Source organism: Vibrio sp. E150_011, assembly GCF_053544015.1.
On sequence record NZ_JBHFOL010000007.1, the window covers coordinates 1 to 57,671 of the forward strand.

A 57,671-nucleotide genomic window follows, 5' to 3' on the forward strand; every position below is an offset into this window, starting at 1 on the left:
GTACTTAACTTAATCGAATTTTTTCAATTGTCTACGCGCTTTGTGAGATCCTCACTTTCGTGAGAATGACGAATGTTGTTAGTTGGAGGAAAAAGGAAACTAAACCGTTTTTGTCTGACAACGAGTTTCAGTGTGCGGGAGAGTGGCTGTGATTCCGTAAACGCGGTCACTAGATTCCTACTTGCCTTTATATAGCCCAAAAGCGACCAATATGTATTGTAAATGAACAAACATATTGTCCTACGGCAATAGTGTGTATCACTTCGAGGTTATGGGTTGCATCTACAGGCATCTTGGACTTAAATGTTTCATTCTTAGACTTAAAGGAGCCAGCATGTATCTCGTATTGTATTGCCATAACATTGGTATGACGGATTTTTCTTTTTTTGAAACGGAAGATTTTGACATAGAAGAAGGCTACACAGTCCGCGGGAAGTGGCCAAATGAGCAAGCATTTCGGCGTTATCTAGTTACAGAGTTTGGGGATATGAATCACTTAAAAGTGATCGATCTTATTGCTCAAGGCAAAGAAGCGGAGCGGTATTCGCCCTCTGAATTGCTTCAATTTGTATAACGCAAGGGGCATCGGCAGACTCTGTGCACTATTTGGGATTGTTGTATAGCGTTTCGAAGTGCGCTTTTAGTGTTCGATGACCATATTTAGGCGCGACCATATCCCTAGCCATAACGGTCATAAAAAACTCTAAGGGGCCACTGGCGTATTTGGGGGCTAAGTGCCGCGCAAACCATAATGCGCTTTTGCGAATCCATTCGGGAATCATGCGGATTCGAGCACGCTTGCCGAGTACATCAAAAGCGATATCAACCATTTCTTGATGGGACAGTATCTCCGGGCCACCCACGGCAATTTCGGTCATGTTTGTCTCAATTGCATCGACGCACACGCTAGCAAGATCGGCACCATGTATTGGATTACTGCGATATGAACCATCTCCAAATAAATACGCTTTACCTTTTTCTGCCATGTGGTAAATCTCGCTTAAATCGGAGAAAAAACCCGTAGGTCGAATGATACAGTAATCAATCCCAGAGTGTTTTAGCGCGAAGACAAACTTCTCCTTCGCTTGGCATATCGCTAAATCTTGTAACCTATCACCTTGAAATACCGACACATAGATAAACTTCTTCACCCCCGAACTCATTGCTTCGCGCAGTAGATTTATATTGGCTTGATAATCGACATCCTCATAGGACAGCTTATCAGATTGACGAGTAATCCCTATGGTCGAGATGACCACATCAATGCCTTCACAGATGCCACGCAGCGTGTCAGGCTGTGTCACTTGTGCGGTAATGATTTGTTCAGAGCGAAGACCTAAACCATTTAACTTCTTTGGATTGCGAGCAACTGAAAATGACGTCATATCGCGGCTTTCTATTTCGGATATCAGATATTGCCCTAGATAACCTGTTGAGCCTGCGATCAATACGTTTGTGTTCAGCATTAAGTTTGTCCTTCTAATCACCTGAGGTAATAGTAACGGAAATACTGAGGCACGCAGAAATCTTTGCTGGATGTGTTGGACTTTTTTGTAGATAAATATGAATAAGTCGTCGCGACGTGAGGTTGGTTGCGAAGTGGTAATGATTCCGAAATGACATTAGCTCCGAAATAACAATAGCTCCAAAACGATAATAGTTCCGAAACAACAAGTGTGAAAAATCGACTTATTCGGGAATAAGAGGACAATACACTCTGACACCGATAGTGAATATAAGTGTGATGATAAACACGACTAATGGTGTTGCGAACGTCGATGAATGTTGCGATATCACGAGGTAGATTCGAAAGTTAAACAGTAAACATGCTAAAAATAGGAGTAATGGTAATTCAACAAGGTTACCTAGACTCTGTGGGCCTACGCCGATTGAAGCAAGTAAAGACCACCAACCGATGACCCAAATGGGTAGTAGCGCGTCAGACCACTTTAACGCCTCAGCACGAAATGCTTTAACGCCAGCATAGCTCACGAGCAAATAATAGCTGGCTAAACAGAGACAAAAGAAAAGGATCACTACCATACTCCACGTCAATCAACGTAGTGATTATTACACACGAACTATCCGGTTATTGCGTTGAATTGTATAGAAAGTGTATGGTTTAACGTTGATTGTGTGGGCCAGTAATGAACGCTTTATCTATGATGGTTCAAGGTTCGACTTATCACTGTGTGTGGACATCGGACTGAGCTAACCGGTTTTTTATATAGTCGAGAAACAATTTGGTTCGGGTATGTTCATAATCAAGGGCTGGGTAATACGCATACATGGTCGAGTCTTCGGCTTGAATTTCGGGTAGTAACCGAACGAGCGCACCTGACTTGATGTCATCTTTAATCATGGCATCGTTACCGATTAAGATACCCATGCCACTTTTGGCGGCAAAAAACAACGCTTCTGGGTTTGTGGTGGCGAAGTTACCAGACAATGTGACTCTTTGGTTTTTGTTTATTTTGTATTCCCGCTGTGGCCGTTCGCCCCATATAAGGACGTTATGTTGCTTAAGATCTTCGATGGTGGTTGGTTCGCCATGTTGACAGATATAAGAAGGCGCGGCGTATAGGCCCACTTGTTGTTCGAACAGTTTGATCTGCTTCATGCTTAATGAATTGAGTTGTTCAATCTCGCGGCTAATGAAGATATCTAAGTTGGAGTCTGGCAATTGACCTGGTGCCGTTGTGATGAGTTGTATTCGAATCTCTGGGTATTTGAGCAAGAAATCGCTAAAGTATTGCACTAAAAACTTTGACCCGACTGCAATGGTGGCTCCAATCCTTAGCAAACCAGCCGGTGTTTGGTTGACTGAGCGTGTCTCGTCGATAATGGACTGAAATCGATCCATTGAATCTTTAGCTCGTTGGTAAAACAGTGCACCAGCTTCTGTTTGTGTCACTGATCGAGTGGTGCGCTTTAGAAGCTGCACGCCAATGATGTCTTCTAGCCAATGAATACGTTTACTAATCGCCGAATTTGTGGTGTTCATTCGTCGGGCAGCGCCATTAAAGCTCCCTTCTTCTACGACTCTTATATAGCTGTTAATACACTGAATCCAATCCATATCAGTTTTCCATTGTTTCTTTTGGGGACATAATCTATTTCCATCATACTCTATTATCATAAAGTAATACGCAATATAGACTAAGCGTATGAATAAAAAACAATCCAAACCCTTCAATAAAACCCCGATGCTGCTTGCTATGATGATCATTGCAACAGGCCAAGTAGGGGTCAGCATTTATTTGCCTTCGTTACCGCTAATTAGTGAGTCTCTATCGCTAACGCACGTTGATGCTCAAATGTTAGTGACACTATTTCTGGTGGGCTTTGGCTTGTCCCAGCTATTTTATGGTCCGCTTTCTGACTCAATAGGAAGGCGACCGGTCTTTTTACTTGGACAAGGAATTTACCTACTAGGCACAGTACTGTGTATCGCTTTGTCAGAACACTTGTTTGCATTGGAATTTGGTCGCCTTTTACAAGGTCTTGGGGCAGGCAGTGCGTCGGTGTTGGGACGCAGTGTGTTACGAGACAGCTATGATGGCAAACAGTTGACCAAGGCGTTGTCTTATATTTCAATGACCGCTTCGATTATGCCGATTATTGCGCCGGTTTTTGGTGGCTGGATTGCCTTTCAACTCGGGTGGGAGGCGGTATTCGTTTTTGTATTGGTTTATCTCATCGCTATTTATGTGTTGGGGTGGTTCATTTTGCCCGAAACACTGCCGTATGCCCCTCGTCGTTTTGAGATAAAAGGCGTGTTGCAGACGTATTCTAAGCTCATCGTTAACCCACAGGTGATCGGCAGTGCGAGTTACAACTGGATCAGCTACTTAGGTGCCGTTGTGTCGTTAAGCCTATTTCCATTTTTGATGCAACACGAGCTAGGACTGACGGTTGCAGAGTATGGCTCGATTATGATTATCCCATCTGCAGGGCTATTGCTTGGCAGTGTTTCCTTGAATATTCTTAATCGTTACTTTTCGACTGCTTGGCTACTATTGCTCGCTATTAGCATAATGGCAACGTCTGGTTTATGGCTGTTGATGACATCCATATCGGTATTCAATTTAATCTTTTCTTTCACACTACTGACGATTGCACAGGGGATGTCGTTTCCGATTTCAATCAGTTTGTTACTTGGCCCCCATAAGCAGCAAGCGGGTTCAGTATCGGCACTGTCTGGCTCAATTCAAATGGTCATAGCAGGCGTATTAGGCGCACATTTAGTGGAGCATTGGATTGATGGACAAAAAAGCTTGGGTGGCTTTTATATGCTCTCGGCTGTGATGATGGCGGTTGTGTTACTGATGAGCCAGATTAAACGCTATTCCTCTACTTCGGCAGTGGAGTAACCGCCGTTAAAATGAAATTGGTCCTAAATTATTCATTTGTGTTAATACCCATTGCGTACGTTGCTGTACATAAGGCGTATTTGGGGTAGGCTTTATTTTATAAGGGTTCGGAAGCACGACTGCTAGCTGGGCACTTTGTACGGCAGACAGCTGCTTTGCTGCGATGCCGAAGTAGTATTGGCTTGCTGCCTCAACGCCGTATATGCCAGGGCCAAATTCAATCACATTGAGATAAACTTCGATTATTCGCTTTTTGCTCAAAATCGCTTCCATAAGTAACGCAATGTACAGCTCATAGGCTTTTCTAACGTAGGTTTGGCTTGGGAACAAAAACACATTTTTTGCAGTTTGTTGAGTAATGGTACTTGCACCGCGCGATGGTGTGCCTGTGGTTTCGTTCAATACACTCAAGATAGAATCAATATCGATGCCGTAGTGCTTAGTAAACAACTGGTCTTCAGAGGCGATAACAGCCAATGGCATGCTTTGGGAAATATCTTGGAGTGGCACCCAATCATGAAGAACGCTGTCCGGATAGCTTTCAGGTGGGAATAGCGTACGGCTGATTTGCCAGCCCCAGACCGGTGGGTTGAGAACCTTTAATGAAAAAACCAGTAAGATGGGGACACCAGCTAAAATGAGTATGGTGTTTATAATTAGTTTCTTTATCATAAAATTCAAAAAGTTAGTACATTAGTCCACGAAAAGTAATTGTAGGTGGCTTTTGGCAGTGACACCAGAATAAACAGCAGTATGGGTATTATTTTCCTATTAGTTTGAACTATCTAGGGTATGATTCGTCTATAAGAAACGACAACATATCATTAAGGAACGACGATGTTAGTGAATTTTAGGCGAAATACAATCTTGTTGGCTTTCATGACTGTTGCGCCTACTGTATTGGCAGATACGAACGAACCCGCACCGGTAACCGACATTATTCATGTTTCCGAGAATACAAGCGTTTCTGAAAACACAAATACCGAGACGGTTAATGCCACGGAGAGCGTGAGCACAGAGTCGGTCGCTGAGCCAACCAAAAACAATAATGTAGCGGCAGAGCCAGCAGCACCAGCGAGTAAAATCGAAGCGACATTAAACCGTTTCAAAGAAGCGGATGCAACGCATCCATTTTTTGAGAATGCTTACGGGTATGCTGTGTTTCCAACGGTTGGCAAAGGTGGTTTTGGGTTAGGTGGCTCTTATGGTGAAGGCAAAGTCTATCGTCAGGGCGTTCATGTGGGTGAGACCACTTTAGCACAGTTGAGTTTCGGCCTTCAGCTTGGAGCTCAGGCTTACAGTGAGGTCATTTTCTTCGAAACTAAAGCCGACTACTACGCGTTTACTAGTGGTAGTTTTGAGTTTGGTGCGCAAGCTTCTGCTGTCGCGATTACCTTGGGGGCAAGTGCACAAGCGGGATCAACTGGGGCAGGAGCGCAGGCTGGAGATAATCAAAGTAAAGCGGCGTACATTAATGGGATGTCAGTGTTTACCTTGACCAAAGGTGGCCTGATGTATGAAGCGGCCATTGGCGGCCAAGGTTTTACTTTCGCACCGAACAACAATTACGATAATAAATAACACTTAGTAATCGGTGATGGTTAACAATTAGTCATCCGCACAGTTCGTGCTGAAAATAAGCCTCCGTTTTGGAGGCTTATTTCGTCATCAAGGTTGCACATTGATTCAGTGGTAATATCACTGTAAATGCCATCAACAGTGGTCACTTCAATAGCTAAATCGAGATGGGTTGTGCTGGGTGATCCGATTGATTGAGTTTACTAACCAAATGAATGAGTAACATCACACCTGTCACCGCTAAGCCAACAAGAATACCTCCCCAGATGCCCGCCAATTGGTAGTGCTTCATTAAGTACCATGCCGATGGAAGACCAAATAGCCAGTACCCAATCCCACTCATGATAGTAGGCACAATAACAATTTTCATTCCTCGGAGTAGGTTCATTGCCAATAACTGCCATGCATCGACAACAAAGCTAAGCGCGACGACCCAGATTAGAGAAGAGAGCATGCGTGTTAAGTCTGTATCACCTTGGTCATCGAGTTGGAATAGGTTGGCGATGGCATCTGGCCACATGATAAAGACAACGGCTAGAACCGCGCTTAATACGGTGACGAGGGCAAAGCTTCGTTTAGCGATTGCTTTTATACCTTCAAAATTATTACTGCCGTAATCTTTACCCACCAAAATAGCTGCCGCTTGAGAAAAACCAAAGTTGATGTTCCACGTAAAACTTAAGCATTGCAGCAGAATTTGGTGAAGGGCAAGGGATGCGATACCAATCATGCCTGACATTAATGTCCCACCATAAATCAGCCCCATTTCTAAGCCAGCCGCGATCGCGATAGGTAGACCCATAGAAAGCAGTGGTAACACTAGCTTCCATGAATACTCATCAAGTTGACGCCATGGCGCATATTTATAATAGACAGGACGTTTAAAGACCCAAATACTGTAGCCAATAAGAACGAAAGAGGCGGCCAGTGCGGTACCGATACCAAGGCCGGCAATACCCATATTGAGTGTAAACGCGAGACCATAACTCAATGGAATATTTAAGATGACAGTCACTAAAGACATGATCATGACAGACTTCGCATCGCCGAAATTACTTGTGAGTCCGCGTAAAATCAGTAGTAGCAGTGTCGGTAACATTGCCCATTTCAGTGTGTCTAGATACCTCATGGCGATGGTGATGGTACTTTCAGGTTGCCTTGCGAACATGAGAAACTGAGGCGCATAAACAAACAAGAATGTGAGTAGGATACTTAACACCACAGACAATATCACGGCGCCTTTGATTGCCAGCCGAATTTGTCGATGCCCGAATTCTGGCCTTGCTACTGCTTGCCCGTAAGCGATCGCGATTAAGTTTGCAACACACCCCACTGTGCTTCCTGCAACGAGAAAAACAAACGTGTAAACCGAAGCACCCAAACCACCTCCCGCAAGATCGGCCACACTGAGTCGAGCCATCATCCAAACATCCGTCAATACCAATGCCATAGAGATAAGCTGAGAAATAATCAATGGGGTCGCGAGAGAGAGAATTTTTTTCATGATAGCCTCGAGTGATGAGTCGAGTAGTTTATATAACTCGGTGTGGCGTTCAATCAACATTTATGCCACTCTCATATGATTTGAAGTCATGTGAACAATTATGAATCCCTATTCGAATATTCCTTATTCACACAACAGCCTAAAGGTGTTTGAAGTTGTCGCAAGGCATATGAGCTTTACAATGGCGGCAAATGAACTTCACGTAACCCAAAGCGCTGTGAGCCGTCAGGTAAAACAACTTGAAGATGAGTTAAATGCATCTTTAATTGTGAGAGGTCATCGAACGATTCAGCTGACGCTGAAGGGGCAAGAGCTTCAAGACGTTCTAGAAAGGAATTACCGTTCGCTGCATTCATTGTTGGATTCCTGGCGTGTCACACCGAATCAAAAGATTGTCATTCGAGCGGCGTTAAGTTTTGCTACACGTTCGTTATTGCCAAAGATTCATCAGCTAAGTGAGCGCTATCCTAACAATGAAATTGTTGTCATTCCGGTCATTGATGAAGAAGAGAGTTTACGTGCGGGCGACTATGATCTATTTGTGTTTACCACTCGCTATGGTGAACGTTTTGAACATGACCCCGAAATATTGTTCTTACGAGAAGAGTACATGGCGCCGGTATGCACTAAACCTATGATGAATGATCATGGTGATATGGACACGTTGTTGTCGTTACCTAGGCTTCACCCGACACTCGATCATCACGATTGGCGTGTTTGGCTTAAAAAAGTGGGTCACGTTGATCAAAAACCAGTAAGAAACTCGACGTTTTATACATTGGATCTCACATTGAGTGCCTGCCTATCAGGGCAGGGCGTGGCGGTCACAGACTTGTTACTCGCGTTACCCGAATTGGAGCGTGAATACTTGTTTTGCCCTAGTCATGCGCCAGTGCATTACAGCGCATGGCGTTATTATTGCCACAAAAGAACCGACTCTCCGGTGGTTGATGAGCTTGTGGAATGGCTGAAAGCTGAAACGCAACAGGAACTTGAAAAATTAAAGAGGTTATCAGAGCATCATCAGTGGGGCATACCAGAATTCTGAGTACCAAAAACTAGTGATTAATCACTGAAATTATTGTCGAGGCTTGCTAGTTTTCACTTAAGTATAAAAGACAATGACCGTCTACCGCGACTATAGGCGATGGCTGAGAGAGCTACCCACATTGTTAAGACGTTATAGGATTGAGTAAATGAGAAGTTGGATTTTTTTATTGGTGTGTATTGCCATTACGGTATGGATGATATTTGATTCGGGGAAATCTGACCAGGTATTGTCAATGTTTGAGCATGTCACTTTGCCTAACGTTAATGACTTGATGGAGTATGTGGGACAAGGTTTTTACTATATTGCGCTGCTTATTGGTGTCGTATACCTAGGGCGTAAGTTTAAAAACCAACGCCGCAATCAAGAATAAATCTTGCCATAGTTACGAATACAATCCGTTGTTAATATAACGAAAGCTCATTTAGGAGCTGCCCTAGTCGTTGCACACAAAAATAATCGTTGCACACAAAATAAAACGCCCCCAGCGCTTCAAAGCGCTGGGGGCGTTTTATTGTCGTTAAATTAGGCTTTGCTGATTAATCTAAGAATCGCTTTGTTGATGCCGATGAGGTCACTGACTGATGATGCACTGTTAACCGCCTCGATAAGTGATTCTTTGCTGCAACAAGGAATAATATCAATATTTTTAACTTTACCGACCAGGGTACTCTTCATCAATTGGAACGTTTTCTCTTCAAACATAATAATCAATTCGCCTTTGACGTTGTAGGTATCAGGACTGGATGGCTTAAGCCTAACTGAGTTATATGACAGTTAATTGACCACCAGCTGGGGGGTATTTTTATAGTTTATAAGTAAATTCATTTTTACGCCGAGCATAGTAGTCGTTTGGTAAATTTGAATCAAATGGAAAGATATTATAGATAACAGCAGATCATATTTCTTGTTGATTAGTGTTCACGAAAATTAATTATTCTGTTTAAAAAACAGATGATTGGGATAAGTTGAATGACAAAAAAATTAACGTTACAAATTGCAAAAAGGAGAGATGAATTAGACGAGAGAAGTTATAAAACGTGATACATAACGATTAATGCGAATCATTGGCATTTTGATGGCAATATTGCCCACAACGGTCAGCGACCGTTATGGGCATATCAGTGTATTAGTCAGGCGATAGCCAAAAAACGGCATCTTTGACTTTATCGCTACGAGGGGTGCCCTTTGCTAAGATAGTAAACTGAGTATCTTCTCTCAGGCCAGAAAAAGCACGAATCTCAGTGACGGAATTGCTTCTATCAAGCAGTAGGTAATCGTAGTCAGGATCAATGCCGTCTAGGATATCTTGTGCACGCTCCGCACTGACTCGCGGTACCGACCAATCATGGTAAAGGAAAAATATAGACGTCATCGTCTCCGAGAATCGCAAGCTTGCAATACGTTCACGTTTTTCTTCTGGAATTTGTTCCACAAAAGCCTTTAAATCCGGTTTCATATCTTTTGCGATATCAATTGCTGGAAATAAGTAGGTAAAGGCGCTAGAAAAGAACAAAGCCGTAATAATCGCTAGCTTACTCCACTGCGGCCAAGGCTTGCGCTCGACAATTATCATGAGTCCAATCGCTAAAAGTGGTACTAGGGCAATCCAGTGCCAAGATGTTAGCCATACCATTAATGCGTCAGGAATTTTATGCGCAGGGAGAAGCCCAGCCCACAATGGAACTACCGCAAAAGCAATCAGTACGAACGACATCAGTGCGAGCCAACCTCGTCGATACCAGTCAAGCCACTTTCCAGCAAACGTTTGAAGCGCATCCGCGATCATTAGTGCAAATAATGGCATGAGTGGTGCCAAATACATTGAACGCTTGGTGACAGAATAAGATAAGACAAAGATGGCTAAGGCAAACCAGAATATTAAAAAGCCATCTATCCAATTCAATTGCTTGGGTTGACGTAGTTTGTAGAAAAATCCGCCAAGCCAAAGAACCAGTAATGGGGTCCATGGCGCACCATATTCCATTACGCCTTTGACGTAATAAAAAGGTTTACCAGCGTTGTTATGACCCAGAGTGTCGGTCGCTTTGCCTGTTAATCGACCTACCTGGTTATCCCAAAACCATGCTTTCCAAAGCTCAGGAGAGGCTGTTTTGTAAAATGGATAGATCCAACTCGCTGCGACTAGGCACATGACGGCAATGCCGCCAATATGCATCAATACAAAGCGGCTCATAGAGGCCGCTTCATCAGGGAACTGCTTTCGTAGCGTGAGCGCACGAAGGACCAAAGGAACCCAAGCCAAACCAATACATAAAACGATGGCAACAGGCCCTTTACTTAAAAAGGCTAAGCCTGTAAACGCACCAGCAATGATCAAATAACCCAGCTTTTGACGCAGATATGCTTCAGAGAATGCCCAAATGGCCGCAATGGTGGTGAACATGAGTGCGGCATCAACACGAAGCCAATGGAAATTGAGAATAAAGCCTTCTAACGTTCCAAGTACGGCCAGCGCCGTCCAAGCAAAGTTTTCGCCTTTAAACAAAAAGGCAATTCGATAGGTAGCCGCAAGGGAGCCTAAACACAATAATGCAAGCGCTAAGCGTCCCGCCATAATGGCGTCGAGTCCCGTGACTTGCATGAGCAGTGTCGACATGACGAAGAAAACCGGAGGTTTTTCCACAAATGCGATGTCGGCGAAGCGAGGAATGATGTAATCACCGGTTAAGTGCATACTGTGAATAATTGCTGCGACACGTGGTTCGTCTGGCGTCCAGACATCGTGGTCAAATAAACCACTAAAAACAACAGCAACAATGGCAAGCAACAAAAATACTTTCCAATGTGTATCATTGGTTTGTTGACTTGAGTTTGTTATCGACACTTTTTCTTCTCCTTCAAAGTGACCAATAGGAAAGCGACCACTTTAAATTGTTAACAATTTAAAAATAAAAGGGGGGCTGATTCTAATGGGCTAATTTTTCTACAGCAATTGTTAATTACTGAATATCCGTAAAAAATTTTGTTTCTGACGTCAGCTTGACAGAACTATATCTTAACATTCAAATCAATAATGTCTTCAATTTGTAACGATAGATATTGATATGTTTGTGCCTAAATCAATATAAGCGGCGATATTGATATAATAAATGAATCTAGAGAATCCGTTGCATTAAAGTGTGATATGGATCTACTATGTATTCGAAGGTGATGGGGTTCCACCTACTTAACCGCCAATCTGGCTAATGACTCCTACAGTTTTAGAGAACAGGTGTATCTGTTGGAACAGTCTATGTTATAGGCTGCGAACTGTAGTGATAGTTTACTCTTTCGAGAGTGGTTATGTTAGTTCCGCCCTACACCTGTTTTCCTTATTTAGGAAAACGACATGCAATATGCTCAAGAAATCCATTCAATGTGCCCTATCCAAAAGGGTGATCTCCATGCGTCAGCCCCTATCCCTGTAGAAGGGCGCTGGATCAATCCAAAAGAAGTCATCGCGATCTCAGGCCTAAGTCATGGCGTAGGAACGTGTGCTCCGCAACAAGGCGCTGCCAAACTCACACTCAACGTCAAAGAAGGCATCGTTCAAGAAGTCCTTATTGAAACAATAGGCTGCTCAGGCATGACACACTCAGCCGCGATGGCGTCTGAAATTCTTACCGGAAAAACCATTCTAGAAGCGATGAATACCGATCTTGTCTGTGATGCGATTAATGTAGCAATGCGGGAAATATTCCTACAATTTGCCTATGGTCGTACACAATCGGCCTTTTCATTGGATGGTTTAGAGGTTGGTGCAGCACTTGAAGATTTAGGAAAAACTCAACGTAGTCAGGTCGGTACCAGTTATTCCACACTAGCGAAAGGTCCTCGATATATGGAAGTGGCTGAAGGGTATGTCACTTTGCTAGCGCTAGATGAAGATGGGGAGATTATTGGTTATGAATATCTCAATCTTGGCAAGATGATGGCGGAAATTAATAAAGGTACCTCAGCGGATGAAGCGCTGGTATTAGCAAAAGGTACCTACGGCCGCTTCGATGAAGCTGTTAAAACCGTTAATCCACGTCAAGACTAAGCTGAGGGCCACATTATGAATACCATCAAACAAACACTGCTCAATGAAATGAATTTTACCTCTATTGAAGAGGCGTATGACTATTGCTTAGAGATGAACATCGATCCAAAAGCACTGGTTCTTGATACACAACCTATCGCTTTCGATAATGCATGTGATGCATACACCCTTGGTACCGCATTAGCGTTGCACCGTCGCCCGGATAGTGCGGCTTCCGCGGCTAATATTATCGGGGAAGGTCTACAAGCTTTTTGCAAACCGGGCAGTGTTGCGGAACAGCGCCAAGTTGGGATCGGTCACGGTGCACTGGCCGCCCGTTTATTAAGTGATGATACCCAGTGCTTTGCTTTCCTTGCTGGCCATGAGTCATTCGCCGCTGCGGAAGGGGCAATAAAAATTGCATTGAATGCGAATAAATCACGCAAAACGCCGCTAAGAGTCATCTTGAATGGCCTTGGTAAGGACGCCGCTTATCTGATTTCTCGTATCAACGGTTTTACGTATATCCGTACTCAATTTGATTACGCAACAGGTGAATTAAATGAGGTAAGTCGCAAACGTTTTTCAAAAGGAGAGCGCGGTGAGATCTTGTGTTATGGCGCCGATGATGTACGAGAAGGCGTTGCGATTATGCATGCCGCTCAAGTCGACGTGAGCATAACGGGTAATTCGACCAACCCGACTCGCTTCCAACATCCAGTTGCGGGGATTTACAAATCAGAAAGATTAATACAAGGTAAGTCCTATTTTTCAGTGGCTTCTGGTGGTGGTACAGGGAGAACGCTTCACCCTGATAACGTCGCAGCAGGCCCGGCAAGTTACGGTATGACCGATACGATGGGTAGAATGCATGCTGATGCACAGTTTGCGGGTAGTTCATCGGTTCCTGCTCATGTTGCCATGATGGGCTTTATTGGAATGGGAAATAATCCGATGGTTGGTGCATCCGTAGCGCTTGCAGTCGAAGTCGACATGCGACTCAATCGTTAGCACTTAGCACTTAGCACTTAGCACTTAGCACGTTAACACAAGGGTCATTGCAAGATGATTGTTCGATTACTTCAATAATAAGAAAGTCATGTCGTTGCTTGACCGTTCAGGTTACTGAACGGTCTTTTTTATCGATGTTTATAACTCGATAACATTGGACTCATTTTCATTAATCAATCGATTGACAAATTGTTCTACAGGGATGGGACGATCGTAGTAGTACCCTTGTCCAATTTGGCAACCAAATTGGGCTAATTTTCGAGCTTGCTCGCGAGTTTCAATTCCCTCTGCAACTACCAGTAAGTCTAAGTTATTTGCCATCGCAATCATCGCTTGCACTAATTGTTGATCTTTGACATCGGTGGTGATGTCTCTAACAAAAGACTGGTCGATTTTAATGCCATCAACGGTGAAACGTCGTAAATAACTGAGTGAAGAATAGCCGGTGCCAAAATCATCGAGCCAGACTTCGATTCCACTTTCCCTGATTGCCTTTAATGTGCGCTCCGCTTCATCTTCATCTTGAAGCAACAAGCTTTCCGTGATCTCCATTCGAATCGTTCTCGCCGGAACTTGGTATTTTTCCATATAAAAAGCGAACATTTCGACGAGGTTTTGTCGGTACAATTGTTTCGAAGAAATGTTAATCGAGGCGTGAAAGTCGCTGTCGAAATAAGGCATCCATTGCTGGATTTGGAAGCAAAGGTTTTCGATTAGCCATTGACCTAATGGAAGGATCATGGCGGTCTCTTCCGCGATTGAGATAAAGTCCGCCGGTGAGATCAAACCGATCGTTGGATGACGCCAGCGAACCAGAGCCTCTGCACCGATGGTTCGTCCGGTTTTTAGGCAAACAAGAGGCTGAAACCATAATTCAAATTGTTTTAAGTCCGAAAGGGAACGCCTTAACTCACGTTCCATGTTTGCTCGATGAACGACGGATTTGAACATTTTAGGAGTAAACAGTTTATGTGTGTTTTTGCCATCAGACTTGGCTCGATACATGGCAATATCAGCGTGTTTAATTAGCTCGTCAGCGGATTTGCCGTTATATGGATAGCGCGCAACGCCAATACTGCCTCCGACCACTAGCTCTTCATTTTCCATCAGTATTGGAGAGCGTACTGCAACGAAAATTTGCTTAACGACAGAGTCGACATCCTGAATGGATTTAAGGTGGGGGATTAACATCAGGAATTCGTCGCCGCCGATTCGGGAGATCATTGTCAGCGGGTGGTTATTAGTGATGTCTCTAGCACAGAGTGTCAGCTTTTCCGCCAATCGTATCAGCAGGAAGTCGCCACTGTCATGGCCGTAGTTATCATTGACGACCTTAAACTCATCGAGATCCAAAAAAAGCACAGAGAACGATGTCGCGGGATAAGACTTTATCGTACTTTGTAGGTGTTGAATGAACTGTGTTTTGTTTGGTAATTCAGTTAGAGCGTCATGATAAGCGAGATGGGTGATCTTTTGAGTTCGTTGCTCAAGTTTTGCTGCCATGGCTCGAATCGCGCTACTTAACTCTCCAATTTCATCAGTGCGCTTACTCGTGTCGTCATGGTCCTTTAGGTCAAAATCACCTCGGCCAATGGCATTGGTCCTAAGTGTGAGATTGGTAATTGGACGGCTTAATCGTCTTGATATAAATGTGGCAATAACCGCTGAAAACAAGAGTAACGCTACGGACATAATGAATAGTGACAAATACAGCTTCTGTTCGATTTGCGAATTAACGGCTGCTACGATCTTGTCCGCAGCGTCAACATGATCTTGGACGTTATCAGTGGACATAATCAGATAAAGGGCTGCTGCCACTTTGTCGTTGATTATAATGGGCTGAATGACCGTCACTTGTTGGTCAGTAATCTGTTGAACGGTTTTGGCATCCGAAAATACTTTGACTAGCGCTGGCAGCGATGAGCTAGGAAGTGATACTTCATCATTTTGTACAATGAACTCATAATTCTGGTCCAGTAAGGAGACATTGATGACCTCTGGGTAGTCCTTTATGGGTTGAAGTAACTGTGTCGTGATAGCGACGTTATGTTCATTCAACGGGTTGACTAAAACGGATGCTAAATAGCCCGATACCTGGGTCGCTCTTCGTACAACGGTTTTTATGCTGGCTTGCGTATGTTGAGCGGATAGCTCAGCCCGTAAATAATCAGATTGAGTTGAGGATAACCACAAATGTACGGCGATGCTCGCCGAGATCAGCGTGGTGGCAAGCAGAAAGGTTGCAAGTGTGTATTGACCTTGAAGGCGAAGCCGAAGTTTCATCAATTCGCGACCCTTGAACCTAGGTGATAGGATGATGTTGGTGACACAAAAATTGAGGGTTCATGATGCATATTATTGGTAACACAGCAGAAACGTATACACGGGTTACCCGAATATTGTTGGCTATGGTCAAGGGGCTTATTGGTTTTATGCACCGACATTCCTTTATATATCAAACTCTATTTATATTAGTTGATTTTATCGCAGTATCGAAAAAATCCAGTATGGATTTGTAGAGTGCTAGACCCATTTCATTCGTTCGTTAAGTGAAGTTTTGTTGATTGATGTATAAACAAGTATGTTATCTAACCGGTTGAATATAAAAGCATTCCGATTTAGAGTAAATGCGTATAATTTCAACAGTATTTCACTGGGTATTGTAGAAAGGGTGTAGTTGTATCATTTGTGGTAATTGGTTTTCAAGATGATATAACTTTAATTTATTGGAGTAAGTTATAAGATTGTGACCTTAGTTCTAAAGTCATTGTTACGGTTATTCTTCTTTGAACGTTAAAATGACGTTGATGTTGAGTCCTTTTCTAACGAGAGCATTGTGAAAAAGAAATTATTGATTGGAATTGTCTGTCTACTATTACTCGCTGGTGGCGGGTGTGCTGCGTATTTTTTGGGTTATTTTGATGATGGTGATGATCAGACCACGCCAGATAAACCAATGAAGGAACCGCATCAAGAAGAAATGCTGGACAACGACAAAAAAGGTATCGTTCCAACACCGGATATGCCAGCTTTAGTGGATAGTGACGTTCAACCCGATCACTACTTTGTCTCTGAGCTCTCTGTCGCCATTATGCTTCAACCCGATGATGATGCCCTGAAAGATGGCACCGCATTTTATGGTGAAGAGCTTCGAGTCATGGAACATGCCCAAGAATGGATCCGTATTGCACCTATTTATCAACTCGAAGAAGATCAAAAAGAAGTCTCACAGTGGGTAAAAATAGAGGGTTTATCAACGGAGCCCGTTGTCTTAACGGGACCTCGATGGCAAGCAATAGTGTCCGATACAATCGCGAATAGTGACGATTATAATCGTTATCAAGAGCGGTTTTTTAGCGCTACGACATCATTGATTGAAAATAAACGGTGTCGTTTATCTGATTTTATCGAAGTCGATGGTTGGATCAAATCTATCAATCACCCAAACAATGTTTATTTTAGCTATTGTGGTGGGCTCGATGTCGCGAACAAGGTGTACTTGAACGTTTCAACGGGTGAGATTTTTTGAGCATCTTAAAGTATTACGTTGGTTTGAATGATACATACAACGTCATGTCGTGATGAAATCTTAAAACCAACGACTGAATGGGCCTGCAAACCGGTTATATCTGTGGGTTGCGTAGCGAGATAATCTGACGATTAGCGAGAGCCAGTTCAGTTTCAATGCCTTTAAAATATTGATTATAAAGATCATCAAACTTGCCGTTGTGCGTTATTGTCTTAAGCGCATGTCCGACTCGCTCTGCGAGTTCTGGTTTTTGAGCATTGACGTAGAACACCAGTGGAAACGGGTAATGGATCATAAGATCCTCGACCATCGAAATATCATGCTGATCTTGTATCCGTTGTCGGTAAATATCTAATGCTTCGTTTGCACCAAAACAAACGAAATCGAATTCGTTATCAGCTAATAAGTCGAATATGGTTTCAAAATCACCTTCCTCAATCACATTGAATCCATTGTGACGAAATAAATCCGCATCAGCCCACGTTTTTGGTACACCTACACGTTTATCTCTTATGGCATCAGGCGAATGAAATTGTGCTCGTTCGGCAGTGCGAATAAACAGGATTCGCTGCCCTAGTAGCTCTTTAACCAATGAATGGTTAATCTCAATGAATACGCTATCGTCAAATTTTTTATTGCCTTTCACCGTCACTAAAATGTCAGTGCCATTATCAAAAACACGTCCTTCATCTTCGGCCTTTGGGTAGTCTTGCCGGTCATCGATAATGGTGATTCTTCTGCCAGAAGCGTCATCCATCGTCGATGCAATTAATTGCAATAATTCCAGCTCATATTGTTGCCTAGGTGAGGATTTATTTCCGTTCCAAAATTTAATAACCATAGCGCAAGCTCCTGTAAGCGCGTTCAAAATAAAGCGCGTTAACCTATGTAGACTAATCAAATGTATTGATTTTGATATAGGTATTCTTCACATGTTCATGATTTTTATAGGTAAATGTTAATGTATAAAGTGTGGTGTGAGTAGTGGTAGTGATGTTAATTATAAAGCGCTTTCTTAAAAGATAAGGTGATCACAGTTTCATAAATTACATTGTGATGCCAGTTGTTGAACTTAACTAATTGAAAATAAAGATATTATTTTAGACGCTTAATTTATTGCTTATCAATTTTTGATGTTAACTTGCTGATTTTAAATGAATTAAGTAAATGTGATCACATCGATATTTCTTTGTGCCGGTTTTGCTATCGAGAGTGCGAGTACATAGTATCCCTTAAGAAAGCGCTTTCTTTTTTGTTAACCCCCCTATGACAACACGATTGGAACGGCGCTTATTCACTCTTATAGAAAAGGATTTAGTGATGCATAAAAGAACACTCATCGCCTCAGTATTATGTGGAGCAATAATGACTGCAGGCGCACAGGCTGCAGAAATCAAGCAAGGCGGTACACTGACAGTGCCGATTATCAATACGGGGTTTGTTGACAACTTTAATCCATATACAACAAAAGATTTATATCATGGCGTGATGTTTGAGCCTTTGATGGTTTTCAACAATATGACAGGAGAAACAAACTGGAGACTAGCGGAGTCAGCCGATTACACTGATGACTTAAAAACGATAACGGTTAAGTTGCGAGAAGGGCTCAAATGGTCGGATGGCAGCCCTTTGACTGCAGAAGATGTCGCCTTTAGCTTTAACATGACTAAAACCGCGCCCGCTTTTGACCAAAAGGGTATTTGGTCTGGCGGTAATCTCACTGCTGTGAATGTTATCGATGAACGCACCGTTACGTTTGAGTTGAAAGAAGCCGATTCGACCTTTGTTTGGAATTTTCCCGCGTATCACATTGTCCCGAGCAAAGTATGGAGTAAAGCGAAGGATCTGACGACATTTACTAACCCGAACCCTATTGGTAGCGGACCAATGACAACGGTTAAGTATGTGAAGCCACAGCAGGTTGAATTGTGCCGTAACCCAAACTATTACCTGGAAAATCTACCTCATCTAGACTGTATTACTTATCGCTCGTATAACGACAATTCTCAAATACAACCCGCTCTTATTAAAGGAGAGATTGACTGGGGTTCAAATTTCATCGCGGATGTAGAATCGACATTTGTTGACCAGGACCCTAGCAACCATCATTTTTGGTATCCGGCAAACGATGCCATCCACCTCTATGTAAACACCAAAGAAGAACCGTTTGATGATTTAAAAGTTCGCCAAGCGCTATCGATGGCCCTCGATCGTGACGCAATTGTGGACATTGCCGCCTACGGTTACCCAACCGCAAACTTTAATGTTGGCGGTATTGGTGAGTTATACCTGAACAGTATCGATAAGTCGGTTAATGCAAAATTTGCGGAACTGACTCGTTATGATGAAGACAAGGCTAAGCAACTGCTCGATGAAGCGGGGATTATAGACCGAAATGGCGATGGATTCCGAGATGACAAATCCGGTAATACCGTTGAGTTTGATATAGAAGTGGTTAATGGCTGGACCGACTGGATCCAAGTGGTTCAGATGGTGTCAGAATACTATGAAGAAGTCGGGATTAAAGCCAATGTAAAAACGGTTGACTGGGCGGTTTACGATAGCAATCTAAAAGACAGTAACTACAAAATGTCGATTAACTGGTCGATGGTCGCGACGAACCCTATTTTAGCTTACCAAGAGTATTTTTCTACGTCGCGTATCGGCAAAACATGGCATGCAGGCCACGGTGTTAACAGTGCGGAAATTGACCAGCTTATCGAAAGCTTCGGTAAAACGGGCGATGTTGCTAAACAACAAGCCATCATTTCTGAACTACAAGAATTCACTGCCGAGAATCTACCGTTTATCCCACTGTTTTCCAATCCAACTTGGTTTCAGTACAACTCCAGCAAAATCGTTGGTTGGCCGAGTCAACAAAATCCGTACATCCAACCCGTATGGTATGACGGCGGTAAGCGCGTAATTATTCTTAATAATTTACATCTTAAATAACGTATGTCTTTGGGGTTATCCAGTGGATAGCCCCAAAGCAACAAGGTATTGCTATGTCGTTTTTAGCTCGCCGTTTTGGCTTTTATTTTACTGCGTTTATTATCGCTATCTCGTTTAACTTTATGTTACCGAGATTGATGCCGGGTGATCCGGTTGATGCGTTGTTTGCCGCAGCTCAGGGTCGAATGGACCCTTCTCAAATGGACGCGGTACGAGAAATGTATGGCTTCGTCGATGGCAACATCTTCGTCCAGTATTTGTCTTATATCAAAAGTGTTTTTACATTAGATCTAGGCCCGTCGGTTCTTATGTTTCCAGTCAGTGTTTCTGACGTGATTGCGATGGCGCTACCATGGACAATGTTCTTGGCATTAGGCTCACTCATTGTCGCGTTGATCATCGGGGTGAGTATTGGTACGTATGCGTCGTACCGACGTGAAGGATTCTTCGGGCAGTTTGTCCCGCCAGTTCTTGCTTTCATTAGTAACTTCCCTTATATCGTTACCGCACTGCTGCTGTTCTACTTCTTTGGCTTGAAGCTAGAATTGTTACCACTCGCTTATACCTATGATCCTTCTTTAGAGCCTGCTTTAACGTGGGAGTTTATTTCAAGTGTTGCCCAACACGCGATATTACCTGTTGGTTCGATGGTGATTGTTGGGATCTCTACTTGGGTGTTCAACATGCGTAACGCCATGATTAACGTATTGGGTGAGGACTACGTCACGATGGCCGAAGCCAAAGGCTTAAGTAGCTTTCGAGTGATGTATCGATATGCAGGACGTAATGCCATTTTACCGGTTGCGACGGCTATTGCGATGGCAATTGGTTTCTCGTTCGCAGGCTCAATCATGACCGAGGTAGTTTTTAACTATCAAGGACTTGGCAATATATTACTGAAAGGCATCATTGCTCGCGACTACCCATTGATTCAAGCCATTCTTCTGATTCTTGTCACCGCCGTGTTGACGGCAAACTTCATCGCCGACCTACTGTATGTTTGGCTTGACCCACGTATTTCAAATTAGGGTGCATTATGGACAAGTTAATTGCTGCTCATAAATACACAAACGAACCGAGTTTAGCGACTCGAGAACCGAAATTTTCATGGAAAAAAATAAAAGGTACGCTCCATAAAGTGTATTCATTCTTCTATGGTAACCCACCCGCTATCATTGGTGCTTTCTTGCTGACTATCGTTCTGGCAGGCGCCATCTTTGCTCCGGTACTCGCGTCTCATGACCCACAAAAGCGAGTAGCACGACCGCATATGGCGCCTAGTGCTGAACATGTTCTCGGTTCGACTCGCAGTGGACGTGATGTCTATAGCCAAGTACTGCACGGTGCAAGAAAAACACTGACTGTTGCCTTAACGGCTGGCGTCATTGCTATGACTATTGCTGTGTTGGTTGGTGTGTCGTCGGGCTACTTTGGTGGACGAATTGATGACCGCTTAAACTTTCTAACCAATGTGTTTTTGGTTTTTCCTCAGCTCCCGTTATTGATAGTGCTTGCCGCATTCTTAGGGCAAGTCGGGTCATTGGTTATTACTGTACTACTGGGGATAACCTCCTGGCCCTGGGGAGCAAGGGTCATCAGGGCGCAAACCATGGCCATTCGAAATAAAGAATTCATCATTTCCGCAGAAGTGATGGGAGAGTCAAAGATTCGAATTATTCTGGTCGAAATTTTACCTAACCTTATTTCGATTGTGTTTGGTGGCTTCTTAGGGACCGTTATTTATGCCATGGGTGCCGAGGCAGGCTTGGGTATTCTTGGCCTCGGTGATGCGACGGAAGTCAGTTGGGGTTCTATGTTGTATTGGGCACAGACGTCTTCATCGCTTTATACCGGCGCGTGGTGGGAAATGTTAGTTCCTGCAATGGCACTGGCAATAACTGGTGGTGCGTTAGCATTAATCAATATGTCTATTGATCAGGTAAGCAACCCGAAACTTCGTACTGGTCCGCACATGAAACTGTGGCACAAACTTAAGAAAGAAGCAGATAAGCGTCGAGGCCTAAAATGAGTGCATTACTTGAAATTAACAATTTGTGCGTAGACTACGTTTCTCCAAATGGTATCGCTCGTGCAGTAAACAACGTAAGTCTAACGATTAAACCCGGTGAAACCGTTGGGATTGCTGGTGAGTCTGGTTGTGGAAAAAGTACGCTCGCTTTCGCTATCGCGAGATTACATAAAGCGCCTGCGCTTATTTCTGAAGGTGAGGTGCTGTATCAAGGACAAGATGTTCTGAAAATGTCCGACAGACAACTGAGAAAGTTCCGTTGGAATGATGTATCAGTCGTGTTCCAAAGTGCGATGAACTCACTAAACCCGGTGATTACCATTGGAGAGCAGCTGACGGACGTCATTCTGGCTCATAAGAAAGTGAGTTATAAGCAGGCCCATGCGCGTGGTGCTGAGTTACTTGAAGTGGTGGGTATTCACGCTGATAGGATGAGTAGTTTTCCGCACCAACTGAGTGGGGGGATGCGTCAGCGGGTGGTTATTGCCATTGCACTTGCACTCGAGCCTAAGCTCATCATTATGGACGAACCGACAACGGCTCTCGATGTGGTGGTGGAACGAGAAATATTGAATGAACTGTACGATCTAAAGACAAAATTTGGTTTCTCAATTTTATTCATCAGCCATGATTTGAGCTTGATGGGCGAAATTGCTGATCGGATAGGGGTGATGTACGCCGGTAACTTGATAGAACTGGGTGACGCCGCTGACGTGTTTGGTGACCCGAAGCATCCTTATACTCAAGGGCTTATCGCTTCTTTCCCTACGATCCATGGCCCGAAAGAGCGTCTATATGGTATTCCCGGTAACCCTGTTAATTTATTGGATACGCCTGAAGGTTGTAATTTCCAGGATCGTTGTGATGGGTGCGTGGAAGTATGCAAACGCGAAGAGCCTAAATTAATGACAAACGCTGCTGACCGCCAGGTCGCTTGCCATCTTGTGTGAGGTAAAACAGATGCAAAGTAATGAAGTGATTCTTTCAGTTAATAACTTGGTTAAAGACTTTCCTTTAGGGCAGTCAGCGAAAAGCAAGGTGATGCGAGCGGTTAATGATGTCTCATTCGACCTAAAGAAAGGTGAAGCGCTGGCGATTGTCGGAGAGTCAGGTTCTGGAAAAAGCACGGGGGCTAGGATTTTAACTCGTATTTATGATGAGACCGCTGGCCAGATCAACTTTAAAGGGGTGCCACTTAAAACCTATATTGAACAAAATGGTGCGCTTGAGTATGCCCGCCAAGTACAGATGATCTTCCAAGACCCGTTTGGCAGCCTGAATCCGGTGCACACTATCTATCACCATATTGCGCGCCCTTTATTAATTCATAAACGTGCAGATAAAGCGGCCGTTCCTCAGCTTGTATACGATTTACTTGAGCTTGTCGGATTATCGCCGGTGAAAGAAACCGCGGAAAAATTTCCACATGAACTCAGCGGCGGTCAGCGTCAACGCGTTGCGATCGCACGAGCTTTAGCCGTGGATCCCGAAGTTATTTTAGCGGACGAACCCATTTCAATGCTGGATGTATCGGTGAGGTTGGGCATTCTAAATTTAATGGCTGACTTGAAAGATAAGCACGGTATTTCTTTTATGTACATTACCCACGATATTGCTACAGCGCGTTACTTCGCTGAGAAGACCGCAGTGATGTATGTCGGGCACATGGTTGAATGGGGGTTAAGTGACAGTGTCACCCAGAATCCACAACATCCATATTCAAAGTTGTTGCTATCTGCAGTTCCAGAAGCTGGAAAAGCGGGACGTCGCGATCTCATGGTTAAAAAAGGGGATATCCCTTTGTGGAAGCCCGAGAGCGTGGGTTGTCCGTTCTATGCACGTTGTCCGAGCGCGAGCGCGCAATGTGAGACACAAATGCCAAAGCCGGTTCAAATTGCAGAAGAACACTTTGCTCGTTGCCACAATATTTAACTTCAAATTTTAGCGCACAAGAAAGCGCTTTCAAAAAAGTGATGAAAATTATGGAAAATACACAAATAGAAACCAACCCCAATGTAACGGGCAAGTTTGTAGATAAAGCAGGAGAGCGTTTCTACAAAATAAGCGACGTCGATCAAATGGTACCCTTTTTCATTAGTGTGGTATCGGCGAGTAATCACTGGTTTTTTATCTCATCAACAGGGGCGCTATCAGCAGGTAGAGTGCGACCTGAAAATGCATTGTTTCCTTATCGTTCAGTCGACCATATTCATGAAAGTGCACATAATACCGGTGCAAAAACATTAATTAAGGTTCATTCGAAGGACGGTAAAGTCGCACTATGGGAACCGTACAATGAGCATCACAACGGTGTGTATGATGTGCAGCGTAACCTCTATAAGAACTCGGTTGGTGACAGAATCGTTTTTGAAGAGATCAACCATTCACTTGGGCTAGGGTACCAGTACAACTGGAGCTGCGGTGAGCGATTTGGTTTTGTCCGAGAGACGGAAGTCGTCAACTTGTCTGGCTCTGAGGTTGACGTCGAGGTCATGGATGGATTGCAAAACCTGTTACCTTCTGGTGCTCCATTGCAAGCATTACAAACGCGTAGTGCCCTTGTCGATGCCTATAAGTGGAATGAACGTGTCGATACATTGCCAATGGCAACCTACAGCATGTATGCCAAGCTCAGTGATAGAGCTGAACCCGCAGAGTCGCTACGTACAACGACCGTGTTTTCAGTATTTGATGGTGATGCGACGGTTTCTTTGAGCTCTTCAGATTTAGCTCGATTTAGAAAAGGCCAACCTTTAATTGCCGACGCATTGACGCGTGGAGAGCGGGGCGCTTATTTTAGTCACCACTGCATGACATTAGTACCAGGGGCGCAAGAATCATGGTTAATGGTTGCTGATATCGATAAAACACACGCCGACGTGTTTGAACTCAAACAGATGATGCTCAGTGATAACCATCTCCCTCAGATGATCCGCGACGATGTAAAGAACAACCAGAATGAATTGGTGTCATTAATGGCGGGAGCGGATGCTTGGCAGCTAACATCAAGCGAAGAAACCAGCGTACACCACTATGCTAACGTATTGTTTAACAACATGCGCGGTGGCGTTTTTGTGTCGGGCTATACGTTGCAAGTTGATGATGTCATTTGCTCATTAAAAGCCATGAATCAGACGGTCTTTAATCGTAATCAAGCGTTCATTTCTTCACTCCAAGCTGGTTTAACTCACCCTAACCTCATAGCGGCAGCAAAAGAAACCGGGGATTCTCAACTGGTACGCATGTGTTACGAATACCTTCCGTTAACGTTTGGCCGTCGCCATGGCGATCCAAGTCGACCTTGGAATCATTTTGAGATAAAGGTTCGTGATGATGAGGGGGACCGCCTACTCGCTTATCAAGGTAACTGGCGTGATATCTTCCAGAACTGGGAAGCCATGGCACTGAGTTACCCTAACTATATTGGTTCTTTTATCGCTAAGTTTGTCAATGCATCGACGATCGACGGATATAACCCTTACCGCATTACTAAAGAAGGTGTGGACTGGGAGCTGCTGGAGCTCGACGATCCTTGGAGCAATATTGGCTACTGGGGTGATCATCAGATTATCTATTTGCTGAAGTTCTTAGAGCTTGCCGATAAACACCATCAGAATGACTTAGTTTCATGGCTAACAAGCGCCAATTATAGTTACGCCAATGTACCGTATGAGTTGTGTGGTGTAGAGGGGTTATTAGCTAATCCAAAAGATACGGTATCGTTTAATGAAAAGAAACAGAAAGCCACAGAAGATCTGAGCGCTGCGCTAGGCAGTGATGGCCGTTTGCTACTCGATAATGCCGGTGATGTTTACCATGTTAATTTACTAGAAAAGTTGTTGGTGCCACTACTGTCCAAATTAAGCAACTTTGTGGTTGATGGTGGTATTTGGTTGAATACGCAACGGCCTGAATGGAACGATGCCAATAACGCGATTGTCGGTAATGGATTGTCGATGGTCACGTTGTACTATATTCGCCGATATGTCACTTTCTTACGCAAGCTTGTATGTCGTGCCCCAATGAGTGTTGAGCTTTCCAATGAGGTATCAACATGGTTGTTAAACACGAATACACTGCTTAATGACATGGTGTCTATTGTTCGTAGCAATGATGTGACGCCAGAGCTTCGTAAGCAGATGTTGGTGAGTCTGGCAAATTGCGCAAACGGTTATCGTCAACGAGTGTACCAAGATGGGTTTAGTGGTAAATCAAACATCGATATCAGCAAGGTCAATGAGTTACTGGATGTAAGCATATCGCTGATCGATCAAACGATAATCAAGAACAAGCGTGAAGACGGATTGTATAACGCCTACAACATTTTAGATTTGTCTCAAGGCAACGCTGAAGTTGCAGAGCTGTATCCGATGTTAGAAGGCCAAGTTGCTATTTTGAGTTCAGGTATCTTGGATTCAAAACAAGTGATTAAACTGTTAGACAAACTTTTTGCTAGTGACATGTTCCGTGAAGATCAGCAAAGCTTCATGCTGTACCCGGATCGCGATTTGACAAGTTACCTTGAAAAAAACCAAGTTCCTCGTGCAATTATCGATCAAAGTGACCTGCTGAAACACATGCTACGCACTCAAGATAAGAGAGTAGTGGTTCAAGGAGCCGGTGATAATGTTCACTTCAATGCCGATTTTGATAACGTCGGGACGCTACAACAACGGCTGCTCGAACTTAAGTCTGCCTACCAAGGTTACACCGCAGAAGATTGGAATCAGGTTGCGGACATCTATGAATTAACATTTAACCATAAGTCATTTACAGGACGCTCTGGAACCATGTTTGGTTACGAAGGGTTGGGATGTATTTACTGGCATATGGTGTCTAAGTTATTACTCGCTGTACAAGAGAATTACCAGCACGCTTACTTAGAATCACCAGATAGTGAAGAAACTGCTCAGCTTGCACACTATTATTATCGTGTTCGTGAAGGCATTGGTTTCAACAAGACCCCTGAGGTTTACGGCGCGTTTCCTACAGACCCCTATTCACACACACCGAAGCAAGCAGGTGCTCAACAGCCGGGTATGACGGGGCAAGTTAAAGAGGAAATTATCACTCGGTTTGGTGAGCTCGGTGTAGAAATTACCGATGGCGAGATCCAGGTCGCGCCAACACTATTACAGCGTGGTGAGTTTATTGATCAGGCTAATACGTATCGATACTTTGATGTTGAGGGGGAACTGCAACAAATCCCGTTGCCGATTAACCGCTTAGCATTTACATATTGTCAGGTTCCGTTTGTGTATCACACGTCAACATCAACGGTCGTGACCATTGAAGTAGAGTTCCAGTCCGGTGAAAGAGAGACGTTGAAGTCAGCCACTATACCTGCGTCAATCAGTAATGAGATTTTCTCTCGAACTAACGTTGTGAAATCAGTAATAGTGAGTGTTCCAGAGCACGACTTATTCTGACATCTCGAATATAGGCGCCTATAAAAATCGAAATATAGAGATAAAAAGGTAAGATAAAACTGGGGTGAGCATCGAAATAATGGTGTTCACTTCTTAGTTTGCGACAGCCAAAACATCCAACATCAACGATGGAAAGTGATAATTGAGGGCATGTTAAGTCAACGTGGCGTTCTCTTTAAACCGAAAGCGCTGAGTCAAACGAAACAGTAAGCAATAAAAAAGCAGACACTCAGTGTCTGCTTTTTTGTAGGTCAGAGTATAACCTATAGTTGTTTATCTTTACTTAGCGATAAGAACCATAATGAAATGGCGGCAACCACGGCAAACCCTGATAAGATGATAACTGGCATGGCTGCATAGCCAAGTACGTGCCAAATGACCGACTCTAATGTACTCATTTAATGCTCCTTATTGCCAACCTTCAACGCCGTGCATGTCTGGTAGTTTGTGTGCGATACCTTTGTGACAATCGACACAGGTTTTCTCACCAGAAGCTAGGGCTGTCGAGTGTTGTTTTACACTACGTGGGCCTTGTTCTGAGAAATCCATAAACTCAAACTCATGACAGTTACGACACTCAAGAGAATCGTTGTTCTTTAAACGAGCCCATTCCCGTTCCGCTAAGTGCGCACGACGAGCCTGAAATTTCTCAGGTGTGTCGATAGTCTTCGTAACGTAGTGGGCAAATAACTCTTTTGATGCTTGCACTTTACGTACGATCTTATCGGTCCATTCATGAGGAACGTGACAATCTGAACAAATAGCACGAACACCAGAACGGTTGGAATAGTGAATAGTCTCTTGGATCTCAGCAACAATAGGGGCATGACAGCCAGAACAGAATTCTTCCGTGTTGGTTGCCTCCATACCCGTATTGAATGCACCCCAAAAGAGTAAACCGCCAGCAAAACCCATGAACAAAACAACACCAGCGGCCGCTTTGCTAGGGGATTTCAAACGCATCCAAAACGCTTTTAAAAATTTCATAGATAGCCTCTCTTAACGCCTATGGCTATTTATCACGCAGTGAATCAACGCGTTCAAAATCATTAGCAACTAATGGTTGAGCATCAGCCTGTGGAACGTGACATTGTAAGCAGAAATAACGTCTAGGAGAGACATCTGCAAGTACAGCGTCTTCACGATTCATATAGTGAGTTACGCTGATTTTTGTCGCGCCCATTTCTTTTGCATTTTTCCAGCTGTGGCAAGCTAGACATTTGTTGGCATTGAGTGATACCTCGTAGCCACGAATCTGATGAGGAATCAGTGGTGGTTGGTATACAAAGTCACTTTCAATGACTTGGTCTCGTGGGTATTTCTTAAAGTCGTCGGCAGGACGAGTATCTTCGAGTTGGGATGCACCGCGAAGTGATTCTACACCACCGATACCACCAGGATTATTCAGTTCCGCTTGTGCAATGCCAGTAAGCAATGCGCCAACAGAAAGAACAGCGACTAACAGTTTTTTCATCTTATATTCTCCGCCATTTGGCTAATTTATTGATGGCTGCCGGTACATGCCGTACAGCCATTAAATTGTTACTCGTTGTTAATTATGCAACTTTAGTGATTTTTACCGGACATTTCTTGAAGTCTGTCTGTTTAGACAGAGGATCAGTAGCGTCTAGAATCAGCTTGTTGATCAAAATACGAGCGTCGAAGAATGGAACGAAAACCAATCCTTGAGGTGGGCGGTTACGGCCACGAGTTTCCACACGGACGCGAACTTCCCCTCGTTTGTTTGACATTACCACTTCATCACCACGACGAAGACCACGTGTTTTTGCATCTTCAGGGTGGATGTAGCAAACCGCGTCTGGAACTGCTTTGTACAGCTCAGGAACTCGGCGAGTCATGGTGCCTGTGTGCCAATGCTCTAAGACACGGCCTGTACATAACCAAAGGTCAAACTCTTCATTCGGAACCTCCGGTGGCGCTTCGTATGGGGCAGAAATGATCCATGCTTTGCCGTCAGGCTTACCATAGAAATCCCAACCCGATCCTTTTTTGGCATAAGGATCTGAACCCTCTTTATAGCGCCATAGTGTTTCTTTTCCGTCAACCACTGGCCAGCGAAGACCACGAACTTGATGATAAGTGTCATAAGGTGCCAAATCATGGCCATGACCACGTCCAAATGCGGCATATTCTTCGAATAGCCCTTTTTGCACGTAGTAACCAAAGTGATGAGCGTCGTCGTTCAGCTCACGCGCTTCTTCAATCGGGAATTTGTCGACTTGACCATTTTTAAATAACATATCGTACATCGTCTTACCACGATACTCAGGCGCTTTTGCTAGTAGCTCTTCAGGCCAAACATCTTCCATCATGAAGCGTTTTGAAAACTCCATGACTTGCCAAAGATCAGATTTTGACTCTCCGACAGTACCAACTTGTTGGTACCAAGCTTGAGTACGACGTTCTGCGTTACCGTAAGCACCTTCTTTCTCAATCCACATAGCGGTAGGGAGAATAAGGTCACCAGCTTGTGCAGTAGCCGTTGGGTAAGGGTCTGAAACGATGATGAAGTTTTCTGGGTTGCGGTAACCAGGTAAACGTTCTTCATTAATGTTTGGACCCGCTTGCATGTTGTTATTACATTGTACCCAATAACAATTAAGTACGCCGTCGTTTAGCATGCGATCTTGCTGTACAGCGTGGAAGCCTGGTTTCGGTGGAATCGTACCTTCAGGTAGTTTCCATTCTTTTTCGGCGATCGCGCGATGTTTAGGGTTAGCAACAACCATATCTGCTGGCAGACGGTGTGCAAATGTACCCACTTCACGGGCGGTACCACACGCAGATGGTTGGCCTGTCAAAGAGAATGGGCTGTTACCTGGAGTGGCAATTTTACCTGTCAACAAGTGGATGTTGTAAACAAGGCCGTTCATCCAAACGCCGCGAGTATGTTGGTTCATACCCATTGTCCACAAGGACATGACCTTGATATTCGGATCTGCGTATTGCTTGGCGAGTTGGATTAATTTGTCTTCTGAAACACCTGAAATCTCAGACGCTTTTTCAACAGTATAAGGCGCAACAGACGCTTTATATTGTTCAAAGTTAATTGCACTCATCTTACCCGAGTTTGGATTCGCCGCTTCTTGTTGAAGAGGGTTATCGTCTCGTAAACCGTAACCAATATCGGTGTCAGCTTGCTTGAAATTAGTGTGCTTATTAACGAAGTCCCAGTTAACTGCATCGTTTTGGATGATGTAGTTTGCAATGAAGTTTGCGATAGCTAGGTCAGATTGTGGCTCAAAAATGTAACCTTCGTCGGCAAGCTCAAATGAACGGTGGTAGTACGTAGAGAGTACATTCACTTTGACATGCGGATGGCTTAAACGACGGTCAGTGATGCGCGTCCATAGTACTGGGTGCATTTCTGCCATGTTCGAACCCCAAAGCACGAATGCATCAGCGTTCTCAAAATCGTCGTAACAACCCATTGGTTCGTCGATACCGAAAGCTCGCATGAAACCAACAACGGCAGAAGCCATACAGTGACGAGCGTTCGGGTCAATGTTGTTTGAACGGAAGCCTGCTTTCATCATTTTGGCGGCAGCGTAGCCTTCCATGACAGTCCACTGGCCTGAGCCAAACATACCGACACTGGTTGGTCCTTTCGCTTTCAATGAGGCTTTCCATTTCTCAGCCATGATATCAAAAGCGTCGTCCCAAGAAATTGGCGTAAACTCACCTTCTTTGTCGTACTTACCATCAGTCATTCGAAGGAGTGGTTGCTGCAGGCGGTCGTTACCGTACATTATTTTTGAAAGGAAGTAGCCCTTGATACAGTTTAGGCCTTTGTTTACTGGAGCTTCTGGGTCACCCTGTGTGGCCACAACCTTACCATTTTGAGTCCCAACTAAGACTGAACAGCCTGTACCGCAAAAGCGACAAGGGGCCTTGTCCCAGGTGATTTTCGTTTGATCTGAGCTAGCGATCAGGTTAGTCGCAGAAGCGGGTAGGGTTATACCTGCTACCGCGGCCGCTGATGCCGCTGCATTCGCTTTCACGAATGCTCGTCTTGTCATTTTCATACTTCACCCTCAAGTTGGGAATGGTTACTTCCAGTGTTAGTGTTTGAATCCTCTTCCAAGCCAGTCTCAATTTGGTGATAAACTAGAGCTGTGTTGAGGACATTTGGTAAGTTGTTAATAGCGTCAATGGTGTCAGTAACGTAACCTTGGTTCTCGGTTTCTAGGACAACGATAATCTTGCCGTCCTCACTGTCGCCATAAATTTCAGCGTTGTCGTATGATTCGATTTTCGCTTTCACTTCTGCAAGCGCGTCAGCCTTGCAATGCACTACTAAACTTGAAATGTGCACTTCATTTAGTGACATAAATAGTTTTTCTCATTGTTTTTATAAATTGCTCACAGAGATTGATGAAGCAGGGCAAGTAGACACGCACGCGCCACATCCATTGCATTCATCTAACTCGAGTTCTGGTAAAGCTACTCCACCAATTCGTAACTTAAAGCGGATTGCCATGGTTTCACATGCATCTCCACAGCTTCGGCATTCGACATTTTTATGCGCGAAACATGAATCATCGATGACTGCTTTGGCTTCCCACGGTAGAGTGTCCTTGCTATTAAATATAGGCTGTGGACAGATTTCTGCACATTTATAGCAAAAAGTACATTCGTCGATTGTGAAGTCGATACTTGGATAGCCGCCGTCGCCATTTTTAATAATTTTCGTTTCGCAGGCTTCAACACATTTTCCGCATCGCGTGCACAAGTCTGTAAAGCTTTGGAGATGTTTAATCCAAGGTAAACGCGCTTGTGTGGTGTCGATCTGTTTTCTTGTGAAAAAACGACGCTTTGAAATATCAACCATTCACACCACCAATAAAGACCGTTTTCTGACAGTATTTGTACTCTTAAAGAGTGTAAATCGATCTGTTAACAATCTTTAATTAATAAACATATAAATTGTAGTTTTTGACACATTTGTATAAATACCCCTTAGGGGTTAATTTTAGGCTATCATTGTTTTAGATCAATAAATTACAGGCTATAAATCGAGGCAGTGTGATCTACAATTTCGGTAGAATACGATAGTATGTAAACTTGTAGGCGAGATGAAGAAAACATGAGACGAGTGACCAAGTCGTTAACCGGGACTATCGCTAAGGCAATGATAGGTATTTTACTGCTTTCAGTGGTGACCACTAATTTTGCGATCCTGACGTTGGCGTCTAGTCTGAATGACGCAGAGGCGGTCAATGTTTCAGGTTCGATGAGGATGCAGAGTTATCGATTAGCCTATGATATTCAAGCCGACTCCACTCTTTATCACTTGCATGTACAACAGTTTGAAGCCTCGTTGTATTCGTCCTCTATGTTGGCATTACAAGCTTGGGATGTACCCGAACACATCACTCATGAATATTATCAACTCATTTATCGCTGGCACGATTTGAAGAAAGTCTTGGATGGTGACGATAGGACAGACTATCTTCTTTTAGTTGCTGATTTTGTGGACCGAATCGATCATTTTGTTTTGAACTTGCAAGAGCACTCGGAAAATAAACTGATTCGGCTAGCGTGGGCGGGTGGATTTGGACTTGGTGCGATTCTACTTGTCGCAATTTACGTTGTGTTGTTTGTTCGCAAGCAGGTTGTTCGTCCGCTTGGTCAACTCATATCCGCAAGTGAGCAAATTCAAAATCGATCTTTTGATGTCATGGTTGATATTCAATCGAACAATGAGTTAGGCATCTTATCGCGCGCCTTTCAAAACATGGCCACAGATTTGGGTAAATTGTACCGAGGTCTAGAGTTAGCCGTTAATGAAAAAACGCATAAACTACAACATGCGCATCAATCGCTTCAAGTGTTATACAAGTCATCGCAAGAGCTAGCAGGGACTCGAATTTCCCATGAAAATTTTCGCGCCATATTAACGTATATATACAGCGTCGAGGGAGTGGTAGCTGTTGAGCTAAAAGTAGACGAAGTAGAAGGGCGTCCTTGGGTCGCGACGGAGGGTGAGTTCACAGACCAAGCTGTCCACACCAAACTCTTGTACTTAGATGGTGAAACCCTAGGTACGTTGCGCTATCAACCTGGGATCCCGTGCGCCGATGAAGACCTGATTGATAACTTTGTGATGATTTTGTCTCGTGCTGTTTATTATAACAAGGCACAACGGCAGAGTGAGCATATTCTTGTAATGGAAGAAAGGGCGACAATAGCTCGGGAGCTGCATGATTCATTGGCTCAATCGCTATCGTATTTAAAGATTCAGGTCACGTTATTGAATCGTTCTTTATCGAAAGAACTGACAGACGTTGAGCGCAGTCGCTCTCAGGTGGTTCTGAATGATATTCGAGCTGGATTAGACAGTGCTTATACACAGCTACGAGAACTACTGACAACGTTCCGGTTATCAATAAAAGAAGGGACGTTTGGAGAAGCGGTGTCGGAGATGTTACACCAACTTGGTGAGCGCACAGATGCGGATATTAAGTTAGACAATCAATTGTCATCGCTTGAGTTGGGAGTGAACGAACAAGTTCACTTGCTCCAGTTGATTCGTGAGGCTGTGCTCAATGCCATAAAGCACGCACAAGCAGGAACGATCACGGTATCCTCGATTGAAGATGATAATGGCGTTGTTACTGTTAAAATAATTGATGATGGTGTAGGGTTCGACCAAAATACTGAAAAGCTAGACCATTATGGTATGAGCATTATGCAAGAGCGAGCAGCGCGGCTAAATGCACATTTAACGGTAACGGCAGAGCAAAATTCAGGATGTGAAGTGGTATTAATATTTCAAAGAAGTAAGGAGCCACAGAGTGAGCGAATGTAAGGTCTTGTTAGTTGATGATCACCCGTTGATGAGACGGGGTATTGGGCAGTTGTTAAGTTTTGAAGATGAGTTTGATGTCATTGCTGAAGCCAGTAATGGTGTCGATGCGGTTGCGTTGGCGAAAGAGCATGAACCTGATCTGATTCTTCTCGATTTAAATATGAAGGGAATGTCTGGATTAGATACCTTGAAAGCCCTGCGTGAAGATGACTTTCAAGGACACATTGTGATCCTAACGGTATCAGATAGCCCCGCTGATATCGAATCACTCGTCAATGCTGGCGCTGATGGGTACATGCTTAAAGATACTGAGCCAGATGAGATGATTGAACGATTAAACGGGTTAGCTGTTGGGGCTAAGGCGTTCAGTCGTGTTATAGAAAAATATCTCGAAGAGAGAGGCAATACGGAAGACGTCTTTAGTTCTCTAACAGAACGTGAAACCCAGATCCTGCAAGAAGTGGCGAAAGGGTTCCGAAACAAGCAAATAGCCGATCGATTGTTTATATCTGAATCCACCGTTAAAGTGCATATGAAAAGTTTACTCCGAAAGCTACAAGTACCGTCACGCACGGCAGCGACGATCTTGTATCTTGAGCGATATGGCGACCTAAAATAACACCTACGTTACCGACAGCACACTCAAGTAAAGAAAAGGCACTCATAGGAGTGCCTTTTAAATATCAGCTATCTTTTTGCGTCGTTTCTAGACTTTAAATCGACCTAATATCTGCTCTTGTTCACTCACATTGTTAATTTGTTCATCCATCGCTTCATTTGCCCCGCATGCCGCACTCGATACTTGTTCACTGAGATCTTTAATCTTAACGGTATTGGCGTTAATTTCCTCAGCCACGAGGCTTTGCTCTTCTGCCGCCGCTGCGATTTGCATATTCATATCTGAGATTTGCGTGATAGATTGACGAATTTTATCTAATGCATCATTGGCTTTTTGTGCACGTTCAACAGCCTGTACCGCACTGTCTTTGCTTTGTGTCATCGCGGTTGACACGGAGTGTGCACCTGATTGTAATTGCTCTATCATATTGCGGATTTCAGTTGTTGATTCTTGCGTTCGCTGCGCTAATGTTCGTACTTCATCGGCGACCACTGCAAAACCACGCCCTGACTCGCCAGCGCGAGCGGCTTCGATAGCGGCATTGAGGGCTAGTAGATTCGTTTGATCAGCAATATCGTTTATCACTTTAAGGATCGTTTCGATATTGTCGGTTGCCGTTTCAAGACCTTGAACCTCATGGACCGCGTCATCAATACTGGCAGACAAGGTGCTAATTGCGTTAGTCGTGTCCATGACTACCGTCGAACCTTCTTGTGTCGCATTATCGGCTTCCTGAGCTGCACTTGCGGCACCTTGAGCATTATTGGCCACTTCTGCCGATGTACTCGCCATTTCATTCATTGCTGTCGCGAGTTGTTCTAACTCTTGTAGTTGCGTGGTCATTGCTTGCGCTGATTGTTGAGCGCCATCAGTCGTTTGGTGCGTCAACGACATGATTTTCGAAGAAATTTGTTTTGATTGAATGATTTGGTTTTGAAGATTCTCAGTAAATGTATTGAATCCTCGAGCTAACTCTGCGAACTCCTCATCGGTATTCGTGTCGAGTCTGTGAGTCAGGTCGCCATGACCATTAGCGACGTCTTGTATAGCAGAGTTAAGTGCATTTAATGGCTTCATTAAGAAACGGATTAATATCGTCAACGCAATCACGCTGATTAATAGACCCGCTACGATGAAAAATATGGATTGGTCACGCAGTTTAGCAATGGCCGAAAACGCAATACCTCTATCAATGATGGCCCCTACATACCAGTTTTCTTCAGGTACTAGCACCAAGTTTACTTGGTAATCTTTGCCATCAAAACTGAGTTGCTGTGTCCCCTCAGCTAAGGCGATATTCGGCAGGAATGAACCAATAGGTTGACCATTAAAGTTGCTATCAGGGTGAGCAATGGTCATCCCTTTATCAGTGACCACAAATAGGTAACCCGCATCAAAGAGGTCAGTCTGATTCACCATTTCAGCAAGCGCAGTGAGAGCAACATCAAAAACGACACTGCCTAAAAATTGTCCATTTTTGTCATTGATAGGTGAGCCCAGAGAAATGATGACGTTCTTTGACGACGAATCGACGTACGGATCGGTAATAATGGTCTCACGTGCAGCTTTAGCTTCTTTGTACCAAGGTCGAGTACGAGAATCATAATCGGCATCCGGTACCCAACCATCATTACTTACCAACGACCCTGAATTGTCATAACCAATCCCTACGGCTTGGAAAGTGCGCTTGAGAGTCGGCGTGCTAATAATGTCAATCACGTAATCTTGGTCGATTGGATTAAGTTCAATAGATTCGGTGACAGAGCTTGCGAAATCACGTTTTGCATCGAGATCGTACGAAATAGTGTTTTTAACGCCAGAGATCAGTTCGTTGATACTGGTATCGATATGGGTTTGAAGTTCACTTCTTACTGTGAGCAGTTGGGTAACACCCAGTGTGGATACTGTCACGAGCAGCAACGCTGCCGATGCAGAAACAATTTTGTGACTAAATTTCATACATTACCTTTGATTTATCATCATTCAATGGGGTGATTAGTCTTTGAGACCTTCTTATAATTATTATTTGGTATGCCAAAGCAACTTTTAAGTACATTGTTTTGTATAACTAATTATATTATCGGTACCTTGTCGATTTACTTTAATATATTTCTGCTGGTTTTTACTGGTCTGATCACATTGATATGCCGATCATGAATTTGGTGTAAATGTGGTTAAAAATCCACTAGGTCATGTGGTGAGTTATCAGAATTTCAATGCAATGAGATGAGTCACTTGAACAGTTGGCGCAGATTTGCTTAAGTTAATCGGGCAATATCGCAACTCAAGGAATGAAGTGAATGAAAACGATCGGATTGCTCGGCGGTATGAGCTGGGAGTCAACGGCCACTTACTATCAATTAATTAATGAAGGTGTGAAAGACGCATTAGGCGGATTTCACTCCGCTAAAATTGCATTGTACAGTGTCGATTTTTCGGAAATAGAAAAACTTCAGCATGAAGGAAACTGGCAAGAGACCGCGCGTATTTTAGGTCATGCCGCACAAGCAGTAGAGTCTGCAGGCGCCGATTGTTTGTTGATCTGTACCAATACGATGCACAAAGTCGCGAGTGACATAGAATGTCAGGTATCGATTCCGTTACTTCATATCGCCGATGCGACCGCACAGGCATTATTACAAGATGGGCGAACGGTTGTTGGGCTGTTAGGCACTGCGTTTACCATGGAGCAGCGATTTTATAGGGACCGTTTAGAAGCAAAAGGTATCAAGGTGTTGGTTCCAAATGGTGTTCAACGCAGGCTTGTCCATGACATTATTTATAAAGAGTTGGTTCAAGGTGATATCAACTCTAACTCTCGTCAAGATTACTTAGAAGTTGTGGCAGACCTTCAAGAGCTGGGTGCAGAAGCTATTGTTCTTGGTTGTACCGAAATCGCCATGCTGATCAATAAAGAGCATACCTCGGTTCCTTTGTATGATACGACGCAGCTTCACAGTGAGGCGGCGATTCGTTTTGCCTCAGGTAAAGAAAGAGAGTCTTGAGCATTGCTATTCAATATTTAAGTAGCGCTAGCACAAGGTTTTGTACATCTTGCTGCTAGCACTTTTCCGCTAATTCACTCGTATTAGCAAACCAATCTTTAGCTATCAAACGTTATGCAAACGGTATCGTTCACAACGGCTGCTGATACATGTGTAAATTATGAGATCCGGATCGTATTCATAAGATTCCTTGGCTGCAGATCACATAAATTATGACTATACATAATATTCATTAACCATTTCTGTGACATCAACAGGAGACGAATTGTGGAGTTATTACAGTCGGTATGGCGCTATTTTTTAGCGTTAACTCTGATTTGTTGTGCTGGTACTGCTCAGTCTGCTAATGAAACACTGACCGTTACGAACTCTAAAGCCTGGAAACCTTATTCGTACATTGATGGCAATGGGGAACCTGCAGGGATTTTGATTGATCTATGGGAAAGCTATGGAGAAGTAAATAATGTGGATATCATGTTTGAGTTGGTTGACTGGCAACCTTCAATTGATCTTGTCAGGCAAGGGCAAGTTCATATCCATGCCGGGCTATTGCGTTCAAATGTTCGTGACCAATTCTTAGAGTTTGGAACGGATTTACTAAAACTCGATACCCAACTTTATTTCCACAGGCAGTTGCTTAATTTTGATGCCGATGTGTTTTTGCAAGGCGAACACGATTATCAAGTAGGTGTTGTGAAGGGCGGCTATGAAGAAGAATACCTTCGTGAGCATTTCCCAAATCTTATGCTGAAGTCGTTTGCTAATAACGAAAACATGATTAAGTCGGTTTTACGGGGGGAATTGTTAGCCTTTAGTGCTGACTTACAAGTGGCCAATTATTATTTACTTAGCGGCGATGTTAAACCGGATTTTGTCGACGTTAAGCACTTATACAGTGGTATGCTTTATATTGCCTCCTCAAAATCTAATCTAAGTACACTGGTCGATGTGTCCAATAAATTTAACAATATCTCATCGGAAGAAAAGCAAAGGATATTGAGTCGTTGGATGCATATACAAACGGTGTACCCACCATTTTTGCTACCAGTAGCACTCGCCTTTATTGGTCTGTGCTTTGGCGTATACGCCGTGTCGCTCAAACATAGTGTTCGTAAAAAGACCGATAGCCTTACCTTAGTCAATAAAGAACTGAAAGTTTTGTCTGAGACTGATGCGTTAACTGGGCTATGTAATCGAAGGCGATTCATGGAGTGTTTGGAAGCGTATAAATTATCCCGAACAACGCTAACGGTGATGATTCTTGATATCGATGATTTCAAACTCGTTAATGATCGATATGGTCACATCAAAGGAGACCTAGTGATACAAGCTGTCGCTGGCGTTATAAAGTCTGTGACCAATGATAATCAAATTGCCGCACGAATAGGTGGCGAGGAGTTCGCGGTTGCTTATATTGGTGAAGGTGTGGGGCGGTCACAATCACAGGTCGAAAGCATCGTTGCGCTTGTGCGAGGGCTTAGGGTACCTGAAGTCGAATTTACTTCGATCAGTCTTAGTGCTGGATGCGCCGTTTATAAAAATGCTTCAGATTTTGCCACGCTAGTCGATGCCGACAAACTCATGTACCAAGCCAAAGCACAAGGCAAAAACCAAGCGGTGGTAAGTGTCATTAGTCGTTGTAAAGATGACAACGTCTGCGCTCAAATCGGTTAACGAATGTGCATTGCTTTGTCTAGTAACAGTAGCGGTACCTGCTGTTTGTTTTTACTTTATTCATTATACCGCTCGCCAAGGCGCGAATATTATTAGCCTGACAGACTGTTGTATGCGCTTCGACATAATGGCAATGGTCAACATTCGCGGTACACTTGTGATATTGACAATCTGTTCATACACTTAACTCAATTAACGGATGTTAGGAAATACTGTGAACGGATTGTCTGCTGCTACCTTACTGGTGTCTACTCGATTAGTGATACCGACTACATTAATGATATTGACTGGTTTTTTAGTGGGCTGTCAGCCCCAAGGTACTCAGGAACCACTACCTGAGTCATATGGCCTTGATAACGTCGATACTCTCGTCAGCCAAAAGATATTAATACCGCAAAAACTCACCGATAAAGATTACAAATTTAAAGCGGGCGTTGCCGATCTGAATAATGACGGCAATAGCGAGATAATGGTGTTGATGCAAGATAGTTATTTTTGTGGTTCTGGTGGGTGTAACGCCTACATATTTGACGCCAAAGGTCATCAAATCAGCGCGATGACCGTCACTCGCGAGCCAATTTTGCGTTCCGATCGCCGTTCTAACGGATGGAGTGATATCTTGGTATGGAGCGACGGTGCACTGCGAACCATGGAGTATGATGGTCAATCCTATCCTAGTAATCCGTCTGTCCAAAAAGAATTCGACCGAAGTGTAGAGCAGGAAATTGCACAGAAAAACGCAGAGATTCAAGAGATCTATGTGCAAGATGGTTATGATCTGTCATTTGTTGAAGAGGTGCCGATATTATCGTTTTCTCACCGTTATCAATTTGTGTTTAAGCATTATGGTGACCCAGAGCATGACTACCTACTAACCGTCAATATGCGCACTGGAGAATCGACTCTCGATACGGTTCGGTTGAAAAACACCCAGGATGGGGCGCTTGAAGCATCATATATTGACTAAGGTTCTCAACTTTGAGAAGCGTGCAAATCACATACGGTGTGTTATTGAGCTAATCTTACAATCGTATGGTGTGCAAGGAGTGGCTTATGTTAGTTATCAAGGAAGAGGCGGTATGCCGTTTTGTACTCATTGCGTCGATGCTTTTATTTGCTTCTGGTTTAGCCGGTAAAGAGAGCGATAACACTCTGCACTTGTACAATTGGGAAGCTTTTTTGTCGGCAAAGGTGATTGGTGATTTCTATGAAGAAACTGGTATTCACCTAAAAGAAACATTCTTTGCAGATGAAGGCATTCGTGATGAGGTTATGCTTAGTGATAGACGAAATTCATTTGATTTGGTAGTTGTTGAAAGCGTTCGTCTGCAGTTGCTTGCTCAACAAGGAGCAATATCATCTTTGTCTCTGTTGCGCCAGGATATAGAGCGTCATTATGACGACAAGTGGTTAAACGCCTGCGGAGATTATGGGATCCCTTATGCTTGGGGGACAAGCGGTATTCTTTACCGAAAATCAGCCTTCGACAAACCTGTTACTTCATGGAACGATTTGCTTCAACCTACAATGGCATTAAATGACCGAATTGCAATGTATTACCACCCAATAGATTTAGTCGCAAGCGCGTTGCTTTCGATTGGCAGTGATCCATTCGATACAGACCGAGATGAGTTGTTAAAAGCTTACAGTATTTTGGAGTCACAACGACCGTTTATCAACACTCAAAACTATATTCTAAATTATATATCTACACCAAGTAAACTCTCGGAAATAGATATTGCTTATGGCTTTTCTGGGGATGCGTATGTATTAAATACAGAGGCAAAGGGGCAAGAAGATAAATGGGAATATGTGACACCAAAAGAAGGCACAACAATCTGGTTGGAATGCCTAGCCGTACCAGCAGGAGTGAAGATGACTAACCAAATCGAAACATTGATTAAGTATTTATCTCAACCCAAAGTAGCAGCGCTCAATGCCGAAGATACATGGTTTTCAACGCCTAATAAAAGTGCTTTACAGTTTGTTAGTGAAAATTATTTGCAAGACCCAGTCTTGAATCCCCCACATTCTATTATTGCAAACAGTTATTTGTACCGGCCGGTTAGCGAGTTGGGGTTACTAACACGTCAAAGAATGGTAGAAGAGTTGAGGTAAACGATGAGTTTACTAAAACGGTTACACCTTTATCTCGTCCCCGCACTTAGTGTCCTGATTGTTATCGCCGGTGCGTTGACTTATCATCAGCGTTTGAGCGGTTATAAAGATCTAGAAGAAACTCGTTGGCGTGATAAAGTACTGGGTGCCATTGAGGCTTCTAAATATGAAGAGCGTGGTGTCGCTGCACTTGCTCATGAAATAGCCGGAACTGCCCAGTTTATTAGGTTGCTTCAAGATACCGGAGACTTGGTTCGCAGGAGCTTTGTGGAGAAACACTTAAGCCTACTGGTAGCAAAGGAACGAGTGGCAGCCCTAGGCGGTGTTAAAACGTTTGTTGCTGATGAATTGTTTAATATTATAATATCGTCACAACGTTCAGGGCCATTTGATGTGCCTACTTTATCCGATGATATTTACCAGTTAGTTTTTGATATGCACGTCAAAGTATCATTGGGTGACATGTTTATCGATGATGGTTTTACCTACCAGCTTGCTAATGGAGAGATACGTTACACGTATGTAGGAGCTTACAGTGAGCAGCTTTTCCCTGAAGACAGTCGGTCTAATAGGGAGCCTAGACGTTCGTTATTAATTACTGATGGCCCGTTGCTACAGCTGAGTGCATTATATAAGGAAATTGAATCGCTACCCTGTGTCATAATGGACTTTTCTGATGTGGTTTTGTTTTCACCTAGTAACCTCCCAACACAAACCTATGAAAAAGAGAATAATCGTATAATAGGTGGGCAATCACTACGTTTCTCTAATGATCAAATGACAATTGGTATTCATATTATGGAGGAGCATTACTTTGACTATAAAAAAGAGCTCTTAATACAAACTGCTGTCTACGTTATTTTAGTTGAACTGATACTCCTGTTGACAATATTTTTTGTTATTCGCTATAGAATAATTTCACCGATAAAACTATTAATAGAAGATATTAGAACAGGTGGGCAGGAGTTAAGGTATTTCAAACGCTCTAGAGGTAAAGATGAAATATCTGTGTTAAAAAATGCTTACATTGATACCTTGAGTAAAGTTAAGTTTGAAGCCGACTTTGACAATTTAACACGCCTAGCAAATAGAAGAACATTTATTACTCATATCGAGAAGCGTATAGAGTGCTACTCCAACCAACAAACGTATGTGGTGGGGTGGGACGTGAAAGAGTTTCGAAAAATAAATGATCTTTATGGAACAAAAGTTGGGGATTTAGTCTTGGTTCAACTTGCAGAATGTATTCGCCATTTCGTCTGTGAGCATCAAACAAAGTTGGGGTTAGGCTGCAGTGATTATTCGATCAGTCGCTATTCGAGTAACCGTTTTCTCGCGGTGTTAGAGGCTGACAGTCATCAACGATTACGTAAAATTATTACTGAATTTGAACGTTCAATGAAAACGAGTATCAATATAGATGGCTATAACTTTAGTGTCGACACTTCCACTGCGGTTTTCCCTATATTCCTTGAAGGTTATAGTCACCTTTGGCAAAAGGGGCTTGAAGAGGCATTTATTAAAGCAAGAAAGATAAGAAGCTTACAGTCATTTGTATTATTTGATGAAGAACTTATCTGTCAACTAGAGCGGCGTGATGAAATAGAGAAAATTTTGTTGGAGTGTTGTGAGAATGGGGACTTTGTACTCAACTTTATGCCGTTGATCAACTCTGCTTCATTAGAAATTGAAGGCTTAGAGGTTTTAATACGCTGCCCTAAACTGTATGATTTGAATGCGGGTCCTGATGAATTTATTCAAATAGCGGAGAAAGCTAATATTATTGTTGATATTGATTCTTGGGTATTTGATAACGCATTTTTTGCGCTGTCAAATATGCATCATACATGTAACTACCAAGGCTCTATGTCTGTAAATGTTTCGGCTTTGGAATTGTACAATGAATTTTTTATTGAAAATATAACTAAGTCGTGTGATAGATATAATATACCACATCACTTAATAATTATTGAAATTACCGAAACCAGTTATGTGAAAAGTACAAAAGAGACGGTAGGATTAATTGCTGAGTTGCGAGGCTTAGGGTTTAGGGTATCGCTCGATGATTTTGGGACAGGCTTTACGTCAATAAACCAGTTGCTTAATTATCCTGTTGATGAGTTGAAAATTGATAAGAGCTTTGTGGATCGCATTGGTGTTGATGCTAACGATGAAAGGATGTTGTTTTCGATTATATCTCTAGCACATACCTGTGGAGCAAAAGTCGTGGGAGAGGGGGTTGAAGATGGCTATCAATGCCAGTATCTAAGCAAGATTGGGTGTGACTCCTTGCAAGGTTATTTATTTAGTAAACCACTAAATTATGATGACTTTTGTGCTTTTTATGAAAGCTATTCACCAAGCGAAATGGCTGAAAAATATGAAGAAATTTCTATCATTGGTATTAACAGATAACGACGATTAGTGATTGGCGTAGGGATAAGGAGCTAACGACAATTATGTTTAAGTTCTGAAGGTAATGTTCGGGAATATTTATTACTTTTGCGTCACTAGTGAAAATAATCCGGTGACGAATATATTAAATAACATTAACATTTTGTCATGTTGATTATAATTAATGAGCGCTGTAAGTAAACAAGAGTTGAGAAGTAAAGGTCTAAAACTCAGGTGTTGAGGTATATTTACGCTGATCAGAGTCACCCGTGAGCAGACGCAGGCTTTCGACGTGAAAGTAATGTCAAACGTTCTAAAAGCATTGAACGATGAATGTTGAGTTCTTGGCTGACTGCCGCGTCCATTAACAACTCCATATCACCAAGGATGACGCGTTCTTCTAAGCTTTCTTTTATCGCTTTTATTGTGTGTTCGCTTTGGAAGGCTTCAGGTGTTTTTCCAAGTATTATAAATTGAGATCCACTGTATCGGTATAGCTTAAAATCGTGTTCTAGGTAGCTGGCAACCCTTTTCGAAGCAGTCTTAATTATAATGTCACCATAGTCAATACCATACTTTTGATTAACCTCTTCAATATTCAAAAGGCGAATTGATAACAAGCTGTAATGTGGTTTCAATAATGAATTTTTCAAGTCGTCGGTCAGTGCACCTCGATTCAAGTAACCTGTTAATGCATCGCGCCGATGGATTGTTACACGCAACCGAGACTCAACCCAAAATACAATCAGTATCAATGCGAAAAGCGTGACCAAAATCATAGTCGTGGTTTTCTGTAATAACATGAGACGTTCAAGCTCATATCGATTTTTTTCATGTATGGGGCTTTGAAGTCGAAAATTGCCGTTAATAAAAGTAATCAATTCTTGAAAACTAAGATCAATGCGGTGTGTTAAAATATGTTTATCAATCTTACCAGAAATCATTAATTCAACGGGCTTTTCAAGGCGTTTGAAATGCTCAAACTGATTAACAAAGAAAGTATGGTAATTAGCTTCTTTGATGAAATTTGCAGATTCCTTACTATTAATGATAATGTCAAACCTACTCCAGGTGAGATCGTAAGCAAGCCAGAGGCTTTTAAAATTAGTCGACTCAACTTTCATCTCAGTGACGAACTGCGCGTATTCTTTGACGAGCTGAAAAACAAACCAAGTTGCTTCGTTCTGCCTGTCCGATAGGTCTTCATTAATTTCGTTAACTTTATTTATAGTGACGATATTAACAGCAAGAACCGCTGCGGTTAGGGTCGCCAGTACAACCTTAGCAACATTTAAAGGAAATACTTTGATGAAACGACTCATGCTAAAGCCTTATTTCTTTCAGCTGCCAAATCATTTTTGCATGATAATCTGTATTGTCTAGCTCAGGGTAAAGTTCGAGAGAAAAGATAACCCAATATGGACCTTTCTCCCGCACACTCATAGGGTTGCCATCTTTGAGGATAGCGATGATTGGTGAAAATTGTTCAATATCTTTTTTATCTAACACAATTTGATAATTATTAAGTGCAGTGAGCGTGACAGTGTAAGGAATGTCTAAACCTGCGTCGTTAAACAAATCTTCAAAGGTAACGCCAGAAAATGTTGATGCACTATTTAACCAGGGTAAGTCGGTAGTAATTGTGTGTTGCGCCATGTTGAGCAGTTGCTGAGAGTCATAGGTGTGTACTACGTCACTTTTATCGACAATGGTGAGTTGGGCGCAGAACGAAAAATGACTAAGAAGCAGTGACATAAGAACGAGTAGCATCTTCATCGTTGATTTCCTTATCAAACGGTATACTTATAGTGAGTTTAGAAATTTATAAGCAGCTATCAAGCATAAAAGTGTGCTAATTTTGAGATTGGTGTGTATTAAGAATAAAAAAACCGAGTACTTAGACTCGGTTTTATAAACGATCCTATACAAGGTTAATCAATGAGGTCTCTTGCAGTTTGGACTACATTCTCAACGGTGAAACCAAACATTTTGAACAGTTCACTTGCGGGTGCTGACTCACCAAATGTCGTCATACCGATGATCTTGCCACCAAAGCCAACATACTTGTACCAGAAGTCTGCAATACCCGCTTCAACTGCGATACGAGCGGTCACATCGGATGGCAATACTGATTCACGGTACTCAGCATCTTGCTTATCAAATGCATCGGTTGCTGGCATAGATACCACGCGTACCTTTTTGCCTTCGTTGGTTAGCTGGGCTGCCGCTTCTACAACTAGCTCAACTTCTGAGCCAGTGGCAATCAGAATAAGTTCAGGCTTGCCTTCGCAATCTTTAAGGATGTAGCCACCCTTAGCAATGTTTGCAACTTGCTCAGCGTCGCGCTCTTGCTGAGCAAGATTTTGACGAGAAAAGATAAGCGATGTTGGACCATCTTTACGCTCGATAGCCAGCTTCCAAGCCACTGCTGATTCTACTTGGTCACATGGACGCCACGTGCTCATGTTCGGTGTTAGTCGCAGAGAAGCAATCTGCTCGACGGGTTGGTGAGTAGGACCATCTTCACCAAGACCAATTGAGTCATGTGTATAAACTTGAATGTTTTGAACCTGCATCAGAGCCGCCATACGCATGGCGTTACGAGCGTACTCCATAAACATTAGGAAGGTCGCGCCGTAAGGTACAAAACCGCCGTGCAATGCGATGCCGTTCATGATCGCCGTCATGCCGAACTCACGAACACCATAGTGAATGTAGTTACCAGAGAAGTCTTCTGTTGTTAGAGACTTAGAACCAGACCACATTGTGAGGTTCGACGGAGCGAGATCAGCAGAGCCACCCAAGAATTCTGGTAGCATTGCACCGTAAGCTTCTAAGGCATTTTGAGAGGCCTTACGTGAAGCGATGTTGGCTGGATTAGCTTGAAGATCAGCGATGATTGCCGACGCTTTCTCTTCCCATTGTGCTGGTAAATCACCATTTACGCGTCGTTTGAATTCAGCTGCCAGCTCTGGGTATGCTGCCTCATAAGCTGCAAGTTTCTCATTCCACGCTGTTTCCTTAGCTGCGCCTGCTTCTTTCGCATTCCATTCTGAGTAGATTTCCGACGGAACTTCAAAAGGACCATACTCCCAACCAAGTTGTTTACGTGTTGCCGCGATTTCTTCAGCGCCGAGTGGGGCACCGTGACAGTCGTGTGTACCCGCTTTGTTTGGTGAGCCGAAGCCAATAACGGTCTTAGTGCAAATAAGCGTTGGGCGAGGGTCCGCTTTTGCGGCGATGATGGCAGCATTGATTGCATCAGCATCATGACCGTCAACCGCTGGAATAACATGCCAACCATACGCTTCAAAACGCTTAGGTGTGTCGTCTGAGAACCAGCCTTCTACTTCGCCATCGATAGAGATGCCGTTATCATCCCAAAATGCGACAAGTTTACCTAAACCTAGTGTGCCAGCAAGAGAGCAGGCTTCGTGTGAAATACCTTCCATAAGACAACCATCACCCATAAATGCATAGGTGAAGTGGTCAACGATATCATGACCTTCTTTGTTAAATTGTGCTGCAAGCGTTTTTTCTGCTAGCGCCATACCAACAGCGTTTGTGATACCTTGGCCTAATGGGCCTGTGGTGGTTTCAATGCCCGGTGCGTAACCATACTCTGGGTGGCCTGGTGTTTTTGAATGAAGTTGACGGAAGTTTTTTAGATCGTCGATTGAAAGCTCATAGCCTGCCAAGTGAAGCAGAGAGTAAATTAACATTGAGCCGTGGCCATTCGATAAAACAAAACGGTCGCGATCCGCCCATTCTGGGTTTGACGGGTTGTGATTCAGGTGAGAGCGCCATAGTACTTCAGCGATGTCTGCCATGCCCATAGGAGCACCAGGGTGACCTGAATTAGCTTGTTGAACTCCGTCCATGCTTAAAGCACGAATTGCATTAGCAAGTTGTTTACGATTCATTGTGTATTCCAATATTTATAAATGTGATTAAAAAAGGCACCGTAATAATCAGTGCCTTTTTGGGATTCGTTAAAGTTTTGCTGCTAGCATTTCTTCAAGTTTGCCTTGGTCGATAGCGAAGTTGCGAATACCTTCCGCTAATTTCTCGATAGCCATTGGGTCTTGGTTATGGTCCCACAAGAACTCAGCATGTGTCATTGGAGCAGGGCGAGTCGCGGTACCTTTAGAGTCGATAAGTTTCTCAACGACATCGCCTTCTGCTTCTTCTAGCTCTTGCAGCAGGTTAGGGCTGATCGTTAGGCGGTCACAACCGGCAAGCTCAAGAATTTCACCGATGTTGCGGAAGCTTGCGCCCATCACTACCGTGTTGTAGCCGTATTCTTTGTAGTAGTCATAGATAGACGTCACAGAGACAACACCCGGATCTTCTTGCGCTTCAAAATCACGACCTTCTTTAGCCTTGTACCAGTCCATGATGCGACCGACAAAAGGTGAAATCAGGAATACGCCTGCTTCAGCACAAGCACGAGCTTGCGCGAAAGAGAATAGAAGCGTTAGGTTACAGTTGATGCCTTCTTTTTCGAGCACTTCTGCCGCACGGATGCCTTCCCATGTCGAAGCAAGCTTGATTAGGATGCGGTCATTTGAAATACCCGCGTCGTTGTACATTTGGATAAGCTTACGAGCTTGTTTAATGCTGCCTTCAGTATCGTAAGAAAGACGAGCGTCGACCTCTGTCGAAATGCGACCAGGGATGGTAGTAAGAATTTCTTTACCAATGCTAACAGCAAGCATATCTCCGGCGTCTAGCAATTGCTGTGCTTTATGTTGGCTCTGTGCTTTAGCGTATTTGATCGCTTGGTCGATAAGCGGGGCATAATCTGCGATTTGTGCCGCTTTCAAAATAAGAGAAGGGTTAGTCGTAGCATCTTCTGGCTGGTACTTACGAATTGCTTCAATGTCACCAGTGTCGGCGACAACCGTCGTCAGTTTGCGTAGTTGCGCTAATTTATTGCTCATCGGTACGTTCCTATAGTTGAGGCAAGGCCGTCTCATAATCTAAGTGCGACATCAGTAGCGTCTTAAAATAGCTACTGAACAAAATCCTAATCAGCGAGCATTCATGCGTGAGCAAGTGTTTAGCTCGTGAGTAAATGTTGACCCATATTTAACTCATGCAGACGAAAAGTCAATAAAATATCCTTACAAAATGAAGCGTTCATTGGATTGCTTTTCGTTTTTGATACCAAAGGCGCACTTTTGTCGTTCGCCCTTACGGTGCGTGGCGACAGTTACCCTCGTATTGCTCACAAAGTGGTCTGAGATATTGTAATGCTGTTGAGCAAATGTCATGAATGCCGTATGCTGATACATATGTTCAACGTGTGAACCAATGTACACTCTCTTTACGGGTGATTGGACGAATAGTAGAGCTTTAAGTATATGGATAATTCAGAAACAAGCGCAGATGTACTTACCCAAATTGCTGTTGCATATTATCAAGATGGCGCCACTCAAGAAGAAATATCCAAGAAATTTGGTGTGTCTCGAGCAAAAATAGGGCGCTTACTCAAACAGGCGAGAGACGAAGGCATTGTTGATATCACGGTAAAGTACCACCCAGTTTATAGCGCTAAGATAGAGCAACGCTTAGTCGAGCGTTTTGGGGTGAAGCGTGCTTTGATTGCATTGGATCAACCAGATGGTCAATCGCAGCGTAATCAGGTCGCCGGTTTAGTATCAAGCTACCTCGCGCAAACGCTGAAAACAGGGATGGTTGTTACTGTGGGGCAGGGACGTAATGTATCCGCGGTTGCCCATCATACTGGTGTTATAAGCCCACGAGCTTGTAAGTTTGTTTGTGGCATTGGTGGTATTCATCCTCGAGGTGGGCTTTTCAATGCCGATCATATTTGCCGTCAGCTAGCAAAAATCTACGGGGGCTCATCAGAGACACTTTACGCCCCAGCATATGCCGAGAATAAAGAACAAAAATTGGCGTTTATGCAAAACGCGACCATTAAACAAACCCTCGATTTAGCGCGTAAAGCCGATATGGCGTTGATTGGTATTGGTGACATGAGTGAAAACAGTTACATGGTTGATCTCGGGTGGTTCACAGCCGATGAAGTGGTTCAAGCGCGCCTTCACCAAGGTGTCGTGGGGGATTTTGCTGGGTATGATTTTTTCGACATTCATGGAAATGCCGCTAATACGGTGATGAGTGACCGCGTTATTGGGCTTGGGTTAGAAGAGTTCAGAATGATTTCTGAGGTGATTGCTATTGCTTCGGAAAACAGTAAGCCAATGGCGTTGCTTGGGGCATTAAGAACGGGGGCTATCGATGTGATTGCAACCAGCGTGAGTAATGCCCTAACGGTACTTAATCTCGACGAACAGATGCGCAACGTGGAACGCCGTCTCTGATAAAAAAACTTTGGGTGAAAAGCGTCTTAAGAGAAATCACGATCATTAAGCGCGGTAAGCAAGGCGTGATATCGAGCAGGTAACACTCTTCTTTTCTTTTTAATAAGGTACAGTGGTTCAGTGATGGCATTGGGAGTGGGGCTTACCGTCACTAAATCTTTGAAGACGGAATGAGTGATAGCCACTTTAGGGAGTACCGTCATTCCAATGCCCATTGAGACCGGCTGAAGAATCTGGCTCAGTTGGTTGATATAGGTGACCTTTTTGACCTTTCCCCAATCTAAGTCGCGTAATTCTTCATGACCACTGTTTTCGAAAAACTTTTCAAAATAGTGCTGTGCATCTGGGTGAGCCACGACCCCTAATGTCGTCATATCGTTCAAAATACTGCCACTAGATTGATAGTTTTTGGGTGTCACTAGGCTAATCTCTAGTCGACCAATAAGCTCGCAAGATAACTCGGATTGATTAGGGATATACGTCACGACGCCGATATCGACATAACCTTCTAGAACATCCGTTATGATTTTTCTATTTGGTGCGGCTTCTAAATTGGTTGAAAGACCAGGGTGCACCGTTTGTAAAGAAAGGAGCTCAGGGTAGAGTGCGGTTGCGATTGCGCCAGGGGCGGCGATATTGAATACGCCTTGATGAGGGTCATCGAAGCTGAGCTGTTCTTTCAATACTTGTTCATGTTTGGCAAGATCAACGGCGTAACGGTAAACGATCTCACCCTGTTCTGTGAGTTCAAAGGTCTTTCCTTCGCGACTGATAAGCGCCGCGCCTAAGTCCCGCTCAAGTTTCTTGATATGTTGGCTGACGCCGGGTTGAGTCATAAATAATTTCTCAGCCGTTTGAGTAAAATGCCCCACTTCAACCAGTGTTCTATAAGTGTTGAGCCATGTCGTATTTATCACGCGCCATACCATAATAAAAAATTATTGTTTTTATCTTATATGATAATGCAATGATTTGTCATCTTGCTTTTATGGTCACACTTGTATTGAACTTGCTAATTAGCGAAATAGAACTACGCTTAAAGAGTCTCATAACATAGGTGACCAGATGATCTTCCTGACTCTCAAAGTCTTGCAGATTGGAATTGTATACGGGTACAAGAAGTACAAAGCTAATCCAAATGCCCACTAAACTCGTGGGCATTTTTGTGCGTCATTTAAATTTTTGTGTATCATTTAAGGGGGGATTCGGTCACTCTCCTTGATATTACTCTCTTGCTGCTCAGCGAAAACCGTTCTTAGTTGTTTCTACTTTTGAGCGTATGATATTGAGTTTTTTACCGTCATTGATGCGACCAAAATGGTTATTACTCCTATACTGATTTCACCACAATGATAGGAGCGTTATCATGATTACCCCCCCAAATACTAACCATACCTACCCACGCAATTTTTCACATATTGGGATCTCTGTCCCTGATTTAGACGCGGCGGTTAAGTTTTATACTGAAGTGCTAGGTTGGTATCTGATCATGGCGCCGACCGACGTGATCGAAGATAACTCAGCTATTGGAGAGATGTGTACGGATGTCTTCGGTGCAGGGTGGGAGCATTTTCGTATAGCGCACCTTTCTACTGGCGACCGAATTGGTGTCGAACTGTTTGAATTTAAAAACCAAGAGAATCCGGAAGATAACTTTGAATACTGGAAAACGGGGATATTCCACTTTTGTGTTCAAGATCCAGACGTAGAGGGATTAGCGGATAAAATTGTGGCTGCGGGAGGCAAGAAACGCATGAAAGCCCCACGTTATTATTACCCTGGTGAAAAACCGTATCGCATGATTTATATGGAAGACCCGTTTGGTAACATTCTTGAGATCTATTCACACAGTTATGAATTGCATTATTCAAGCGGTGCGTATAACGGATAGCATTAAGGCTTAAGGAGCAAGGTTCAGGTTAAAAAATAAAAAGCTAGCAAACTGCCAGCTTTTTTATTTTTATTTCTTTATACCTCAACGGGTAAGTCGACTCGCTGACCCCATTCTGTCCATGAACCGTCGTATACCGCTAGGTCGGTATACCCACAAATCGTCGCACCAAGAGCAAGAATACAAGCGGTCACCCCTGACCCACAACTGAACACGATCGGTGTGCTTTTATCCTCAGAAATACCCGCAAACAGAGTCGTCAGTTCTTCTTTTGGTTTAAGAGTGCCATCGCGCATCAACTCAGCGAACGGTAAACAAAGAGAGGAAGGAATATGACCACTGCGGACGCCTTCTCGCGGTTCTTTCGCTTTGCCACTAAACCTGGCTAAAGAGCGAGCGTCGACAATTTTTCTGGTTTGTTCGGACGAATGCGTGAGAACTTGTTCCGCGGTGAGAAAAAATTGACTACTTAAGGGTTGATTTAATGATGTTACGTTCGCGTTGACATACCCGGAGTCAACGGGGTATTGATGCGCTTTCCATGCTGGTAGGCCACCAGATAAAACGTAGACGCTTTCAAAACCAAGAGCTTTAAGCATCCACCAGGCTCTTGGGGAAGCATAAGTCCCCGAATTATCGTATACCACTATGGTGGAATCAGGAGTAATCCCTAGCTCAGAGGCGAGCTGGTTGAAGCGTTGCGAAGAAGGCATCATATGAGGGAGTGGATTGTTTAGATCGCAAAATACGCGGTCGTAATCAAAACGCTGAGACTGCGGAATCACACCAGATGTATCCTTTGGTGGTTCCATAGGAATTTGGAATTCAATACTGGTGTCTAAAATCACAAGAGAGTCATCTTCACCTAGTTTCTCATATAACCAGGTCGCACTGACAAGTGGCAACATTATAGTGTCCTTCTTTATTGTTGCTGACAAGACACTAATTGATAAGTGCTCGTCGTGGAAAATGGGTTTTGGAGTTGATTCAGGGTGACTAAGGTGCCAATTTGACAGCGACGGCTCAGATCCGTATTGACACGGGTGGTCGATTTATCGGGAAGCTCAACGGTCAAGTAATAGCGGTTGCCATCTAAGGATTGCGTTAAGGTCTGGCTCATGACTTGTCCTTGAATCGTAGCGACTGTGCGGGTAAGAGGGAACCATAGAAGAAACGCCAATAAGCCGATACCCAAAGCGAGAAGACTAATTCCGACTTTTAATGACTGCAAGGCGCTACTCCTTTCATTTTTTATACCACGTACGCACGACCACCCAATTGCATACTTGCTAATGCTAATGCCATTAACTACAGGTAGGGCACGTAGGGGATTTTGGTAGCCCCAATTCTCGCCACGTTAACGTGAGTGCATCAAACATTAATAACTTTCCGGTCTTCACTTGTCCATATTGAGCGATAACTTTAATCGCTTCCAATGCCTGCATTGAGCCAATAATACCTACAACAGGGGATAAGACTCCCGCTTCAACGCAGGAAAGACTGGTATCGCCGAACAACGCACTTAAGCACTGATAGCAAGGCAGTGCCTCATTGTCGTAAGTAAAGACGGATATTTGCCCTTCCATTCGAATGGCGGCGCCACATACCAACGGCGTTTTAGTTTTAAAGCATAGTCTATTGAGCTGATTTCGAGTCTCTACATTGTCTGTCGCGTCCAAGACAAGAGTATGTGTCTGGATAAGCGTTAATAATTCGTCATCGTCTAACCTGTCTTTAATCGCGGTTACCGCTATATTTGGATTAAGCGCACAGAGAGAGGCTTTCGCTGAATCGACTTTAGCTGAGCCAACATCGCTATCCGAATGTAGCACTTGACGCTGTAGGTTCGAAAGCTCCACAGTGTCATCATCGACAATGGTGAGGTGACCAACACCAGCAGCAGCAAGGTATTGCCCTGCCGCACACCCAAGTCCACCCGCACCAATCATCAATATTGATGACTGTTTTAATGCCTCTTGACCATCAAAATCAAAGTTTTTCATGATGATTTGGCGATTGTAGCGAAGCATCTCGTGATCAGAAAGAATGTCCAATTTGTCCCCTACTAATACAGCGTTGAGTTTAAGAGTTGAATTTGTACCGTCTCTCCAATCGCCACATTACCGCGATCTTGCTCTAATACCACGAAGCAGTTAGCTAGACTCATTGAGCGGAACGCTCCTGAGCTTTGGTTACCTGTTGATTCGACTTCAAACTGGCCGTTAACAATAGAATAAATACCGCGTTGATAATCCGTGCGACCAGGGCCTTTTTTAAATGCGGTTTGCGTGATTGCAGGGATAGATTCCGGTGCTTTCCACTGGGAATGTCCAGCTAACTTTGCAAGTAAGGGCTGAACCAGAACATACATGGTCAGCACGGCCGATACTGGGTTGCCTGGTAGGCCGCAGAACCATGCGTGGTCAAGCTCACCAAAGGCAAAAGGTTTGCCGGGTTTGATAGCAAGTTTCCAAAACCCAATTTGCCCCAATTCCTCTAAGATATCTTTGGTGTAGTCGGCTTCACCCACACTTACACCGCCAGAAGTGATCACGACATCAGCGTCTTTTTGTGTACTAATAAAGGTATTACGTAGCGTCTCCTGACAGTCGGGGATAATGCCAAGATCAATCGCCTCACAACCAAAGTTGTCGATCAGGGGTTTAATGCCGTAACGATTGCTGTCGTATATTTGCCCGTCTTCTAACGTGGTTCCTAACGGACGGAGTTCATCACCCGTTGAGAAAAAGGCGACCTTGGGCTTGCGAAATACTTTTACATGACTAAACCCCAATGTAGCAATCATGGGAATATCACGTGCAGTCAAACGTGCGCCTTGCGCTAAGACGACGTTCCCTTGCTCAATATCATCGCCGGTTGGACGAATATTCATATTATGTTTGACGTTGTCTTGTATGAAGGTGATGGCGTCACCGTCAACTTTGGTATTCTCTTGCATGATGACCGCGTCACAACCATGCGGTATTTTTGCGCCGGTCATAATTCGGATGCAGGTATTCTCTGGCCAAACGCCTTCAAATGGCAGCCCGGCGAAAGATTTGCCAGCAAGCACTAACGTAGTGCTTTTTTCCAAATCAGCAATGCGAACCGCATACCCATCCATGGCTGAATTATCAAAAGGGGGTACGTTGATAGGGGATAACAAGTCTTCAGCAAGGACAAAACCGAGTGCTTCGGGTAGTGAGCGTTCAATCGTGTCTGTGATTGGTTTTATTGGTGTGAGCATTTTTGATAATGCTTCTTCGATTGGCATTAAGCCCGGAGCGTCGCAGCAACCCATAAAATATGTATTCCTAATTCATTGCTAATATCGTCCAGATTTTATCATATTTTTTGTCAATAACGCGGATAGAAAACTGGGATAGTCGACAAAACTAACCATAAAATGGGGGGTGTAATTACTATTGAATGCGCGTATCCTAATCATCCCTTGCGGGACTAGTAAGAGGTAAGTAAATGTCAGCGCTAAGCGAATCTGCAATATTGGTCAAGGAAGCTCTCTCAAAACGTGGTTTAGAGACACCAATGTTGCCAAACACAGTCAGTCGAGAAGAGAAAAAAGAACGCATTGAACATCATATGCGGGAGATTTTGACGTTACTTCAACTTGATTTAACTGATGACAGCTTAATGGAAACACCACAACGTATCGCTAAAATGTACGTCGATGAAATTTTTTCAGGCTTGGACTACGAGCGTTTTCCAAAGATCACTGTTATTGAAAACAAAATGAATGTCAGCGAAATGGTGAGAGTAAAAGACATTACTGTCACCAGTACATGTGAACATCATCTTGTGACCATTGATGGCAAGGCCGCGGTGGCATACATTCCTCGAGGTAAAATCATTGGCTTATCAAAAATCAATCGTATTGTGCGATTTTTTGCCCAACGACCTCAAGTACAAGAACGCATGACCCAACAAATTCTCGTCGCACTGCAAGCCTTGTTAGAAACAGATGATGTTGCAGTGACAATGGATGCTGTACATTATTGTGTTAAGTCACGAGGTGTGATGGATGCAACCAGTGAAACGACGACAACGGCTCTAGGCGGGATATTTAAATCTATTCCGGCGACCCGTCACGAATTTTTAAGTGGCCTTAGATAATACGTTATGCTATTTAAGAATTGATTGATTTTAACAACAACGCCTTCGAAATTCGAAGGCGTTGTTGTATTTAGCATTCGTTTTCAGCCATACTATTGAAAATCTAAAGGAATTATAAGATAGAGTCAGCTTATTACTTCTGGTAATGGATACGGTAGTGATGAATAATCACTGATAAGTAAAGATCTGTCTCGTTGGACTAGTTGGATGAATAGACTTCAAAAAATCTATAACTATGCAGAGCCAAACCTATTTTTAGTGGTATTAATGGGAGGGCTCGGCTTTCCGTTATATTATTGGGTGTGGGATTATATATTTCCACAAGCCTATGAAAATCTCTGGCTACGACTCGCGTGCAGTGCTTCGGTTATGGTGTTGGCCTGTCGTCACTATCTACCGCGAAGTTTGAAGCAATATCTTCCACACTACTACTTATTTTCAATAGGGCTTTGCCTACCTTTTTTCTTTTTTTACATGATGCTAATGAATAATTGGTCCGATGTTTGGGTCTTATCTTTCATGTCATCCATCTTTATTCATATTTTGCTCGTTCATGACACTCGAGTGATGTGTATCCAAGCCATAATATCGTTACTGCTGGCGTCCGCTGTTGCTGATTTTGTCTCGGATGGTACGGTAGAATTTGCACACAAGCTCAGTTTTATCCCTATCTTTGGCTTTACTTATGTGTTTGGTAACCTGTTTTATTTTAGAAACCAAACTGAACACGAAGCAAAAGTTTCCATTGCCAAATCGTTTGGTGCGGGTATTGCGCATGAAATGCGAAACCCGTTAAGTGCCTTGTTATCTTCGTTTGAAGTGATGCGCTCCGTTGTGCCGAATAGTAATTCGTCTTATCGACATTCTTATCATCTGAATGCACAAGAAATCCAAACGTTAAACGATATCATTGATGAGTCAATGAAAGTCATTTGGGCGGGTAATGAAACTATTGATCTATTGTTGACATCCATTGACAAAAATAGGGTATCTACCTCCACGTTTTGTAAGCACCGAGCTAGGTTTGTCATTGAAAATGCGGTAAAAAGTTATGCCTACAAAAACGAATCAGAACGAAGAGCGGTAAACCTAGAACTCGATGAAGACTTTGAGTATCTGGGCAGTGACACTTTGCTTAAGTACGTTGTTTACAATTTGCTTAAAAATGCTTTTCGTC

The 57,671-nt window shown here is 43.4% G+C and carries 50 protein-coding genes and 1 riboswitch (1 of these 51 running past the window's edge); of the genes, 25 read left to right on the top strand and 25 right to left on the bottom strand.

The genetic code is table 11. From position 1 onward, the window contains the following. Positions 1-334 precede the first annotated feature (334 nt). Positions 335-574 (top strand): hypothetical protein, encoded by a 240-nt coding sequence (locus ACE1OE_RS12400; RefSeq protein WP_102532630.1) that lies wholly within the window; start codon positions 335-337, stop codon positions 572-574. 28 nt (positions 575-602) lie between these two features. Here ACE1OE_RS12400 and ACE1OE_RS12405 read toward each other — a convergent pair whose 3' ends face one another. The 3 genes from ACE1OE_RS12405 to ACE1OE_RS12415 form a co-directional block, all read right to left on the bottom strand. After that, entirely contained in the window at positions 603-1,466 is an 864-nt protein-coding gene (locus ACE1OE_RS12405) for an SDR family oxidoreductase (protein WP_449211261.1), read from the bottom strand. Positions 1,467-1,689: 223 nt separating this feature from the next. Next, the gene (locus tag ACE1OE_RS12410; RefSeq protein WP_449211262.1) at positions 1,690-2,043 is read right to left on the bottom strand and encodes a hypothetical protein; all 354 of its coding nucleotides are present in this window, start codon (positions 2,041-2,043) and stop codon (positions 1,690-1,692) included. Positions 2,044-2,185: 142 nt separating this feature from the next. Beyond that, the gene (locus tag ACE1OE_RS12415) at positions 2,186-3,079 is read right to left on the bottom strand and encodes a LysR family transcriptional regulator (protein ID WP_372061208.1); all 894 of its coding nucleotides are present in this window, start codon (positions 3,077-3,079) and stop codon (positions 2,186-2,188) included. An 88-nt stretch (positions 3,080-3,167) separates the two neighbouring features. Here ACE1OE_RS12415 and ACE1OE_RS12420 point away from each other — a divergent pair, with 88 nt between their 5' ends. Next, a complete protein-coding gene (locus ACE1OE_RS12420; RefSeq protein WP_449211263.1) occupies positions 3,168-4,373 on the top strand; it encodes a multidrug effflux MFS transporter in 1,206 nt (401 codons plus the stop codon). Positions 4,374-4,379: 6 nt separating this feature from the next. On the opposite strand, the gene mtgA is transcribed toward ACE1OE_RS12420, so the two are convergent. Further along, the gene (mtgA, locus tag ACE1OE_RS12425; RefSeq protein ID WP_449211264.1) at positions 4,380-5,045 is read right to left on the bottom strand and encodes a monofunctional biosynthetic peptidoglycan transglycosylase; all 666 of its coding nucleotides are present in this window, start codon (positions 5,043-5,045) and stop codon (positions 4,380-4,382) included. A 165-nt stretch (positions 5,046-5,210) separates the two neighbouring features. Here mtgA and ACE1OE_RS12430 point away from each other — a divergent pair, with 165 nt between their 5' ends. Continuing rightward, positions 5,211-5,954, top strand: a complete 744-nt coding sequence (locus ACE1OE_RS12430; protein WP_449211265.1) for a lipid-binding SYLF domain-containing protein — start codon at positions 5,211-5,213, stop codon at positions 5,952-5,954. A 154-nt stretch (positions 5,955-6,108) separates the two neighbouring features. On the opposite strand, the gene ACE1OE_RS12435 is transcribed toward ACE1OE_RS12430, so the two are convergent. Next, positions 6,109-7,455, bottom strand: coding sequence for an MATE family efflux transporter (locus ACE1OE_RS12435; RefSeq protein ID WP_449211385.1), 1,347 nt, complete (start codon positions 7,453-7,455; stop codon positions 6,109-6,111). Positions 7,456-7,555: 100 nt separating this feature from the next. Between ACE1OE_RS12435 and ACE1OE_RS12440 the strand changes: the two genes are divergently transcribed. Both ACE1OE_RS12440 and ACE1OE_RS12445 read left to right on the top strand, forming a co-directional pair. After that, a complete protein-coding gene (locus ACE1OE_RS12440) occupies positions 7,556-8,503 on the top strand; it encodes a LysR family transcriptional regulator (RefSeq protein ID WP_449211266.1) in 948 nt (315 codons plus the stop codon). A gap of 148 nt (positions 8,504-8,651) precedes the next feature. After that, positions 8,652-8,876: a hypothetical protein gene (locus ACE1OE_RS12445; RefSeq protein WP_449211267.1), complete on the top strand. Its 225-nt coding sequence runs from the start codon at positions 8,652-8,654 to the stop codon at positions 8,874-8,876. A 152-nt stretch (positions 8,877-9,028) separates the two neighbouring features. On the opposite strand, the gene ACE1OE_RS12450 is transcribed toward ACE1OE_RS12445, so the two are convergent. Together ACE1OE_RS12450 and ACE1OE_RS12455 are read right to left on the bottom strand one after the other, a co-directional pair. Then, positions 9,029-9,208 carry a hypothetical protein gene (locus ACE1OE_RS12450; RefSeq protein ID WP_102532524.1) on the bottom strand — a complete coding sequence of 60 codons (180 nt, stop codon included), beginning with the start codon at positions 9,206-9,208 and terminating at the stop codon, positions 9,029-9,031. 424 nt (positions 9,209-9,632) lie between these two features. Further along, the gene (locus ACE1OE_RS12455) at positions 9,633-11,351 is read right to left on the bottom strand and encodes an ArnT family glycosyltransferase (protein WP_449211268.1); all 1,719 of its coding nucleotides are present in this window, start codon (positions 11,349-11,351) and stop codon (positions 9,633-9,635) included. A gap of 313 nt (positions 11,352-11,664) precedes the next feature. After that, positions 11,665-11,729: riboswitch (Fluoride riboswitch) on the top strand. A 126-nt stretch (positions 11,730-11,855) separates the two neighbouring features. Between ACE1OE_RS12455 and ACE1OE_RS12460 the strand changes: the two genes are divergently transcribed. Further along, complete coding sequence (locus tag ACE1OE_RS12460) at positions 11,856-12,548, top strand: iron-sulfur cluster assembly scaffold protein (protein ID WP_102532522.1); 693 nt, start codon at positions 11,856-11,858, stop codon at positions 12,546-12,548. A gap of 15 nt (positions 12,549-12,563) precedes the next feature. Beyond that, positions 12,564-13,538 (top strand): GGGtGRT protein, encoded by a 975-nt coding sequence (locus ACE1OE_RS12465; RefSeq protein ID WP_449211269.1) that lies wholly within the window; start codon positions 12,564-12,566, stop codon positions 13,536-13,538. Positions 13,539-13,676: 138 nt separating this feature from the next. On the opposite strand, the gene ACE1OE_RS12470 is transcribed toward ACE1OE_RS12465, so the two are convergent. Further along, positions 13,677-15,821, bottom strand: a complete 2,145-nt coding sequence (locus ACE1OE_RS12470) for an EAL domain-containing protein (protein WP_449211270.1) — start codon at positions 15,819-15,821, stop codon at positions 13,677-13,679. A gap of 553 nt (positions 15,822-16,374) precedes the next feature. Between ACE1OE_RS12470 and ACE1OE_RS12475 the strand changes: the two genes are divergently transcribed. Beyond that, positions 16,375-17,067 carry a hypothetical protein gene (locus ACE1OE_RS12475; RefSeq protein ID WP_449211271.1) on the top strand — a complete coding sequence of 231 codons (693 nt, stop codon included), beginning with the start codon at positions 16,375-16,377 and terminating at the stop codon, positions 17,065-17,067. A 94-nt stretch (positions 17,068-17,161) separates the two neighbouring features. Here ACE1OE_RS12475 and ACE1OE_RS12480 read toward each other — a convergent pair whose 3' ends face one another. Beyond that, on the bottom strand, positions 17,162-17,908 hold the full coding sequence (locus ACE1OE_RS12480) for an ABC transporter substrate-binding protein (protein WP_449211272.1): 747 nt from the start codon (positions 17,906-17,908) through the stop codon (positions 17,162-17,164). Positions 17,909-18,387: 479 nt separating this feature from the next. Here ACE1OE_RS12480 and ACE1OE_RS12485 point away from each other — a divergent pair, with 479 nt between their 5' ends. Genes ACE1OE_RS12485 through ACE1OE_RS12510 form a run of 6 tightly spaced genes read left to right on the top strand, consistent with a single transcriptional unit; the run spans position 18,388 to position 27,480 of the window. Beyond that, complete coding sequence (locus ACE1OE_RS12485; RefSeq protein ID WP_102532367.1) at positions 18,388-20,022, top strand: ABC transporter substrate-binding protein; 1,635 nt, start codon at positions 18,388-18,390, stop codon at positions 20,020-20,022. Positions 20,023-20,075: 53 nt separating this feature from the next. Further along, positions 20,076-21,050 carry an ABC transporter permease gene (locus ACE1OE_RS12490; RefSeq protein WP_449211273.1) on the top strand — a complete coding sequence of 325 codons (975 nt, stop codon included), beginning with the start codon at positions 20,076-20,078 and terminating at the stop codon, positions 21,048-21,050. Between the two features lie 8 nt (positions 21,051-21,058). Continuing rightward, a complete protein-coding gene (locus tag ACE1OE_RS12495) occupies positions 21,059-22,051 on the top strand; it encodes an ABC transporter permease (protein WP_449211274.1) in 993 nt (330 codons plus the stop codon). Further along, complete coding sequence (locus ACE1OE_RS12500) at positions 22,048-23,001, top strand: ABC transporter ATP-binding protein (protein WP_449211275.1); 954 nt, start codon at positions 22,048-22,050, stop codon at positions 22,999-23,001. Before ACE1OE_RS12495 ends, ACE1OE_RS12500 begins: the two co-directional genes overlap by 4 nt. A gap of 10 nt (positions 23,002-23,011) precedes the next feature. Continuing rightward, positions 23,012-23,983: an ABC transporter ATP-binding protein gene (locus tag ACE1OE_RS12505; RefSeq protein WP_449211276.1), complete on the top strand. Its 972-nt coding sequence runs from the start codon at positions 23,012-23,014 to the stop codon at positions 23,981-23,983. Positions 23,984-24,033: 50 nt separating this feature from the next. Beyond that, positions 24,034-27,480, top strand: a complete 3,447-nt coding sequence (locus ACE1OE_RS12510) for a hypothetical protein (RefSeq protein ID WP_449211277.1) — start codon at positions 24,034-24,036, stop codon at positions 27,478-27,480. A gap of 263 nt (positions 27,481-27,743) precedes the next feature. On the opposite strand, the gene ACE1OE_RS12515 is transcribed toward ACE1OE_RS12510, so the two are convergent. The 6 genes from ACE1OE_RS12515 to napF form a co-directional block, all read right to left on the bottom strand. After that, complete coding sequence (locus tag ACE1OE_RS12515; RefSeq protein WP_102471259.1) at positions 27,744-27,878, bottom strand: TIGR02808 family protein; 135 nt, start codon at positions 27,876-27,878, stop codon at positions 27,744-27,746. Positions 27,879-27,888: 10 nt separating this feature from the next. Further along, on the bottom strand, positions 27,889-28,467 hold the full coding sequence (locus tag ACE1OE_RS12520; RefSeq protein WP_102471258.1) for a NapC/NirT family cytochrome c: 579 nt from the start codon (positions 28,465-28,467) through the stop codon (positions 27,889-27,891). Positions 28,468-28,492: 25 nt separating this feature from the next. Further along, entirely contained in the window at positions 28,493-28,954 is a 462-nt protein-coding gene (locus ACE1OE_RS12525; RefSeq protein WP_102471257.1) for a nitrate reductase cytochrome c-type subunit, read from the bottom strand. 82 nt (positions 28,955-29,036) lie between these two features. Further along, on the bottom strand, positions 29,037-31,526 hold the full coding sequence (gene napA, locus ACE1OE_RS12530; RefSeq protein ID WP_102471256.1) for a periplasmic nitrate reductase subunit alpha: 2,490 nt from the start codon (positions 31,524-31,526) through the stop codon (positions 29,037-29,039). Further along, positions 31,523-31,831: a chaperone NapD gene (locus tag ACE1OE_RS12535; protein WP_102471255.1), complete on the bottom strand. Its 309-nt coding sequence runs from the start codon at positions 31,829-31,831 to the stop codon at positions 31,523-31,525. The genes napA and ACE1OE_RS12535 overlap by 4 nt, the downstream gene beginning before the upstream one ends. A 21-nt stretch (positions 31,832-31,852) precedes the next feature. Further along, positions 31,853-32,332, bottom strand: coding sequence for a ferredoxin-type protein NapF (napF, locus tag ACE1OE_RS12540; RefSeq protein WP_372061233.1), 480 nt, complete (start codon positions 32,330-32,332; stop codon positions 31,853-31,855). Between the two features lie 255 nt (positions 32,333-32,587). Here napF and narQ point away from each other — a divergent pair, with 255 nt between their 5' ends. Together narQ and ACE1OE_RS12550 are read left to right on the top strand one after the other, a co-directional pair. After that, positions 32,588-34,312 carry a nitrate/nitrite two-component system sensor histidine kinase NarQ gene (gene narQ, locus ACE1OE_RS12545; RefSeq protein ID WP_449211278.1) on the top strand — a complete coding sequence of 575 codons (1,725 nt, stop codon included), beginning with the start codon at positions 32,588-32,590 and terminating at the stop codon, positions 34,310-34,312. Then, positions 34,299-34,931 (top strand): response regulator, encoded by a 633-nt coding sequence (locus ACE1OE_RS12550; RefSeq protein ID WP_102471252.1) that lies wholly within the window; start codon positions 34,299-34,301, stop codon positions 34,929-34,931. Before narQ ends, ACE1OE_RS12550 begins: the two co-directional genes overlap by 14 nt. Before the next feature lie 87 nt (positions 34,932-35,018). On the opposite strand, the gene ACE1OE_RS12555 is transcribed toward ACE1OE_RS12550, so the two are convergent. Further along, the gene (locus tag ACE1OE_RS12555) at positions 35,019-36,890 is read right to left on the bottom strand and encodes a methyl-accepting chemotaxis protein (protein WP_449211279.1); all 1,872 of its coding nucleotides are present in this window, start codon (positions 36,888-36,890) and stop codon (positions 35,019-35,021) included. Between the two features lie 341 nt (positions 36,891-37,231). Here ACE1OE_RS12555 and ACE1OE_RS12560 point away from each other — a divergent pair, with 341 nt between their 5' ends. The 5 genes from ACE1OE_RS12560 (at position 37,232) to ACE1OE_RS12580 (ending at position 44,143) form a co-directional block, all read left to right on the top strand. Then, positions 37,232-37,936 carry an aspartate/glutamate racemase family protein gene (locus ACE1OE_RS12560; RefSeq protein ID WP_449211280.1) on the top strand — a complete coding sequence of 235 codons (705 nt, stop codon included), beginning with the start codon at positions 37,232-37,234 and terminating at the stop codon, positions 37,934-37,936. Positions 37,937-38,203: 267 nt separating this feature from the next. Beyond that, positions 38,204-39,610, top strand: coding sequence for a sensor domain-containing diguanylate cyclase (locus ACE1OE_RS12565; RefSeq protein ID WP_449211281.1), 1,407 nt, complete (start codon positions 38,204-38,206; stop codon positions 39,608-39,610). Between the two features lie 214 nt (positions 39,611-39,824). After that, a complete protein-coding gene (locus ACE1OE_RS12570; RefSeq protein WP_449211282.1) occupies positions 39,825-40,577 on the top strand; it encodes a hypothetical protein in 753 nt (250 codons plus the stop codon). Between the two features lie 86 nt (positions 40,578-40,663). Further along, positions 40,664-41,728 (top strand): ABC transporter substrate-binding protein, encoded by a 1,065-nt coding sequence (locus tag ACE1OE_RS12575; protein WP_449211283.1) that lies wholly within the window; start codon positions 40,664-40,666, stop codon positions 41,726-41,728. A gap of 3 nt (positions 41,729-41,731) precedes the next feature. Further along, on the top strand, positions 41,732-44,143 hold the full coding sequence (locus tag ACE1OE_RS12580; RefSeq protein ID WP_449211284.1) for an EAL domain-containing protein: 2,412 nt from the start codon (positions 41,732-41,734) through the stop codon (positions 44,141-44,143). 242 nt (positions 44,144-44,385) lie between these two features. On the opposite strand, the gene ACE1OE_RS12585 is transcribed toward ACE1OE_RS12580, so the two are convergent. The 4 genes from ACE1OE_RS12585 to tal all read right to left on the bottom strand — a co-directional run bounded on the left by ACE1OE_RS12585 (position 44,386) and on the right by tal (position 49,065). Beyond that, positions 44,386-45,444 carry a GGDEF domain-containing protein gene (locus ACE1OE_RS12585; protein WP_372061247.1) on the bottom strand — a complete coding sequence of 353 codons (1,059 nt, stop codon included), beginning with the start codon at positions 45,442-45,444 and terminating at the stop codon, positions 44,386-44,388. Position 45,445: 1 nt separating this feature from the next. Continuing rightward, positions 45,446-45,898 (bottom strand): hypothetical protein, encoded by a 453-nt coding sequence (locus ACE1OE_RS12590; protein ID WP_372061248.1) that lies wholly within the window; start codon positions 45,896-45,898, stop codon positions 45,446-45,448. Between the two features lie 155 nt (positions 45,899-46,053). Then, entirely contained in the window at positions 46,054-48,045 is a 1,992-nt protein-coding gene (gene tkt, locus ACE1OE_RS12595) for a transketolase (protein ID WP_449211285.1), read from the bottom strand. Positions 48,046-48,114: 69 nt separating this feature from the next. Next, entirely contained in the window at positions 48,115-49,065 is a 951-nt protein-coding gene (gene tal, locus ACE1OE_RS12600; RefSeq protein ID WP_449211286.1) for a transaldolase, read from the bottom strand. 423 nt (positions 49,066-49,488) lie between these two features. Between tal and ACE1OE_RS12605 the strand changes: the two genes are divergently transcribed. Next, the gene (locus ACE1OE_RS12605; RefSeq protein ID WP_102470316.1) at positions 49,489-50,472 is read left to right on the top strand and encodes a sugar-binding transcriptional regulator; all 984 of its coding nucleotides are present in this window, start codon (positions 49,489-49,491) and stop codon (positions 50,470-50,472) included. A gap of 26 nt (positions 50,473-50,498) precedes the next feature. Here the strand turns inward: ACE1OE_RS12605 and ACE1OE_RS12610 are convergent, their stop codons facing one another. Further along, positions 50,499-51,389, bottom strand: a complete 891-nt coding sequence (locus ACE1OE_RS12610) for a LysR family transcriptional regulator (RefSeq protein WP_102470327.1) — start codon at positions 51,387-51,389, stop codon at positions 50,499-50,501. A gap of 449 nt (positions 51,390-51,838) precedes the next feature. On the opposite strand from ACE1OE_RS12610, the gene ACE1OE_RS12615 reads away from it, so the two are divergent. Beyond that, positions 51,839-52,363, top strand: a complete 525-nt coding sequence (locus ACE1OE_RS12615; RefSeq protein WP_449211287.1) for a lactoylglutathione lyase family protein — start codon at positions 51,839-51,841, stop codon at positions 52,361-52,363. Between the two features lie 77 nt (positions 52,364-52,440). On the opposite strand, the gene ACE1OE_RS12620 is transcribed toward ACE1OE_RS12615, so the two are convergent. The 4 genes from ACE1OE_RS12620 to moeA all read right to left on the bottom strand — a co-directional run bounded on the left by ACE1OE_RS12620 (position 52,441) and on the right by moeA (position 55,664). Beyond that, positions 52,441-53,274 carry a sulfurtransferase gene (locus ACE1OE_RS12620; RefSeq protein WP_449211386.1) on the bottom strand — a complete coding sequence of 278 codons (834 nt, stop codon included), beginning with the start codon at positions 53,272-53,274 and terminating at the stop codon, positions 52,441-52,443. 11 nt (positions 53,275-53,285) lie between these two features. Next, the gene (locus ACE1OE_RS12625; RefSeq protein WP_449211288.1) at positions 53,286-53,594 is read right to left on the bottom strand and encodes a hypothetical protein; all 309 of its coding nucleotides are present in this window, start codon (positions 53,592-53,594) and stop codon (positions 53,286-53,288) included. Between the two features lie 73 nt (positions 53,595-53,667). Further along, complete coding sequence (gene moeB / locus ACE1OE_RS12630; RefSeq protein WP_372061253.1) at positions 53,668-54,417, bottom strand: molybdopterin-synthase adenylyltransferase MoeB; 750 nt, start codon at positions 54,415-54,417, stop codon at positions 53,668-53,670. An 11-nt stretch (positions 54,418-54,428) separates the two neighbouring features. Beyond that, entirely contained in the window at positions 54,429-55,664 is a 1,236-nt protein-coding gene (moeA, locus tag ACE1OE_RS12635) for a molybdopterin molybdotransferase MoeA (protein WP_449211289.1), read from the bottom strand. Positions 55,665-55,840: 176 nt separating this feature from the next. Between moeA and folE the strand changes: the two genes are divergently transcribed. Further along, positions 55,841-56,494 (top strand): GTP cyclohydrolase I FolE, encoded by a 654-nt coding sequence (gene folE, locus ACE1OE_RS12640; protein ID WP_449211290.1) that lies wholly within the window; start codon positions 55,841-55,843, stop codon positions 56,492-56,494. 207 nt (positions 56,495-56,701) lie between these two features. Continuing rightward, a protein-coding gene (locus tag ACE1OE_RS12645; protein WP_449211291.1) for a hybrid sensor histidine kinase/response regulator crosses the window boundary here: on the top strand, positions 56,702-57,671 show its 5' portion. Its footprint extends 1,079 nt past the window's final position; 970 of the gene's 2,049 nt are visible here — the first part of the coding sequence; its start codon is at positions 56,702-56,704; its stop codon lies off the right edge, out of view.

Coding starts and splice junctions, on each gene's coding strand:
- ACE1OE_RS12560 (WP_449211280.1), top strand. CDS start 37,232: ATGAAAACGATCGGATTGCTCGGCGGTATGAGCTGGGAGTCAACGGCC.
- ACE1OE_RS12585 (WP_372061247.1), bottom strand. CDS start 45,444: ATGAGTCGTTTCATCAAAGTATTTCCTTTAAATGTTGCTAAGGTTGTA.
- moeA (WP_449211289.1), bottom strand. CDS start 55,664: ATGGGTTGCTGCGACGCTCCGGGCTTAATGCCAATCGAAGAAGCATTA.
- ACE1OE_RS12430 (WP_449211265.1), top strand. CDS start 5,211: ATGTTAGTGAATTTTAGGCGAAATACAATCTTGTTGGCTTTCATGACT.
- ACE1OE_RS12590 (WP_372061248.1), bottom strand. CDS start 45,898: ATGAAGATGCTACTCGTTCTTATGTCACTGCTTCTTAGTCATTTTTCG.
- ACE1OE_RS12480 (WP_449211272.1), bottom strand. CDS start 17,908: ATGGTTATTAAATTTTGGAACGGAAATAAATCCTCACCTAGGCAACAA.
- ACE1OE_RS12520 (WP_102471258.1), bottom strand. CDS start 28,467: ATGAAATTTTTAAAAGCGTTTTGGATGCGTTTGAAATCCCCTAGCAAA.
- ACE1OE_RS12490 (WP_449211273.1), top strand. CDS start 20,076: ATGTCGTTTTTAGCTCGCCGTTTTGGCTTTTATTTTACTGCGTTTATT.
- ACE1OE_RS12415 (WP_372061208.1), bottom strand. CDS start 3,079: ATGGATTGGATTCAGTGTATTAACAGCTATATAAGAGTCGTAGAAGAA.
- tkt (WP_449211285.1), bottom strand. CDS start 48,045: ATGAATCGTAAACAACTTGCTAATGCAATTCGTGCTTTAAGCATGGAC.
- ACE1OE_RS12515 (WP_102471259.1), bottom strand. CDS start 27,878: ATGAGTACATTAGAGTCGGTCATTTGGCACGTACTTGGCTATGCAGCC.
- ACE1OE_RS12485 (WP_102532367.1), top strand. CDS start 18,388: ATGCATAAAAGAACACTCATCGCCTCAGTATTATGTGGAGCAATAATG.
- narQ (WP_449211278.1), top strand. CDS start 32,588: ATGAGACGAGTGACCAAGTCGTTAACCGGGACTATCGCTAAGGCAATG.
- mtgA (WP_449211264.1), bottom strand. CDS start 5,045: ATGATAAAGAAACTAATTATAAACACCATACTCATTTTAGCTGGTGTC.
- ACE1OE_RS12435 (WP_449211385.1), bottom strand. CDS start 7,455: ATGAAAAAAATTCTCTCTCTCGCGACCCCATTGATTATTTCTCAGCTT.
- ACE1OE_RS12580 (WP_449211284.1), top strand. CDS start 41,732: ATGAGTTTACTAAAACGGTTACACCTTTATCTCGTCCCCGCACTTAGT.
- ACE1OE_RS12400 (WP_102532630.1), top strand. CDS start 335: ATGTATCTCGTATTGTATTGCCATAACATTGGTATGACGGATTTTTCT.
- ACE1OE_RS12470 (WP_449211270.1), bottom strand. CDS start 15,821: ATGAAACTTCGGCTTCGCCTTCAAGGTCAATACACACTTGCAACCTTT.
- tal (WP_449211286.1), bottom strand. CDS start 49,065: ATGAGCAATAAATTAGCGCAACTACGCAAACTGACGACGGTTGTCGCC.
- ACE1OE_RS12505 (WP_449211276.1), top strand. CDS start 23,012: ATGCAAAGTAATGAAGTGATTCTTTCAGTTAATAACTTGGTTAAAGAC.
- ACE1OE_RS12605 (WP_102470316.1), top strand. CDS start 49,489: ATGGATAATTCAGAAACAAGCGCAGATGTACTTACCCAAATTGCTGTT.
- napF (WP_372061233.1), bottom strand. CDS start 32,332: ATGGTTGATATTTCAAAGCGTCGTTTTTTCACAAGAAAACAGATCGAC.
- ACE1OE_RS12440 (WP_449211266.1), top strand. CDS start 7,556: ATGAATCCCTATTCGAATATTCCTTATTCACACAACAGCCTAAAGGTG.
- ACE1OE_RS12575 (WP_449211283.1), top strand. CDS start 40,664: ATGTTAGTTATCAAGGAAGAGGCGGTATGCCGTTTTGTACTCATTGCG.
- folE (WP_449211290.1), top strand. CDS start 55,841: ATGTCAGCGCTAAGCGAATCTGCAATATTGGTCAAGGAAGCTCTCTCA.
- ACE1OE_RS12445 (WP_449211267.1), top strand. CDS start 8,652: ATGAGAAGTTGGATTTTTTTATTGGTGTGTATTGCCATTACGGTATGG.
- ACE1OE_RS12495 (WP_449211274.1), top strand. CDS start 21,059: ATGGACAAGTTAATTGCTGCTCATAAATACACAAACGAACCGAGTTTA.
- ACE1OE_RS12460 (WP_102532522.1), top strand. CDS start 11,856: ATGCAATATGCTCAAGAAATCCATTCAATGTGCCCTATCCAAAAGGGT.
- ACE1OE_RS12615 (WP_449211287.1), top strand. CDS start 51,839: ATGATTACCCCCCCAAATACTAACCATACCTACCCACGCAATTTTTCA.
- ACE1OE_RS12410 (WP_449211262.1), bottom strand. CDS start 2,043: ATGGTAGTGATCCTTTTCTTTTGTCTCTGTTTAGCCAGCTATTATTTG.
- ACE1OE_RS12525 (WP_102471257.1), bottom strand. CDS start 28,954: ATGAAAAAACTGTTAGTCGCTGTTCTTTCTGTTGGCGCATTGCTTACT.
- ACE1OE_RS12405 (WP_449211261.1), bottom strand. CDS start 1,466: ATGCTGAACACAAACGTATTGATCGCAGGCTCAACAGGTTATCTAGGG.
- ACE1OE_RS12465 (WP_449211269.1), top strand. CDS start 12,564: ATGAATACCATCAAACAAACACTGCTCAATGAAATGAATTTTACCTCT.
- ACE1OE_RS12450 (WP_102532524.1), bottom strand. CDS start 9,208: ATGTTTGAAGAGAAAACGTTCCAATTGATGAAGAGTACCCTGGTCGGT.
- ACE1OE_RS12510 (WP_449211277.1), top strand. CDS start 24,034: ATGGAAAATACACAAATAGAAACCAACCCCAATGTAACGGGCAAGTTT.
- ACE1OE_RS12555 (WP_449211279.1), bottom strand. CDS start 36,890: ATGAAATTTAGTCACAAAATTGTTTCTGCATCGGCAGCGTTGCTGCTC.
- ACE1OE_RS12500 (WP_449211275.1), top strand. CDS start 22,048: ATGAGTGCATTACTTGAAATTAACAATTTGTGCGTAGACTACGTTTCT.
- ACE1OE_RS12420 (WP_449211263.1), top strand. CDS start 3,168: ATGAATAAAAAACAATCCAAACCCTTCAATAAAACCCCGATGCTGCTT.
- napA (WP_102471256.1), bottom strand. CDS start 31,526: ATGAAAATGACAAGACGAGCATTCGTGAAAGCGAATGCAGCGGCATCA.
- ACE1OE_RS12535 (WP_102471255.1), bottom strand. CDS start 31,831: ATGTCACTAAATGAAGTGCACATTTCAAGTTTAGTAGTGCATTGCAAG.